At 51.2% G+C, this 57,671-nt stretch carries 45 protein-coding genes and 1 pseudogene (1 of these 46 running past the window's edge); 30 read left to right on the top strand and 16 right to left on the bottom strand.

The window, feature by feature from the left end; all coding sequences use genetic code 11:
* A protein-coding gene (locus AC2215_RS19690) for a tetratricopeptide repeat protein (RefSeq protein ID WP_486811709.1) crosses the window boundary here: on the top strand, window positions 1-738 show its 3' portion. It extends 123 nt beyond the left edge of the window; only the last 738 of its 861 coding nucleotides appear in the window; the start codon falls outside the window, past its left edge; it ends in the stop codon at window positions 736-738.
* Window positions 739-841: 103 nt separating this feature from the next.
* Here AC2215_RS19690 and AC2215_RS19685 read toward each other — a convergent pair whose 3' ends face one another.
* The 3 genes and pseudogenes from AC2215_RS19685 to AC2215_RS19675 form a co-directional block, all read right to left on the bottom strand.
* Complete coding sequence (locus AC2215_RS19685) at window positions 842-1,768, bottom strand: ATP adenylyltransferase family protein (RefSeq protein ID WP_486811708.1); 927 nt, start codon at window positions 1,766-1,768, stop codon at window positions 842-844.
* A 175-nt stretch (window positions 1,769-1,943) separates the two neighbouring features.
* Window positions 1,944-3,311 (bottom strand): folate/biopterin family MFS transporter, encoded by a 1,368-nt coding sequence (locus tag AC2215_RS19680; RefSeq protein ID WP_486811707.1) that lies wholly within the window; start codon window positions 3,309-3,311, stop codon window positions 1,944-1,946.
* 105 nt (window positions 3,312-3,416) lie between these two features.
* Window positions 3,417-3,560, bottom strand: a pseudogene (locus tag AC2215_RS19675) (Rpn family recombination-promoting nuclease/putative transposase); the annotation flags it as partial.
* A 257-nt stretch (window positions 3,561-3,817) separates the two neighbouring features.
* On the opposite strand from AC2215_RS19675, the gene AC2215_RS19670 reads away from it, so the two are divergent.
* The 5 genes from AC2215_RS19670 to AC2215_RS19650 all read left to right on the top strand — a co-directional run bounded on the left by AC2215_RS19670 (window position 3,818) and on the right by AC2215_RS19650 (window position 8,841).
* On the top strand, window positions 3,818-4,987 hold the full coding sequence (locus tag AC2215_RS19670; RefSeq protein ID WP_486811706.1) for a DUF58 domain-containing protein: 1,170 nt from the start codon (window positions 3,818-3,820) through the stop codon (window positions 4,985-4,987).
* Between the two features lie 263 nt (window positions 4,988-5,250).
* On the top strand, window positions 5,251-5,685 hold the full coding sequence (locus AC2215_RS19665; RefSeq protein WP_486811705.1) for a DUF309 domain-containing protein: 435 nt from the start codon (window positions 5,251-5,253) through the stop codon (window positions 5,683-5,685).
* A gap of 216 nt (window positions 5,686-5,901) precedes the next feature.
* Window positions 5,902-6,366, top strand: a complete 465-nt coding sequence (locus tag AC2215_RS19660) for an LptA/OstA family protein (protein ID WP_486811704.1) — start codon at window positions 5,902-5,904, stop codon at window positions 6,364-6,366.
* A 72-nt stretch (window positions 6,367-6,438) separates the two neighbouring features.
* Window positions 6,439-7,167 carry an LPS export ABC transporter ATP-binding protein gene (gene lptB, locus AC2215_RS19655; RefSeq protein ID WP_486811703.1) on the top strand — a complete coding sequence of 243 codons (729 nt, stop codon included), beginning with the start codon at window positions 6,439-6,441 and terminating at the stop codon, window positions 7,165-7,167.
* Window positions 7,168-7,566: 399 nt separating this feature from the next.
* A complete protein-coding gene (locus AC2215_RS19650; protein WP_486811702.1) occupies window positions 7,567-8,841 on the top strand; it encodes a dihydrolipoamide acetyltransferase family protein in 1,275 nt (424 codons plus the stop codon).
* Window positions 8,842-9,265: 424 nt separating this feature from the next.
* Here AC2215_RS19650 and AC2215_RS19645 read toward each other — a convergent pair whose 3' ends face one another.
* Window positions 9,266-10,579 carry a M16 family metallopeptidase gene (locus AC2215_RS19645; protein ID WP_486811701.1) on the bottom strand — a complete coding sequence of 438 codons (1,314 nt, stop codon included), beginning with the start codon at window positions 10,577-10,579 and terminating at the stop codon, window positions 9,266-9,268.
* Between the two features lie 146 nt (window positions 10,580-10,725).
* Here AC2215_RS19645 and crtD point away from each other — a divergent pair, with 146 nt between their 5' ends.
* The 4 genes from crtD to AC2215_RS19625 all read left to right on the top strand — a co-directional run bounded on the left by crtD (window position 10,726) and on the right by AC2215_RS19625 (window position 15,173).
* Entirely contained in the window at window positions 10,726-12,282 is a 1,557-nt protein-coding gene (crtD, locus tag AC2215_RS19640) for a C-3',4' desaturase CrtD (protein ID WP_486811700.1), read from the top strand.
* A gap of 217 nt (window positions 12,283-12,499) precedes the next feature.
* Entirely contained in the window at window positions 12,500-12,895 is a 396-nt protein-coding gene (locus AC2215_RS19635; protein ID WP_486811699.1) for a Pepco domain-containing protein, read from the top strand.
* Window positions 12,896-13,086: 191 nt separating this feature from the next.
* On the top strand, window positions 13,087-14,598 hold the full coding sequence (locus AC2215_RS19630; RefSeq protein ID WP_486811698.1) for a type IV pilin-like G/H family protein: 1,512 nt from the start codon (window positions 13,087-13,089) through the stop codon (window positions 14,596-14,598).
* Window positions 14,599-14,837: 239 nt separating this feature from the next.
* The gene (locus AC2215_RS19625) at window positions 14,838-15,173 is read left to right on the top strand and encodes an element excision factor XisI family protein (protein ID WP_486811697.1); all 336 of its coding nucleotides are present in this window, start codon (window positions 14,838-14,840) and stop codon (window positions 15,171-15,173) included.
* Between the two features lie 110 nt (window positions 15,174-15,283).
* On the opposite strand, the gene AC2215_RS19620 is transcribed toward AC2215_RS19625, so the two are convergent.
* On the bottom strand, window positions 15,284-15,982 hold the full coding sequence (locus tag AC2215_RS19620) for a hypothetical protein (protein ID WP_486811696.1): 699 nt from the start codon (window positions 15,980-15,982) through the stop codon (window positions 15,284-15,286).
* A 156-nt stretch (window positions 15,983-16,138) separates the two neighbouring features.
* Here AC2215_RS19620 and AC2215_RS19615 point away from each other — a divergent pair, with 156 nt between their 5' ends.
* The 9 genes from AC2215_RS19615 (at window position 16,139) to AC2215_RS19575 (ending at window position 22,777) form a co-directional block, all read left to right on the top strand.
* The gene (locus AC2215_RS19615; protein WP_486811695.1) at window positions 16,139-16,912 is read left to right on the top strand and encodes a DUF1877 family protein; all 774 of its coding nucleotides are present in this window, start codon (window positions 16,139-16,141) and stop codon (window positions 16,910-16,912) included.
* A 54-nt stretch (window positions 16,913-16,966) separates the two neighbouring features.
* Window positions 16,967-17,302: a hypothetical protein gene (locus tag AC2215_RS19610; RefSeq protein WP_486811694.1), complete on the top strand. Its 336-nt coding sequence runs from the start codon at window positions 16,967-16,969 to the stop codon at window positions 17,300-17,302.
* A 3-nt stretch (window positions 17,303-17,305) separates the two neighbouring features.
* Entirely contained in the window at window positions 17,306-17,635 is a 330-nt protein-coding gene (locus AC2215_RS19605; protein ID WP_486811711.1) for a DUF1877 family protein, read from the top strand.
* Between the two features lie 405 nt (window positions 17,636-18,040).
* Entirely contained in the window at window positions 18,041-18,700 is a 660-nt protein-coding gene (locus AC2215_RS19600) for a TIGR00266 family protein (protein WP_486811693.1), read from the top strand.
* 81 nt (window positions 18,701-18,781) lie between these two features.
* Window positions 18,782-19,516: a TIGR00266 family protein gene (locus tag AC2215_RS19595; RefSeq protein ID WP_486811692.1), complete on the top strand. Its 735-nt coding sequence runs from the start codon at window positions 18,782-18,784 to the stop codon at window positions 19,514-19,516.
* Window positions 19,517-19,537: 21 nt separating this feature from the next.
* Entirely contained in the window at window positions 19,538-20,230 is a 693-nt protein-coding gene (locus AC2215_RS19590; RefSeq protein WP_486811691.1) for a TIGR00266 family protein, read from the top strand.
* Between the two features lie 29 nt (window positions 20,231-20,259).
* Complete coding sequence (locus tag AC2215_RS19585; RefSeq protein ID WP_486811690.1) at window positions 20,260-21,102, top strand: M48 family metallopeptidase; 843 nt, start codon at window positions 20,260-20,262, stop codon at window positions 21,100-21,102.
* Window positions 21,103-21,416: 314 nt separating this feature from the next.
* Entirely contained in the window at window positions 21,417-22,118 is a 702-nt protein-coding gene (locus tag AC2215_RS19580; protein WP_486811689.1) for a CPBP family intramembrane glutamic endopeptidase, read from the top strand.
* A gap of 218 nt (window positions 22,119-22,336) precedes the next feature.
* Entirely contained in the window at window positions 22,337-22,777 is a 441-nt protein-coding gene (locus AC2215_RS19575) for a Spy/CpxP family protein refolding chaperone (RefSeq protein WP_486811688.1), read from the top strand.
* 444 nt (window positions 22,778-23,221) lie between these two features.
* On the opposite strand, the gene AC2215_RS19570 is transcribed toward AC2215_RS19575, so the two are convergent.
* A complete protein-coding gene (locus tag AC2215_RS19570; RefSeq protein WP_486811687.1) occupies window positions 23,222-25,459 on the bottom strand; it encodes a monovalent cation:proton antiporter family protein in 2,238 nt (745 codons plus the stop codon).
* Between the two features lie 587 nt (window positions 25,460-26,046).
* Window positions 26,047-26,445, bottom strand: coding sequence for a response regulator (locus AC2215_RS19565; protein WP_486811686.1), 399 nt, complete (start codon window positions 26,443-26,445; stop codon window positions 26,047-26,049).
* Window positions 26,446-26,990: 545 nt separating this feature from the next.
* Here AC2215_RS19565 and AC2215_RS19560 point away from each other — a divergent pair.
* Window positions 26,991-30,677, top strand: a complete 3,687-nt coding sequence (locus tag AC2215_RS19560) for a WD40 domain-containing protein (protein ID WP_486811685.1) — start codon at window positions 26,991-26,993, stop codon at window positions 30,675-30,677.
* Window positions 30,678-30,820: 143 nt separating this feature from the next.
* Here the strand turns inward: AC2215_RS19560 and AC2215_RS19555 are convergent, their stop codons facing one another.
* The 3 genes from AC2215_RS19555 to AC2215_RS19545 all read right to left on the bottom strand — a co-directional run bounded on the left by AC2215_RS19555 (window position 30,821) and on the right by AC2215_RS19545 (window position 33,304).
* Window positions 30,821-31,396, bottom strand: a complete 576-nt coding sequence (locus AC2215_RS19555; protein WP_486811684.1) for a hypothetical protein — start codon at window positions 31,394-31,396, stop codon at window positions 30,821-30,823.
* A gap of 162 nt (window positions 31,397-31,558) precedes the next feature.
* Complete coding sequence (locus AC2215_RS19550; protein ID WP_486811683.1) at window positions 31,559-32,308, bottom strand: GDSL-type esterase/lipase family protein; 750 nt, start codon at window positions 32,306-32,308, stop codon at window positions 31,559-31,561.
* Between the two features lie 213 nt (window positions 32,309-32,521).
* A complete protein-coding gene (locus tag AC2215_RS19545) occupies window positions 32,522-33,304 on the bottom strand; it encodes a GrpB family protein (protein ID WP_486811682.1) in 783 nt (260 codons plus the stop codon).
* Window positions 33,305-33,435: 131 nt separating this feature from the next.
* Between AC2215_RS19545 and AC2215_RS19540 the strand changes: the two genes are divergently transcribed.
* Window positions 33,436-33,660, top strand: a complete 225-nt coding sequence (locus AC2215_RS19540) for a helix-turn-helix transcriptional regulator (RefSeq protein ID WP_486811681.1) — start codon at window positions 33,436-33,438, stop codon at window positions 33,658-33,660.
* A gap of 49 nt (window positions 33,661-33,709) precedes the next feature.
* On the opposite strand, the gene AC2215_RS19535 is transcribed toward AC2215_RS19540, so the two are convergent.
* Window positions 33,710-34,177 carry a hypothetical protein gene (locus AC2215_RS19535; RefSeq protein ID WP_486811680.1) on the bottom strand — a complete coding sequence of 156 codons (468 nt, stop codon included), beginning with the start codon at window positions 34,175-34,177 and terminating at the stop codon, window positions 33,710-33,712.
* A gap of 428 nt (window positions 34,178-34,605) precedes the next feature.
* On the opposite strand from AC2215_RS19535, the gene selD reads away from it, so the two are divergent.
* Together selD and AC2215_RS19525 are read left to right on the top strand one after the other, a co-directional pair.
* A complete protein-coding gene (gene selD / locus AC2215_RS19530; protein ID WP_486811679.1) occupies window positions 34,606-36,891 on the top strand; it encodes a selenide, water dikinase SelD in 2,286 nt (761 codons plus the stop codon).
* A gap of 588 nt (window positions 36,892-37,479) precedes the next feature.
* Window positions 37,480-39,078 carry an Hsp70 family protein gene (locus AC2215_RS19525; protein WP_486811678.1) on the top strand — a complete coding sequence of 533 codons (1,599 nt, stop codon included), beginning with the start codon at window positions 37,480-37,482 and terminating at the stop codon, window positions 39,076-39,078.
* Between the two features lie 164 nt (window positions 39,079-39,242).
* Here AC2215_RS19525 and psb32 read toward each other — a convergent pair whose 3' ends face one another.
* A complete protein-coding gene (gene psb32 / locus AC2215_RS19520) occupies window positions 39,243-39,971 on the bottom strand; it encodes a photosystem II repair protein Psb32 (RefSeq protein WP_486811677.1) in 729 nt (242 codons plus the stop codon).
* Window positions 39,972-40,179: 208 nt separating this feature from the next.
* Here psb32 and AC2215_RS19515 point away from each other — a divergent pair, with 208 nt between their 5' ends.
* From AC2215_RS19515 to AC2215_RS19505, 3 genes are all read left to right on the top strand, one after another.
* Window positions 40,180-40,686: a DUF4112 domain-containing protein gene (locus tag AC2215_RS19515; protein WP_486811676.1), complete on the top strand. Its 507-nt coding sequence runs from the start codon at window positions 40,180-40,182 to the stop codon at window positions 40,684-40,686.
* 177 nt (window positions 40,687-40,863) lie between these two features.
* Window positions 40,864-41,472: a sulfite oxidase-like oxidoreductase gene (locus AC2215_RS19510; RefSeq protein ID WP_486811675.1), complete on the top strand. Its 609-nt coding sequence runs from the start codon at window positions 40,864-40,866 to the stop codon at window positions 41,470-41,472.
* Window positions 41,473-41,615: 143 nt separating this feature from the next.
* On the top strand, window positions 41,616-42,245 hold the full coding sequence (locus AC2215_RS19505) for a YcxB family protein (RefSeq protein WP_486811674.1): 630 nt from the start codon (window positions 41,616-41,618) through the stop codon (window positions 42,243-42,245).
* Between the two features lie 478 nt (window positions 42,246-42,723).
* Here the strand turns inward: AC2215_RS19505 and AC2215_RS19500 are convergent, their stop codons facing one another.
* A complete protein-coding gene (locus tag AC2215_RS19500) occupies window positions 42,724-45,900 on the bottom strand; it encodes an efflux RND transporter permease subunit (RefSeq protein WP_486811673.1) in 3,177 nt (1,058 codons plus the stop codon).
* A 406-nt stretch (window positions 45,901-46,306) separates the two neighbouring features.
* Between AC2215_RS19500 and AC2215_RS19495 the strand changes: the two genes are divergently transcribed.
* Window positions 46,307-46,627: an ISAzo13-like element transposase-related protein gene (locus AC2215_RS19495; protein ID WP_486811672.1), complete on the top strand. Its 321-nt coding sequence runs from the start codon at window positions 46,307-46,309 to the stop codon at window positions 46,625-46,627.
* A gap of 117 nt (window positions 46,628-46,744) precedes the next feature.
* Here the strand turns inward: AC2215_RS19495 and cobN are convergent, their stop codons facing one another.
* Window positions 46,745-50,941: a cobaltochelatase subunit CobN gene (gene cobN, locus AC2215_RS19490; protein ID WP_486811671.1), complete on the bottom strand. Its 4,197-nt coding sequence runs from the start codon at window positions 50,939-50,941 to the stop codon at window positions 46,745-46,747.
* A 533-nt stretch (window positions 50,942-51,474) separates the two neighbouring features.
* Between cobN and AC2215_RS19485 the strand changes: the two genes are divergently transcribed.
* Window positions 51,475-53,433 carry a hybrid sensor histidine kinase/response regulator gene (locus tag AC2215_RS19485; protein ID WP_486811670.1) on the top strand — a complete coding sequence of 653 codons (1,959 nt, stop codon included), beginning with the start codon at window positions 51,475-51,477 and terminating at the stop codon, window positions 53,431-53,433.
* Window positions 53,434-53,538: 105 nt separating this feature from the next.
* Here the strand turns inward: AC2215_RS19485 and AC2215_RS19480 are convergent, their stop codons facing one another.
* Window positions 53,539-54,138, bottom strand: a complete 600-nt coding sequence (locus AC2215_RS19480) for a hypothetical protein (protein ID WP_486811669.1) — start codon at window positions 54,136-54,138, stop codon at window positions 53,539-53,541.
* 139 nt (window positions 54,139-54,277) lie between these two features.
* On the opposite strand from AC2215_RS19480, the gene AC2215_RS19475 reads away from it, so the two are divergent.
* Entirely contained in the window at window positions 54,278-54,409 is a 132-nt protein-coding gene (locus AC2215_RS19475) for a hypothetical protein (RefSeq protein WP_486811668.1), read from the top strand.
* A gap of 160 nt (window positions 54,410-54,569) precedes the next feature.
* On the top strand, window positions 54,570-56,429 hold the full coding sequence (ftsH4, locus tag AC2215_RS19470; protein WP_486811667.1) for an ATP-dependent zinc metalloprotease FtsH4: 1,860 nt from the start codon (window positions 54,570-54,572) through the stop codon (window positions 56,427-56,429).
* Between the two features lie 279 nt (window positions 56,430-56,708).
* On the opposite strand, the gene AC2215_RS19465 is transcribed toward ftsH4, so the two are convergent.
* Entirely contained in the window at window positions 56,709-57,632 is a 924-nt protein-coding gene (locus AC2215_RS19465) for a sugar phosphate nucleotidyltransferase (RefSeq protein WP_486811710.1), read from the bottom strand.
* Between the last annotated feature and the right edge of the window lie 39 nt (window positions 57,633-57,671).

Genomic DNA, 57,671 nt, shown 5'->3' with positions numbered 1-57,671 from the left:
CCTAATTACGTACCTGCTCTATTTCAACTTGCAATAATCTATGAAACCCAAGAAGAATGGGATCGAGTGGCGAGCTATGCTCAGCAAATTATCGCCCATCGACCGGATAACGCAAGAACATACTTGAGACTTGCTAAAGCACGTCAAGAGCTTGGGGAAATCGAAGGGGCGATCGCCGCTTACAAAAAAGCGATCGAACTTCAACCCGAACAGCCTGCTGGAGTTTATATCGCTTTCGCAAATGCCCTGAGCGTACAAGACGAGCGGCAAGAAACTGTTGAAGCATATCGCAAGGCGATCGAACTCAAGCCAAATATGTCGCCCAGTGTTTACATGAAATTGGGTAATCTTCTGCAAAAGCAGGGTCAGTTAGCGGAGGCTGCAACTTTTTACCAACAAGCTTTGAGTGCTCAACCGGAAGATGTCCAACCCGAAGCTCGCGCCCACCTCTACTCTAAGTTAGGAGCTGTCACACTCGAACAAGGTCAGCTCGATGAAGCGATCTCGAACTACCAACAGGCTTTAGGCTCGAACCCAAATTTGATAGGAGCTTATAAAGGCTTAGGTGATGCCTACCAGCAAAAGGGTGCATATGATGATGCGATCGGTTGCTATCAAAAAGCCAACGAACTCAAGCCAGATAGCCCTTGGGTAAATCGTGCTCTTGGAGATGTGATGTTGCGCCAAGGTCGGGATGCTGAAGCTCTCGATTGCTATCGAAAAGCCATTTCAATGTAACTTTCAATGTAACTCTCGAGATTGGAGGGCGAGCAGTTATTCGGGCGGGAATTGAACGCTTACACTTCATCACTGCCCGCCCTTCCTGAGTTATGCTCGATTTTCACGAAACCGGCGATAAACCCACCCGCTCTAAAACCCCCATCGGACCGATCGCTTTCAATCGTTGCAAATCTTCCCGATTTCGCACCAATAGCGCACCGGCAAACCCCAGGGAATTAATCGAAATCGACTCGAAACATTCCGCAGTGCGGGGAACGACGAGCATCCAATCCCGTGTGGCTAAAAAGTTGTAGGCTTGCGGAGGTCGCTCTTGAGTTGTGTCCGATCCCACCGCTTCTAAGAGAGTACGATAGCACTTGAGGGTTGCCTCTGCTGCGGCTTCGGGAGATGCGATCGCCCGATCGAGTTTTCCAACACCATGGACGAACTTAAACGCCGGCACTCTCCCCACAGACCCCTCAAACTGAGCGTCGGCGATCGCATCCGCAATGGGAATTGGCGGTTCGTCGGGCATCATCGGCAAGGGAATCAGTTGCAGGTGCTTGTGGCGCTGACTCGCTCCGGCTAGGGTTCCGCCATTATAAAATGCCAAACCCTCCACTTGCGCCAAACAAGCGTGCATGGCGACAAAATCCGATCGCGTCAGCCAGGTATCCTGTTCCTCAAAAGCGCGGGTAACAATCAGTAGGTGATGGTCAACGACGTTAAATTTATTTAACAGTCCGACGTGGGTATCGGAAATATCGGCAACGAATAAATCCTCGTCATAGGGTAAAAACGGATTGAACTCTTTACCCGAGGCTGCGGTTTTTTGGTTCTGTTCTTTTTTGGCTTTAGCTTTGCGATCGAGATTGGCCAAAATTCGCACCAAAAACCGAATCCCCTCCTCTTCCACAAACTCGTATTCCGTGGCAATGGGTTGCAGGGCACCGCAACGAAGACCATGCTGGCTGCGATCGCGTATTTGTTTCCAAAGCGTTCCCGGTTCTAGCAGTAATTTTGCCGGTGAAGATGTGGGATCGGACATGATTTCGATAGTTATCGTTTTAAAAACTTGGGGCGCTTCAGGAGCAGAGGGAAAGTGAATTAGACAATTGACAATCGATCGTGATGGAGATCGAAAGCCTAACACCCCACACCCGATTTCCTTCTCCGTGTCGCCGCGTCCCCGAGTCCCCCCGTCCCCGCGTCTCCCCATCTCCCTAAACGACAGTGGGTTCGGATTCGGAAACGGCCCGAACCCCAACAGACTCCGATTCCTCAATTTCGGGGCTGCCATTGGGAAGCCAACCCAGAAACGGTAGCGGTGCGAGGGTAGTGAGGTTGGTAATCAGAACCAGCAGCCAGAGATTCTCGAAATTCGTCGGCGTAATCGCCATCCAATGCATCAGTAGCGCCCCAAATTCGTGGGAAACTACCCCAGCTAAATTCGTCACCGACATCAGCAAGGCAAACAGCGTCGCCTCTACCCCCTTCGGACACAGACGTGCCGCCAGGACGAGAACCGGCATAAAGGCAATTTGTCCCATCACCGTTAGCACTAGGCTATCACCCAAACTGAACCAGCGATCGTCAATTCCGATCGCCCGATTGGCATGAGTCACCAGCAGCAACGTCGTCATTCCCAAGATTGCCGAGAGAACCGTAGACCCGGCGAAAATGGTGCGAAAGGGAACGGTTTTGAAGAAACGCTGAAATAGAAACACGCCAACCAACGCAGCGATACTGGTTACCAGGCGCACTCGCCCTAAGAACTCTGGCGGAAATCCTAATTCATTGGTAGTGAAGAAGAAAAAGGCCGAATCTGCCGTTGGCGTGGCTTGCCAAATGAAGATAAATGCCGTCGGCAGCCAGATGGATTTTTGGGAAATGGCTGCTTTGAGTTGCCGGATTTGATGGGTAACGGCGCCGAAATTCGATCGCTCTCGAACGGGTTCTTCTGCGATCGCCCACGCTGTTGCAGAAATTAGTAAGGGGAAAGATGCGGTAATTAGAAAGACCGTTTGGTTGCTGAAATGTTCCAGGAGAAAACCGCTCAAATAAGCCGTCAGCAAGCCCCCAAACGCAGAGGTTCCCCAGCACAAAGATTGAAGAGACCCGGCATCGGCTTGGGATTCTTTTTGCGCCCGTTCTACCACCAACGAGTCTACGATGACATCGCTCACTGCCACCGATAGAGAACTCAGGGCGATCGCAGCAGTCGCCATCCAAGCGGTGCGAACCACAGAACCGAGAGCAATCCAGGATGCTGCCCCCAGAATCCCCGAGAGAATCAAATAGGGACGGCGACGATAGCCTAAAATTGGCAAACCGTCGGAAATAAAACCCAATAGCGGCTTAACGATCCACGGCAAGGCAACAATTCCCATCATTGCCGACACTTGCGCCGGAGTTAGCCCCAAATCGTCTTTGAGGAAAAAGCTAACGGCTAAACGCGCCAACCCCAAAATGCCTTGCACGAAGTACACCAGCATAATGGCAACCAGTTCCGGGGTGGGTTCGCGCCCGAATAGGAGTTTGTCGGTGGCAATCTGTTTGAGTTTGGTCAGAGCAGTGGGGGAAACGAGCATTCGATCGCCAAAGGTAAAGAAATATTTCTTTACCGATCATATCGGTTCTGAGCGTCGATCTCGCTATACCGAGACTCTGCCCGATCGCCAAAGAGCGCGTCCGTGCTATGTATCGCTCGATCGAACATCCTCACGCAATTCTCGAACCCGATCGATGCTCAACCCCGTCGTTCGAGCGATGGTTTCATCATCAAGTCGATCGAGTAAGTTTCGGGCGATGGCAAGTTTTTCTTCCTCTCGTCCCTCTTCGAGTCCTTGTTTTAGTCTTAATTTTTAAGGTTTGGGATTAATATTGTTTTTTGTACTACAAATACATATGGCTACGCCATAAAATCAAGATTACCATAGCGCGAAACCCCTGTAAATTCGTCATTTAAATGACTCTATTCTCAATAACGAGAAAAAAAAAGTGCCTTCAAAACGGAATGCGATCGCCCTCGCGACGAGAGTCAATACATTGAAAGGTTAGAGTGAAAAAAACGAGCAGTATCAAATGAGGCGCGATCGTGAAATTGGGGCATCGACTGAGGCATCAACTCGAAAACTGGCTAGAAACCCATTGGGTTAAACCCGCCTATGCCGGGGGTTTGCTGCTGTTTCTGTCGATTTTCTTTTTTGGGGCGGCGACCAACACCATGGCGGGGTGGCTGTACGTGATTAGTGGGGCGAGTTTTGCCCTGATTGGCGTGGCGATCGTGTTACCCCCGCGATCGCTGCGTCAGCTCGAAATCCACCGTCGTCCCGTCGCCCCCATCAGCGCTGGAGACGAACTCACCCTGGAGTTAGAAATTGCCAATCCCCACCCCCAACCGAAAACCCTGCTGCAAGTGCGGGATATCCTCCCCTTGAAATTAGGCGAACCGACGGCCGAAACCATCGAAATGATTCCTAGCCATGGCAAGCACAAGTGGACGTACTACCAACCTGCCGCCAAGCGGGGAGTTTACCATTGGGAGGAAGTGCAGTTGCGAACCGCTGCCCCCCTGGGGTTGTTTTGGTGTCGCCGCCACCGCCAAGTGCCCACCAAAGCGATCGTCTATCCGCAGGTTTTACCCCTGAGTCGCTGTCCCCTCATCGATGAAATCGGCACCGAACACCATCGATCGTCTCAAGATCGCGATCGCCAGTCACAAATGGCGACAGAAGGCTTAACGCGGGCATTACGTCCCTATCGTTCGGGAGACCCCATTCGGTTGATTCACTGGCGAACCAGCGCCCGTTACGGGGATTTGCGGGTGCGGGAATTGGAAGTCTTTACCAGTGGCTGGGATGTTGTCGTCGCCCTCGACAATACGACGAGTTGGGAAGCGGATAACTTCGAGGAAGCGGCGATCGCGGCAGCATCTCTCTATTTTTATGCCAGTCAGCGCCAGCTGAACGTTCGGTTTTGGAGTGCGACGACGGGGTTGCTGCAAGGACATCAAGTGGTACTCGAAGCCTTGGCTGGGGTCTCTTGCGGCGAAACCGATGCCACCGCCAGCGTTCCGAGCGCCCCCTCGATTTGGCTGACGCAAAATCTCGATACCATTGGCACGTTACCTTCTGGAAGTCGCTGGCTGCTGTGGCAACTCCCGAAGAATACCTCCCGTTCCCAGACCCCAAGGAATTATAATTTTCCTGGGATAATTGTCGATGGCGAACGTCCGTTGCAGACCCAACTTCAATCGCGGGTGTAGGCTAGGGCTTGAGACTGGGGACTGACAGAAGCGGGTTCTTAACAGGTTACAATTTCTTCAATTCAGTCATCGCGATCGATTTCAACTCAATTTTATGCTGTCCGTTGGCATTCGCGATCGAATCATTACGCCACATCCAACTTTTTCTGGAGTTTCCCATTGAGTTGAACCGACTGAGTTCAAGATTCCCTGTCCTCTGTTGAGGATTTTGAGGCATCTAGTTGCATATCTCGTTCGTTTGAACAATTATCCTGGTAATCTCTATGACCGATCGATCGGAATCTACAGAATTCTTGCCCGATGCGTTTTGGCAAGGAGTTGAAGAATTTAACCAACATCAGTTCTATGCCTGTCACGATACTTTAGAAGCAATTTGGCTCGAATCTTGCGACCCCCAAAAAACATTTTATCAAGGGGTTTTGCAAATTGCCGTCGCTTGCTATCACCTGAGCAATCATAACTGGAAAGGAACGCTCATGTTGTTGGGGGAGGGCATTCGGCGATTGCGAAAGTACGAACCGGAGTATGGGGGGATTTATGTAGATCGGTTAGTCGATCGCAGCGTAGAGATGCTGAGTATTTTGCAACAGGCGGGAGAAGAAAATGTTGCCGATTTAGCCAGTCAGTTTGGTTTAGAAGATGGACAGTATATTCAGGAAAAAAGTTCCCGAACATTACCGAAAATCGAAAAAATATAAGAGAGGCTGGGATTTGATTGTAGAAAAAATACGAGCCATGGATATCGGTGGGTTATTCAAGATCGAAGTCTTGAAGTTCGCAATCAAAAAAAGCAGAACTCTGATGAGTTAGCTAAATGTAAAAAGGCATCTGGGAGGGCAACGAAATTCGAATTTATTTGATAGGATATATGACATATCCTTTAAACTGTTATCCCTCTTGTTTGGCAACCCATTATGATGTCCCCAGATCGATTTTCTAACTGGCTGGCACGGCGTTTTGGATCGATCGCCCTTTTACCGGTAGCAGTCGTCGCGGCACTGGCAACCCCCACTCAATCTCAAGTGAGTTCGGGAAGCGCACTCGAAGTGATTGCCGATATTCAAGAAGCCGACGCGAGGACTGGAATCGTCACGGCGCGGGGAAACGTGCAAATCAACTATCCCGCCCGAGACCTGCAAGCGACCTCCGATCAAGCGCAGTATTTCAGTAACGAACGTCGCCTCGTCCTTACGGGAAACGTTTACATTTTGCAAGAGGGGAATAGCATTCGCGGCGAAACCATCGTCTACCAAATCGATCGAGGGCTGTTCGTGGCGCAACCGAAACCCAATCGCCAAGTCGAATCAATTTATTTGATTCCCGAAGGTACAGAAGCGCCGAAACCTTCTCCTCCCGCCCTGCCTCCGGTTCAACCTTAATGTTGCCCTCATTTTGTTGGCATCGATCGAACGGCAACGAATGGTTTGCCGTGGGTGTATTTGGAGTGAGTGGTGAGAATTTACCTGGAGAACGTCCATAAATCTTATAACAAGCGAGCGGTTGTCAATCGCGTCAACTTATCCGTTTCCCAAGGTGAGGTGGTGGGATTGCTCGGGCCTAACGGTGCCGGGAAAACGACGACGTTTAGTATTGTCACCGGTTTGGTAAAACCCGATCGCGGACGAGTTTGGCTCAACGAGAAAGAAATCACCCATTTGCCGATGCACAAGCGATCGCATATGGGGATTGGGTATCTGGCACAAGATCCGAGTATCTTTCGCAACCTCAGCATTCGCGAGAACCTGTTGCTGGTTCTCGAACAAACGGGAGTCCCTTACCGCCAAAGAGGGAAACGCCTCCAGGAACTCTTGGGGGAATTTCACCTCGAAAAAGTGGCATTGACGTTAGGCACTCAGGTTTCCGGGGGAGAACGACGACGGGCGGAGTTGGCACGTTCTTTGGTGGTGGGGCGGGGAGAACCGCTATTTTTACTCCTCGACGAACCGTTTTCGGGCATCGACCCCATCGTCGTAGCGGAAATTCAGCAGTTTGTTGCCAAATTGCGCGATCGGGGGATGGGCATTTTAATTACCGATCACAACGTCCGCGAAACCCTTGAAATTACCGATCGCGCCTACATTATGCGAGACGGGGAAATCTTGGCCTCGGGTAGTCCCGAAGAACTTTACGACAATCCCTTGGTACGGCAATATTACCTCGGTCAGAAATTTCAGCGGTAATTGAAGAGGAGTTCGATCGCGGTAAGCCGTCAGATCTGAGGATTCGGCTATTCGCAAAACCTTGCGACTTAGGGATCTGCGGGAAAATAATATACCCATCGTAGGGGGAATGCGGCCGTTAACCCCTACAGCAAGTCGTTGGCAAGCTGGTCTCTTATTTTTTGGCAAGTCCCTTATCCCTTGTGGCTCGATCGGATGTCCCCGTGTCAGCGAAATACAGCTATTCTTGAACCTTACCGGGGTCTTTCTCCCCCTGCCCCCGAAGCCCCCGAAGCTTCCGAAGCGATCGAGATTTAACCGAACTCGCACTGGCGCATCCCCTCCGACCGCGCGCCATGATACAATCGAGCGTTGGCTCCACAGCTACGTTAGTTTGTTGTCTAGGCGAGAAGTCACCCTATGATCCGCGAAATCTTTATGCCAGCCCTAAGTTCCACCATGACCGAGGGAAAAATCACCTCTTGGACGAAATCACCGGGGGATAAGGTGGAAAAAGGGGAAACCGTGGTCGTTGTCGAATCCGATAAAGCCGATATGGACGTAGAATCCTTCTACGAAGGCTACCTGGCAACAATCGTTGTGGATGAAGGTGATATTGCCCCTGTCGGCGGAACCATTGCCCTGCTGGCTGAAACGGAAGCAGAAATCGAAACGGCCAAGGAACAAGCTGCCGCTGCCGCCTCAACTGCCACCACGGCTGCCCCACCGGAACCCGTCGCCGCCGCCCCAGAACCTTCCCAGAACGGGCAAACCCAAACTCCCAGCAGCGATCGCATCATCGCCTCTCCCCGCGCCCGCAAACTGGCCAAACAACTGAAAGTCGAGCTAAGTACCCTCAAAGGCAGCGGCCCCTACGGTCGGATCGTGGCTGAGGATGTGAGTGCTGCTGCCGGTCAGCCCGCCCCCGCCAAGCCCACAGCCGCCGTTATTCCCGCCCCCACCGCTGCACCGGTTACCACTGCCGTTGCCCCGCCTCCCGCACCGCCCGCCCCGGTACAGCCCGGTCAGGTCGCCGCGATGAACACCTTCCAACAAGCGGTGGTGCGGAATATGGTTGCCAGCTTGCAAGTGCCAGTGTTCCGCGTCGGCTACACCATCACCACCGATAACCTGGACGCACTCTACAAGCAAATTAAGTCCAAGGGCGTGACGATGACGGCAATCCTGGCTAAAGCCGTGGCGATGACCCTCCAGAAGCACCCGTTGGTGAATGCCAGCTATGTGGACAATGGAATTAACTACCCCAGCAGCATCAATATTGCCGTGGCGGTGGCGATGCCCGATGGCGGTTTGATTACCCCGGTGTTGAAGCAAGCCGACCAAATGGATATTTACTCCCTGTCTCGGACTTGGAAGGATTTAGTGGCCCGTGCCCGTTCCAAGCAGTTGCAGCCCGACGAATATAACAGTGGCACGTTTACCCTGTCGAATTTGGGAATGTTCGGGGTCGATCGCTTCGATGCGATTTTACCACCGGGTCAGGGTTCGATTTTGGCTATCGGTGCCTCCCGTCCCCAGGTGGTGGCGAACGAGGATGGAATGCTCGGCGTTCGGCGGCAGATGCAGGTGAATATCACCAGCGACCACCGGATTATCTACGGTGCCGATGCGGCGGGATTCCTGAAGGATTTGGCGGCGTTAATTGAAACGAATCCTCAGTCTCTGACGCTGTAAAGTTTTAAGGTTGGATTGGCTTTCTCAATGGTTCGTACTCCATTGGTTTGACCGGTCAATGCCCTAAGATTTTGGCAAAACCCGGATTTGGGGGGTCTCCCCCCAATCCCCCCGATGGGTGGCGTTGCGCCGCCCCCATCCCTCCGCGCACAAGAGTGAGTCTGGTTGAATAACCATCATTTAGGGTAAGGGTCTTTAGAAGGCAAGGCAGGAGTCAATGAACAATTGGCTATTGACAATAGGTCAGTAACGACGCTAAATCCCCTCTCCCTTGTCCTCCTTGTCTTCCCCCTCTCCCCTGTCTCCCATCCCCGCGTCACCGCGTCTCCCTTTCTCCGTGTCTCTTCCATACCCCGGAGGGCAAAGCATTTGGATAGATGAGATTTCGCTTTTCTCATCGTCGATCGCCCAAATGCTTGTGCCCCTACAGACTCTGGGGGCGAATTGCCACGATTCCGTAAGCTTCGGGCGACAGATATTGCTGAGCGGCTTGTTGCAAATCCTCTACTGTGAGGGCGCGAATTTTGCTGGGGTAGTTGAGGGCGGCTTCGAGATTGCCCACCATGGCATTAAAATAACCGTATAATCCAGCCCGATCGCTAGGGGTTTCGTTGCCGAGGATAAACCGATTGGCGATTTGGGTGCGAATGCGATCGAGTTCCGACTCTAGCACCGGTTCGGCGTGTAGCTGGCGGATGCAATCGACGATCGCCACTTCCACTTCTTCTAGGTTTTCTTCCGGTAGCTGCGCTGAAATCTGGAAAACGCCCTGCAATCGATGGCTCATATTTCCGGCGCCGATACTCGAGACCAAACCCCGTTCTTCCCGCAACTGGCGAACTAGCCGTCCGGTGCGTCCCCGTCCGATAATGGTGGCGAGTACGTCGAGGGCGTAGGTGTTTTCGATATCGACCATCCCCGGAACCCGCCACATCATCACCAGGCGCGCTTGCTGCAACTGCTCGTCGGTATATTCCCGACGGACGATTTCCGTGAAGGGAGGTTCGGGTTGGGGGGTTTGGATGTTGGGAATGGGGAACCCGGATGCAGGGGTCGAAAAGCGATCGCCCAAGGCTTGGCGATAGCCTTCCACTACGGTTTCGATGAGTTGTTCGACGGGTAAGTTGCCGACGGCGACGGCGGTGGTAGAGGTGGGTTGGTACCAGGTGCCGTGAAAGTGCCGCATTTGCTGCGGGGTGAGGGATTCAACGATTTCTGAGGTGCCGAGTACCGGACGGCGATAGGGGAGGCGATCGAATGCCACTTCGATGGTGCGGGCAAAGTTTCGACGACGGGGGCTATCGGCGGAACGGCGAATTTCTTCGAGGACGACATCCCGTTCGCGATCGAATGCCGTGGCTTCCAGTTGCGGCGCGAGAACCACATCCATTTGTAACGGCGCAAGGGCGGCAAAATCCTGGGGGGCGGTGGTGATGTAGTAGTGGGTGTAATCTTGGGAGGTGGCGGCGTTGGTGAGGGCCCCTCGTTCTTCGATGCGTTGCTCGAATTCACCGATGGCGAGTTTATCCGTGCCCTTGAACACCATATGTTCGAGGAAGTGGGCCATCCCATTGATATTATCGGGTTCGATCGCCGAACCAACATTCAGCCACAGACTGAGGTTAACGGCTTCTACGGGTATTTGCTCGGCGATGACGGTAAATCCTTGGGGAAAATGCTCGATGGTGGGGGCATTTAAGGATGAGGCGAAGGTAGGGGATTCTAAAGTTAAAGTCATGCAAGCGTGTTAGGTAAGCTAGTTGTCCGCACGAGGAGCAGTAGGAAGAGCCAAACGGTAGAAGTATCGGGCGATTGGATCGATTTAACCTACTATCTATGATAGGTTACGATAAGTATTAAGTTATGTAAAAAAAATAAGAATTTATGCCCCCCCATCTCTCTCGTCACGATCGCGCCCCCCGCGTCATCGCCATCGGTGCGGGAATCGGCGGCCTCACCGCAGCAGCACTTCTGGCCCGTCGGGGCTATCAAGTCCGGGCGTTCGATCGGGCGATCGTCCCCGGTGGCTGCGCGTCCACCTTCTCCCGGCGCGGTTTTACCTTCGATGTGGGGGCAACCCAAGTGGCGGGGTTGGAACCGGGGGGAATTCACCATCGCATTTTCTCAGAATTAGACGTTCCCCTCCCCGAAACCACCCCCTGCGATCCCGCTTGCGCCGTGTACCTTCCCGGCGAAACCGAACCCATCAACATCTGGCGCGATCCGCAGAAATGGCAAGCGGAACGGCAACGGCAGTTTCCCGGTAGCGAACCCTTCTGGCAGTTAATGGGCAAACTCTTCGAGTACAGCTTTGCCTTTCAGGGACGCGATCCAGTGCTGCCCCCGCGCAACCTCTGGGATTTGTGGCAACTGACTCAAGCCGTCCGTCCCGATACCCTCCTCACCGCCCCGTTTACTTTCTCTACCGTCGGGGATGCCCTGCGTTGGTTTGGGTTGGATGAAGATTACCGGTTGAGAACCTTCCTGGATTTGCAACTGAAGCTATATTCCCAAGTGGATGCGGAGGAAACGGCCCTGTTGTATGCAGCGACGGCGTTGGGGGTTTCTCAAGAACCCCAGGGATTATTCCACCTGCAAGGGAGTATGCAGGTTTTGAGCGATCGCCTTTTAGATGCCTTCAAACGGGATGGGGGCGAACTGTTCATGCGCCACAGCGTCGAAGCGATCGAAACCGACGGCAACCGGGTGACGGGGGTGACGGTACGAAATTTGAAAACCGATCGCACCCATACGGAAGCGGCGGATTTGGTGGTTGCCAACGTCACGGTTCAGAACCTGGTGCAGTTACTCGGCGGTAAGGATAACAGCGTTCTGCCCACCTCCATGCAGGGCTACCGTCACCGCGTCGATAAACTCCCCAACCCATCCGGGGCATTTGTGGTGTATTTGGGGGTAGAAGCGGAAGCCATACCCGCCAACTGCGCCCCCCACCTCCAGTTCCTCTACAACGGATCGGGACCGATTGCCGAGAACAATTCCCTATTCGTTTCCGTCAGCCATGCCGGTGACGGACGGGCGCCGGAGGGGAAAGCGACGATTATTGCCTCTTCTTTCACTGATACCCGCAAATGGTGGAATTGCCACGATTACGAGGCGCTCAAGCAACAGTATACCCAGGAGGCGATCGCCCGGTTGGGAGAATATTTCCACCTCACCCCCGAGACGATCGTTCATGTGGAAGCGGCGACTCCCCGGACGTTCGAGCATTTTACCGGACGAGATCGCGGCGTGGTGGGAGGCATCGGGCAGCGCGTCCCCACGTTTGGTCCCTTCGGATTTGCCAACCGCACCCCAATGGACAATCTCTGGCTGGTGGGAGACTCTACTCATCCTGGAGAAGGGACGGCTGGGGTGAGTTACTCGGCGCTGACGGTAGTGCGGCAGATTGATGAACAATTAAAAATGCCAAATTCAAAGTAGACAGTAAGGTGGGTAGTTTCAGTGTGAAGTCAGCTTCGATCGGGGATAATTGTGGCTGCCCACCCTACAAATTTTTAGATATCCACTGCCCTTCACCCTAAATTATGGTGTTTAACCGGATGGAATACGAACAGTCGAAAGTATTGCCGTTTTTCCGGATGTTTGCCCTCTATCTTCGTAGTCGTTAGTGGTACGATACACGATTCCCATCACACTGATGTCAGAAGAAACCATTCGCGTTGTGACCTACACGCATCCTGAAGCCGAACCGGAACCCGAATTCGTCAACGGTGGAAAAAATGCCATTGGAGGGGCGACGTTTTTGGATATTGAAGTCCCCGAAGATACGCCTCCCCCAGCAGAAAAAAATGGGCGGGCAAGGGTTCGAGAGGTTCCGGTGGAAACCCTGGAACGGGAAATGGGACGGTTAATCGATGTCGTCGAACGGTTGGTGAATCGAGCGCCCGATCGCTCCAAATCCGGGATGCAACTGGAGGAAATCGAGCTATCGGTGGAAGTTGACGGACGAGGTAAAGTGAGTTTGGTGGGTTCAGGACTCGATATTGGCGGTAAGGGTGCAGTTAAACTGAAGTTCAAACGGAAATCTTCATAAGAGTGCGAGCAGATCGATCGCAAAGAGGGGTGGCATCACCATCTCGCTTCGATGATGAGCATTTCTCGGAGTGCGAGCATCTTGCTCGCGTATGAGTCCGATCCAAGATTCTGATACCCATTGTCAGCGTTGTTTCCGTCGCGAGCGAGACGCTCGCACTATCAACCCCTGAAAACCTACCCTAACCGGAGATGGCAAAAAACTGGGCGATCGCCATCGGTATTAACGAATACGAACACCTCGCGCGTCCTCTGCAATACGCCCAGCGGGATGCGGAGTTGATGCGGGATTGGTTGCAGCATCGGGCGGGATTCGAGAAAGTGTACTATTACGCCGATAATTCCCCTAAAATTGGCAACACCTCCACCCGTCCCACCCGTTCCAACCTGCTGCGACTCCTAGACGTACGCTTCCAGAAGCCGTTTATGGGCGCTGGGGATAATTTCTGGTTCTTTTTCAGCGGACACGGGATGCGCCACGGGGGACAAGATTACTTGATGGCGGCCGATAGCTATCCCGAGAATATCCCCGGCAGTGCCATTCCCGTCAGCTACGTTCTCGGGCAGTTGCGGCGCTGCGGGGCAGATAATATCGTCCTGTTGCTGGATGCCTGTCGCGATGGTGGTAAATCCGTCGAAGGAATGGGGCGGGAAACGGCAAAACAGGCACGGCAAATGGGAGTCATCAGCATCGCCTCGTGTAGCCCCAACGAACTCTCTTACGAGGTAGAAGCGCTCGAACAAGGCGTCTTTACCTACGCGCTATTGGAAGGGTTGGGAGTGCAGGGAAGATGTGCGACGGTGGAACGGTTGGATGCCTATCTCGCGCGTCGGGTTCCCGAGTTGAACCAAAAGTACGGCAAGCGGATGCAAACGCCTCGAACTATCGCCGAACCGATCGATCGCACTCACCTGATTTTAGTGCCCGAATATGCAACACTGGGCGATGTTGCCACGCTGAAGTTGGATGCTTATCGAGCAGCAGAGGGAGGCGACCGAGCATTGGCGCGACAGCTTTGGATTCGGGTTTTGGGGTCTTCTCCAGCGGATTTGGATGCGATAACTGCACTCGAACGTTTGGCATCGGCAGTTACCCCCGAACCGCCACCTACACCGCGCCGTCAAACGAATCGTCGGCAGTCGAAGTCACCGCGATTCGTCAGTTCGGTTGACAGTCATCGCAGAACGCAAACCCGTTCCCAAACTCCAGGGGTGACGCGGCGGCAATGGATTCAATGGAGTCTCTGGGGTGTGAGATTGGGACTGGCTGTTGTAGGAACTATTTTTGTTGTAGGAACTATTTTTTTAGAACTCACCGCTGGGCAGAAGATAAGAGCGGGGGAAGCTGAAGGGAAGAACTTGATCGGAGCCATCAATCGCGCCCAACAAGCGTATCGATTGGAATCCACAGAATTTGCCGCCACCTTGGAAGAGCTGGAAATCGGATTGCCTTCAGACACCTATAACTACAGCTACGCGATCGAATCTCAATCCAACCCCGCCGGCAGTGTCATGGTAACCGCTCGCGCCAAGCAAGAAGGAATGCGCAGCTACACCGGAGCGGTGTTTGTTCTTGATCACGGTAGTATGGCTGCCATCGGTTGCAAAACCGACGCGCCCTCAATGACTCCTCCAGAAATGCCCCTGCTTCCAAGCAATCGAAATGAACAACCTTCGTGTCTGCTCGGGTCCTCTCCCTTCTGAGAGACTGTAGGGTGGGCAGTTCGATCGCTAGTTTCAAAGTAAAATCTCCGCGCGAAAAACTGCCTAGCCTGGATTATTCACCAAACGCTCAAATCCCGATCGCGAGTAAACCTCAAAAAACACTCTGTTTTTTGGGTGAATTTCCAGATTGCTTGTCAGACAAGGCTTTCAGCAATTTTAGTCGAATATCATAAATAATGCAGGCTAGTTTACGATCCGACTCGTGAGGTGATTATCCAATGGAAAGAATAGAGCAATACCGACAAGCTGTTCGAGAGAGTCTCCTCGAATACGCTGCCATTCCCTTCTCCCACGGCGAAATCGAGTGCCAACCGATTTTCGATACCCAACACGATCGCTACCAAATTATTAATATCGGCTGGGATATCAATCGTCGCGTTCACGGGTGTTGCTTGCACCTAGATATCATCGATGGCAAGATTTGGATACAGCATAATTCTACGGAAAAAGCGATCGGAGAGAAACTCGTGGAAAGAGGCGTTCCCCGCGAAGATATCGTCCTCGGTTTTCAAGCCCCCGAAGTGCGTCCATATACCAAGTTTGGGGTGGCATAACGGCAGGTTCGACAGACTTACCCAACAGTCTAAACCCACCCCTAACCCCTCCCGAGAGGGGAACTAGAAAACGAAGAAATTAGACACAGATGAAAGAAAGTGCTGTCGTCTTACTCCCCTCCAAGGAGGGGCTGGGGGTGGGTTCGATCGAACGGTTGAGAAGGGAAGGGGAGTTGGGTTGGGGAAGAGTTGGGTGAAGTCGAGGATGAAAAGTATAAATGCAGGGCGATCGCATTACCGATGAGAATCGCGGCGATCGTTAAAATTTTGAGAACGTTCGATGGCACTTGAGGCGATCGCATTTTTGCCGATTGTGATTCGGGCGATCGTCCCAAAATTATTGCGGTTAATTCCCGACGACTGCGATCGGCTTCCCACCAAAACACACACCCAAAAATCGAGAAAACCACAATCGGCATTCCCAACGGAAGAAGCATTTCTATCCCAATATCTTCAGATAGCCAACCCGAAATGCAAATGGGAATGGCAATGCTGTACCAGGTTGATAGCCAAAATAGGGAAAACACCACAATAAACGGATGCAAACGTTGTTGAATGCGGACGATCGTTCCTGCTGCATTCGACTCGAATCGCCCGCGAATATTCGGTAAAAATGAGTTGCGATAGTGAATGATGCGCCGAATTTCAAATCCCGATTCGGAGAGGGTTCCGGTATAAGGGGCATGGTGACGGGGCAGGTTCCATCGCCATTTCTGGGGGGCTTCAATCTGTGCGGCTAAGCGATCGATAACCCATTCAAGGGACTGTTGCGTAGTGACGGTAAAGGTATCGTAGGGGAGAAGTTTCACGATCGACTTTTTGAGGAGAATCGATCTAAATATAGGTTTGGGTTTTCTAAAATTATGCAGTTCTGAAACTTGAAATGCTATTTGTTGCCTCGATTTCTCAATCTTGATTTCGAGTATCTAGAATTGAAAGAGTCGCTCGAATTGAGGAAGGACAATATGGGAATTACTACTCAAGTCAAGCAAATTTCAGTTTCAACGCTAGAACTTCTACAACAAGATTCCAAGCTGACAGAGGCTTTTTTCGATGCACAATACTTGCCTGAATCTCCTGAATGGAGAAGGAAAGACTACCGGAGTGGAGAATCTGCTGAAAGCACGAAAAGGTCAGCCAGAGGGAGATTTGGACGATTATCTCGGTTTCAGATGATAAAAAACAGGGTGATGCGAATTTTAAGACTAGGGCGAGTTCAAAGCTACGATTGGCAAGCCCTCGAAACGCAATTCTTAGACGATTGGGAAGTGCCAGAGTTAGATTTACATAAGTACTTTGAAGGAATCTCATTTTTACTCGCCGGATATAGCTTTGCTTACGAAATAGATTTGATGTTACCGGAATTAAAATCTTATATTCGATCGCCAATGCAAGAATTTTTTCAATTTATAGTAATCGATAATTCGGAATGGGACGGTCTTCCTTTAGTCAATGCAATCGGTGCGGGGGTAGAACTCGGCTATGAAACTGGTTACGGACCCGTGCGCTATCTGTTACCTCATGAAGTAGTTCGAATTGATGAGGGATTGCGAGAACTAACAGAAGCCGGATTTCAAGAACGGTACCAGCGAGAGTCACTCAAAGAAACACCTTGTCCTTGGATCGACTGGTCTGATGAAGATACGTTGGAATATTTAACCGATTATTATAATGAGATGGTTGAATACTATCAATCGGCTGTTCGAGATGGAAGAGCAATTATAATATATTTAGTTTAATTTATTTTAAGACGGGCATTTAAATAGAGCTAATTAACATACTACATTATGGGAATGACCGCGCATCTCAAGCAAATCTCAACATCTACTCTAGAACTACTGAAACAAGATGCATACCTGGTAGATTTTTTTTTGGATATAACATGGTTTTATGACTCTTCATTTAGCGACCGAAAAATTAAAATAGCTGACAAATTTAAAGGTGATACTGGGAAAGTAATAGAACAGCAATTATTTGAAGAATGGGAAGTTCCCGATTTAGATTTGCATAAATATTATGACGACCTGACCTTCTTACTTGCCGGATATCATGTCAGAGACGACGCATCACAGTTTCGCTCGCCAGAAATTCAAGCTTACTGCCATCCAGATCGTCACGACTTTCCTTAATTTATTGTTATCGAAAACTCTCGCTGGGATGGTCGTCCTCTGGTTAACGCAATTTGTACGGGAACGCCACTCGGCTATAACACAGGATATGGTCCCGTTCGATATCTTATACCTCATGAAGTCGGTTGTATTTTAGATGGATTATTAGAATTAAGCGAAGAAGGATTTCAGGAGCGATACCAGCAAGAATCTCAAAAAAAAGTACCCTGTCCTTGGATGGATTGGTCAGATGAAGAGGTATTAGATTGGTTGACTTGTCGTTATCTCGATATGATTGATTACTATACAGATGCCGTTAGAGCTAACAAAGCAATGTTAATATATTTTGTTTAGTAAATTTTAATAACTAGATCGATTTCTGTTATCGAAAAAAATCAAAGCCAGTAATAAACGATCTGCATCGAGCTAATATGGCTAAAAATCTTCATTATTCAAATTATTTGTTTGCTTTTACAGTATTGAAATTTTCGCTCGAGCGGAGAAGCGAGATAGTCATTCTATTAAGATATCTCGAATGAATATCAGACATAAATATATATAGGTTTGCCTTCTCTCAAATTATGCAGTTTCTGCAAAAAACGATATTTTTTGAGAAATCCTAAACTAACTACCCTATCTAAGTTTCATAAAAATCAGAAAACTCATAAGGCGTAAAAAAAATTTAGAAACAATGGACGTTCTATTTTTTTTCATGCAAACTAGAAGAATCTACATCTCGATCTCGAGGAACTAGCCAGCGTGCGTTACGAAATTCGCTACAAACCTGCTTTTGCAGCTATTTTTCTGACTTTAGATCCCGGTGATGCCGTGACCGCAGAATCCGGGGCGATGACGAGTATGGACGGTCAACTGACGACCAAAACTCAATTTTCTGGGGGGTTCTTTTCCGGGTTACTTAAAAAGTTTTTTGGCGGCGAATCTTTATTCGTAAATGAGTTTAGCAACTCGACCCAAAAACCGCAAACTCTAGTACTCACCCAGTCTGCCATCGGCGATATCGTTGGGCTGGATTTGCACGGAGAATCTCTTTGTTTTCAACCCGGTGCCTATATCGCCCATACTCCAGGGGTAAATTTTGGCGTTCGCTGGGCGGGATTGAAGAGTTGGTTTTCTGGAGAAGGACTGTTTAAGCTACAAGTGAGCGGTCGAGGAACGGTATTTTTTGGGTCTTACGGCGGACTCACCGAAAAGTATGTGAATGGTGAATTTATTGTCGATACGAGTCATTTAGTCGCCTACGAACCGGAGGTGAAGATGAATGTCAAACTCGCTGGGGGCATCTTCGGTTCGATGACGTCGGGAGAAGGATTTGTCAATCGATTGACCGGTCGAGGAAAAGTTTACCTGCAATCGAGAAGTATGGATGGTTTGGTGAACTATCTACGTCCCAAACTTTGATTGAACCTCGATTGAAACTTCGATCGAAAACGGGAAACTGGAGCCTTTTAGATTAGGAATTTTAGGAATTCAAACTCAGTCGTGAATATCGAACTTTTAAATCAACCCGATAGTACCATCGCCCGCGTCATTCTCGATGGTGGCGAAGAAGTGGTCGCTGAAGCCGGTAGCATGGTCGCCATGAGTGGTTTTATTAATGCCAATACCACCTTGCGCAAAGGCAAAGGCGGTGGCATTCTCGGCGGACTCAAGCGAATGGTGGCTGGGGAATCGTTATTTCTAAGCGTATTTAACTCTCCCATGCCGGGGGGAGAAGTGTTTCTCGCACCGCGATTGATGGGAGATGTGGTCTTGCACGAAATGACCGGACAGGAGTTAGTGATTCAAGCCACGTCTTATCTGGCAAGTGACTCGAATGTGAATATCGATTTGGGATTTCAAGGCTTTAAATCCCTCTTTTCGGGAGAATCGATTTTTTGGCTGACTGCCAGCGGTTACGGTTCCCTGCTCATGAACTCTTTTGGAGGCGTTTACGAAGTTGACGTGGAAGATGAATATATCGTCGATACCGGTCATATCGTCGCCTTCGATAAAAACTTGACCTTTGAAATTACCAAGCCGGGAGGCAGTTGGTTGGGGGCATTTTTGGGGGGAGAAGGACTCGTTTGCCGGTTTAAAGGTCGCGGCAAAGTCTACTGCCAAACCCACAATTCGACAGCGTTCGGACAAAATGTGGGGATTCAACTTCCACCCGCTGCCGCCTCAAATAGCAAGTTGGGTCTAGTGGGACAACTTCTCAAATTAATCCAGTTTTAAGCCCGATCGAAGGAAATAGAAATGCTTCAAGAGATTGCCTATAAAATCGAACATTCTCCCGCTTATGCATCCTTAGTGTTGCGTTTAAATCCACAGCAAACGGTACTGGTGGAATCTGGTGCGATGGCGGCGATGGATGCGGGTATTCAGATGAAATCGAAGGTCAAAGGTGGCTTGATGAAAGGCATCGGACGGCTGGTGAGTGGCGAATCGTTTTTTGTGAGTGAATTTACCGCTGGCGACAGTCCCGCCGACCTTTACGTTTCCCCAGGGGTTCCGGGAGATGTGCGGCATTATGCCTTGCAGGGGAACAATTTAATGATTCAAGGGTCGGGATTTGTGGCCTGCAGTCCGACGGTGAATATCGAGACGAAGTTTCAGGGATTTAAAGGCTTTTTTAGCGGCGAATCGTTGTTCTTGATTCGGGCGACGGGAGAAGGGGACGTGTGGTTTAGTTCCTATGGGGCGATCGTGGAAATTCCCGTGGATGGGGATTACGTAGTCGATACGGGATATATCGTCGCCTTTGAAGATACGTTGGATTATAAGGTCGAAATGCTCGGGGGGTTATCTTTTAAAGGGTTGCGGACGGGAATTCTCGGGGGAGAAGGCTTAGTCTGTCGCTTCAAGGGACGAGGACGCTTGTGGGTTCAGTCGCGCAACCTCTATCGATTCATCAACTTTATCAATCCCTTCCGTCCGGCGAAACGTTAGTTCGTATTACTTGAATCAACGATGAAACGATGAAGAAAAGACGCCCATCCTCGCACAATTCAAGCGATCGCAATCCACCCCCTTCTAACCGAGAATTGCTGATTCTCCTCGGTTTTTTCGTCGCGGCGATCGTGGGGACGATTTGGGCGTCTGGATGGGTTCTTAATAGTCTAGTCGGCTTTATTCCCCCCAATCTAGAGCAGAAATTGGGTGCCGTCATTGTCCCGGTTTACGAACAAATCGCCCAACCTTCTCCAGCCCAGGATACCCTCAATACCTTACTCGACGGCTTGGAAACCCACCTACCGGAAGAACAGCGGCAAAACCGCAACTATCGGGTGTTATTCGTCCCGGAAGATACCGTTAATGCCTTGGCTTTACCCGGAGATGCGATCGTCGTTTATGGGGGATTGGTGCAACAGGCAGAGTCGGAAAACGAACTGATGATGGTGTTGGGACACGAATTGGGGCATTTTGCCAATCGCGATCATCTGCGGGGTTTGGGACGGCAAGTGTTATTGCGAGTGACGATCGCATCGATTTTTGGCGATGCGGGAACGTTAGCGGGAATTGTTGGTTCCACCATCGAAACCATCTCTCGATCGCAATATTCTCAGTCTCAGGAACTCGAAGCGGATGAATTCGGCATCGACTTGTTGCAGAAACACTACCAACACGTTGCCGGGGCAACGGATTTTTTTGCTCGACTCGATCGAGAAAGAAAGACAAATTTTGCATTTTTATCTACCCATCCCGCTCCCCGAAATCGGGTTAAAAAATTAGAGAAAACTCTGCGCGATCGCCAATATCCGATCGGAGAAAAAGCACCTTTACCGCCAGTTTTATCGGAGTGGGAACCGGAGCAATTGTAGCGAGAATTAAGAAGGTTATAGCGTTTCTCGAGTGGATGAGGTCCTGAGGTAAAGAAGATCCCCCGCGCATCCACGGCAGTCGTTCTACTTAGGGAAACCCCTCTGGCGACGCTGCCTCTCCTTCATAAGGGGGACTCAAAATTTTAAATCAGTGAGGGCTGATTTGAGAACCGCTATAGTAAACTTTTGTGAGTGAGCATCGGGAGAAACGGGAGAACGGTACGGGGTTACGCTCGGGTTGTCCTAACTTAAACGAATACAGCAAGATGATGAAATCAGAGGAAAAAAGCAGAGCGTCGATCGCATTAAAACCGATGCCTCTTTGGGAATCTCTCCTCTTCTTCGGGATTCCCACTCTGTTACTGTACTTCGCGACTTCTGTGGGCATTCCGCTGCTAAAACGTTGGCTTGACATACCACCGGAAATATGCTGGTTTATGAGTGGCGGTTCGATTGTTTTTCTACCCCTCTTAATCGCATCAATTCTGGCTTATTTTATCGAAAACAAAACGATAAATTTAGAAACCTTCAAATCTAGATTTCGCCTGCAACCGATGAATCGCCAGGACTGGATTTGGGGATTGTTGTCAATTCTCGGGATTGGTATGGGAACGGCGATCGTTATTGCGATCGCCTCCTCTGTTTTTGCAGATTTTTCGCCGTCTCCCCCCTTTCTCTCGTCCCGAATGCTACCTCCTAATGAAAGATGGATTCTGCTAGCATGGCTTCCCTTCTTTTTTTTGAATATTATGGGGGAAGAAATGATGTGGCGCGGTTATATTTTGCCCCGACAAGAACTCACCCACGGCGAACATACTTGGCTGGTTCATGGATTGCTGTGGTTGATGTTTCATCTTTCTTTTGGTGCATCTTTACTCCTGATATTACTCCCGATTATTTTTATCCAATCCTGGGTCGTGCAGCGCCGCCAGAATACCTGGATTGGCGTGCTGATTCACGGTACGATTAATGGCGGTGGATTTTTGGCAATATCCTTAGGTTGGGCGATCGGATGACTGCGTTGAATGTTGGCAGAAAATTTTGTCAAAGACCGTTAAAAGTGTAGAGATTTGTAACTCGTCGTGGCTAAAATATCCAATTCGTCTGCACTTTTGTGACAATTTCCGGAGCGGTACAACGAATAGAAGAAAAATGGAGAACTGAGTAGAATATAATCGCGTCATTGATTGTATCAAGATTGTATCAAGCGATCGATCCTCTCAAAAATTAAACCATGAAACTCAATCTTTTACCCCTTGTCACGGGCACTTTAGCCATCGCCCTAAGTCTTTCTCCGGCAACCGTTCGCGCTCAATCTGTGGGTGCGGCGATCGATTCCGAACCGGATTTGATGGAATTAGCCAGTGAAATGTTGATGGAGAACGTCAACCTCACCCCGCAACAGTCAGAAATTCTCAATCCCACTATCGAAGAAGCCCTCGATCGAGTTCAAGAACTGCTTTCCTCCGAACAAATCGATCGATTTTACGGGGCATTGGATGCGGAAGAAGGGTTAGCCGAGGCGATCGAAGCTTTGGAAATGACCCCCATTCAAGAAGTCCAAGTTCGCAACGTTCTCCAAGCTACCAGCTTGCAAGTCGCCCCCATCCTCAGCCCGGAACAGAGAACGCAAATTGAGGAAAATTTAGAAGCACACCTAGATGAAGAGATTTAATCGCGCCCCAAAAGCATATATTCGATAGCCGTTCGCACTCGTTTATCGATAAAGGCAAACGCGAGAGAATTCTTCAATCTCTGTTGGATTCGTCTTTTGATTCTCTATCTGATTAACTGGTGCAAAGTGCTATAAATATTCGCTGCATCAACCCCCATGTCTTAAGACGATCTGGGGGTTTTGCGATCGCGTCAGTTTTCGTGGAGCAACCCAGACACGAGACTGTCTCAAGATTCAATCGCTAAGCACCAACTCCAAATCGATCTTGCCGAAAGAAGGATAAGAACAAACTGACGCTAAACTTATTACTTCTGACTTATCACTTATTAACGCGGTGTGCGCTCTTTTTGCGCTCGAAAGGATGGTGAGCGAGTAGACTTATCCCCCCTTCCCCCTTTCCCCCGTGCGAGAGGATTTTGGAGAATTAAGTTGCACATGGCGTTATTACTTAACTTCCAGCGTTGCCAACTTCGCCACTTTTTTCGCCCGATCGATTTCCCCGCGCAACAGAATACAATCTTCCGGCTGTAATACCATCCCATCGTCGACGCAATTGTACAGCTTGCCCTGTCGTCGGATCGACTGCACCACCACATCGTATTGTTGTTGCAACTCCCTCGGTTTGAGTCCGACGAGGATAGACTCCTCCACCAAAGTCACCCAGCGATTGTATCCCTGGCTAAAATCAGCCCGACCCTTCATCAAATCGTAGAACGCTGCCACTTCCGTCCGTTCTCCCACCACCAGCAGTTTATCCCCCGATCGCAACGTGGTCTGCCCTTTGGGATAGTAGTCGATATCGTTTCCCTGCTGGATGGCCATCACCGTCACCCCCGTTAGGTTGCGAATATCGGCCGTTGCTAAGGTCATCGAATTTAACGGCGATTCCAATGGCAGAGTAATCCATTCGTTGTGCAGTTCGGGGGTCACATCATCGAGTGCGTTCTCTTTGGGGGGGGTCTCGTGTTGGGGTCGGATGCTGTCGTAATGCTCGATCCGAATCGTTCGCACCACGGACAAGATCGCACTGCTGGCTTCTCCCAAGGTATCGAGCATATGCGCCCCCATTTCTAAGGCGGCTTCAAACTCCGGCTGCACCACTTCTCTTGCCCCGAGTTGGGTGAGCACGTCGATTTCGCGGCTTTCGTGGGAACGGGCCACCACATCGAGTGCCGGGGCAAATTCCAATGCCCGTTTGAGCAGCAGGCGGGTACTCATGGGATCGGGAAGGGCGATGGCAAGGGCTTTGGCTTTTTCCAAATGGGCTTTTTCGAGGACGAGTTCCGAATCCGCATCCCCAAAGATGTAGGGTATCCGTTCTTGGCGCAATTGTTTCACCCCAGCCTCGCTATTTTCGATCGCCAGCACCTCATAACCTCGGTTGCGCAGAATTCGGGTTAGCACCTGCCCCACCCGGCCGTAACCGGCGACGACGACATGATCGCGCAGGGTTTCGGGAATGGAGAGGGCTTTGGTCGATCGAAATTTTTGGAAGTAGTTGCCGATAACTGGGAGAGTCACCGCCCGTTCGGCAATTCGAGGGGACCATCGCAACCCCATGGGCGTTAAAACCAACGTAATAGCCGTTGTTCCCAGCAACAGCAAATATTTATCTTCGGTAATAAATTCCAACCGATATCCCACCAGTGCCAACACAAAGGAAAATTCCCCAATTTGGTTGAGTCCCAAACTCGAAATCACTGCCGTTTTAAAGGAATAGCCAAATTTGAGAATGATGGGAAAAATAATCGTGGCTTTCCCCACCATCACCAAAATGACTAAGCCGAGAATAATCCCGAAGTTATTGAGCAAAACCTCGGGGTTGATGAGCATGCCAATGGAGGCAAAAAATAGGCTGGCAAAGGTATCTCGCAGGGGTAAAATTTTGGCTAAGGCGCGATCGGCATAGTCGAGTTCGGAAATCATCAATCCCGCCACGAATGCCCCCATTTCGATCGACAAGCCTAACCAAGCGGTAATTAAGGCAACTCCCAAACAAAGGGCGATGGTGGCAAGTAAGAATAATTCGCCGCTTTCGGTGGTGGCAACACTTCTCATAATCCTGGGAATAAACCACCGACCGGCAATAAATGCCCCCGCAAAAAATAGTAAGGCTTTAAAAATGGCGATCGATAAGGAATTGACGAGATTTTCCGGTTCGTTCAGCGCCGGTAAAATCGCGAGCATCAAGCCCAGTGCCAAGTCTTGGGCAATCAAAATTGCCAGCATGACTTGACCGTGGAGAGTGTTGGTTTCTCCCCGTTCGGTGAGGGTTTTGAGAACGACGGCGGTGGAGGATAAAGACAGCACCGCACCGAGAAAAATACCTTGAGAAACGCCTTCGACCCAACCACAAACTAACGAGATAATGGCAACAGACGTAATGGTAATGCTAATTTGTAGCAAACTGCCTTGAACGGCAATATCTTTAACTCGTTTGAGTTCTGCCAGGGAAAATTCAACCCCGAGGGCAAATAATAGAAACGCAACGCCAATTTCTGCTAAGGCTTTAATGCGATCGACATCATTGAGGAGAGAAAAACCAAAAGGTCCGACGATTAAGCCACTGGCAAGATACCCGAGAAGTACCGGTTGCCGGAGTCGGTTGGCAATATATCCGCCGAACGCAGCTGCCCCAAGTGCGGTCGTTATATCGACAATAAATTCGTGTTCTGCTGCCATTTGATTTTAGAAATTCGCGCGCAACGATCGAGCGGCTGGTGTTCTAAAATCTTAACATACTGTCAATAATGACCTAAGAACGCATACCAAAATGAGTTATTTTTGTCAACTTATTCCAGGATTCGATCGTTTCCGATTTTTTTCGAGCGAAACATCACTGCAATTTATCGAAAACGACTCGTTTTATATTTCAGTCGAGATCGGTTTTTGTTGATTGAGATGGTCGTATTTTCGAATTGTCTGCGCTGTGAAGCTAAACGTTCAGCTCAATGGGGTCAAGAATAATGGAATTCAGGATATTTGAATACCCTTGCGCTTCACTTGCGATCGAACTCGCGTTCGTACAAAATCTGAAATCCCAGAAATAAAATCATCAAGGCAATTAAAACTCTCATATCCGCTCCGTTAGATGCATAGAGGTGAATATCCCGTTACACCCTAACCCCGATGGTCCAAATCTAAGGGAACCAAACCAAAACCTGGAAACCAAAACCGACGAATAAGATGCGCTCTAATGAAACGCAATAACACAGTCACCTGACTGAGATCGTTGTCGATCGACGTTGGAGGCAACCGCACCCCAACGCTTAAGGATTGGCGAAATTTTCTTCAATTTTGCTCAGAAAGGCGTGACGATCGATAATCGGTTTGGGAATGAAATCATCGGCACCGCTTTGGGCTAAAAAGTCCTCTCGATCGGATTCCGTACCGTTCGCCGTCACCAAAATGACCGGCACATCAGCGGTTTGGGGATGTGCTTTGAGCAGCTTGGTGATTTGAAAACCGTTGACGAGTTTCCCGTTGTAGTAACTATTCGAGAGGGAAACATCCATCAGAATGGCATCGGCTTCCTTGAGTTGGGCAACTTGCAGAACTTCCTCCACATTTTCTGTATGTTTGGCCATCCATCCCGTTCCTTTGGTGAGCATTTTTTGGAAAACCCGCCAATTGATCGCATCATCTTCCACAACTAAAACCCTTTTCACGATGATTTTCCTCGATTGATTGCTTGCAAAACACCCTATGTTTCGGGGCTTTTACAGACGGATGCGATCTTGGTTGGAAATCGTATCCATCAATGGTGTACCGAACTTATTTTCTCACTTTTGCGGTCGAGTTGGCGAATCGCGATCTTGACAACCCGTTGAAACCGATGGTACCTTCCAACACCACCTTCGGATTCGATCGCAAGGGATTGGGAATTCGAAGAAATTAGATGTGACTTTCAATGATTTTCGATCGCGCGATCGACATTTGCCATGGTTCGATCTCCGGTTTAACCTAACTGAACTTGCCATTGAAACGCTTTGTGTCGATCTCGCTCGAGAGAAAGAGACGCCACCAAGCGTTAGGGGCATTGATGGCGCGTTCTGGCATGAAGGAGGGGAAACTTAACCCTGTATCTAGCTTCCCCGAACGGTAAAGTTCTGTCGATACGGATAAGTTCAGGAGTTCGATCGATCCGAAGTGTAGCTGAGGTACAGAAAAGTTCAGGTAGACTGTAAGGTAAATCCGGATGCATCCGCGAGCGATGAATTTTGAAGAAGCGCTCAAATTCACAGATGGTGTCTTTTCAAGCCAAACGGGAAAGCATCTGATCGACGTTCAAAGAGCCGTCTTGGAAGGGAGTTGGCAGGGTCAGACCTACCAAGAAATTGCAGACGATCTGGGTTATTCGGCTCGATATCTCAAGCAGGATATCGGTCCTCGCTTGTGGAAACTGCTTTCAGAAGCCCTAGGGGAAGAAATCCGCAAAAATAATTTTCGGACGGTCTTCGAGATTTTACAAACCACTGCACCATCAACGATGCCATCAGTGGATTCGTTCGTGCCATCGACCGTTTCTTTCCGAGTCCCCCCCACCAATCCCCATCAAGATTGGGGAGAAGCCCCAGATGTTTCGATTTTCTACGGACGCGATCGAGAACTGGCAACCCTCGAAGCATGGATTACCGTCGATGGCTGTCGCCTGGTGGCACTGCTGGGAATGGGCGGCATGGGGAAAACCGCCCTGTCGGTGAAACTCGCCCAACGCATCCAAGGTCATTTCGAGTTTGTCATTTGGCGATCGCTGCGCAACGCTCCCCCCTTAGCAGAAGCCATCGGCGATTTAGTCGCATTTCTGTCCCAACGCCAAGATTCCCCCCTGCCCGACGATCGCGATCGACAAATCGCCCGCCCGATGGAATATTTACGCCAGACGCGCTGTTTGGTGGTGTTCGATAACGTTGAAGCCATCCTGCAAACGGGCGATCGTGTCGGACGCTACCGCCCCGGATACGAGGACTACGGCGAATTTTTCGGGCAACTGGGGCAAACGCGCCATCAAAGTTGCGTCGTCCTCACCAGTCGGGAAAAACCCAAGGAAATCGCCTCCCTCGAAGGACAAACCCTGCCGGTGCGATCGCTATCGGTGATGGGTTTACCCCTCGAAGCCGGTCAGGCGATTCTCCAATCCAAAGCCCTTTCGGTCACCGAAACCGGGTGGGAACAACTCATCGAGCGTTATGCCGGCAATCCCCTCGCCCTCAAAATTGCCACCACCACCATTTGCGATGTCTTTGGGGGCAACGTCGGCGAATTTTTAGGGCAAATCGCCCAGGGAACGGCCGTCTTTGGCGACATTCGGGATTTACTCGAAGAACAGCTCGCGCGCCTGTCGCCCCTAGAAACCAGTATCATGTACTGGCTGGCCGTTGCCCGCGAACCCATTACCCTCGACCAATTGCACGATAAAATCGTCGTCCCCGTATCTCGCCTCAGTTTATTAGAAGCTGTCGAATCCCTCGGACGGCGATCGCTCATCGAAATTCAGACGGGAACTTTCACCCAGCAACCGGTGGTGATGGAGTACACCATCGAACGGTTGATTCAAAATGTCATCGGCGAAATGCAAACCGCCCAACTCGATCTGTTCGATCGATTTGCTCTCATTGAAGCCCAAGCCAAAGACTACATTCGTTCGAGTCAAACTCGAGTCATCCTCAAACCGATCGCCGAACACCTGCGAGAACTCTGGGGAACAGAAGAGGCGATCGAAGCCAAAATCGCCCAATCGATCGCCCAACTTCAAAACCACTCCGGCAGTTCTGGAGGCTACAGCACCGGTAACCTGATTAACCTCTCCCATTACTTCGGATTCGAGCTAACCGGTTACGATTTCTCCAACTTGACGGTGCGGCAAGCGTACCTTCCCGAAGCCAACCTCCAAAACGTGAATTTTGCTGGGGCGGATTTAACCCAATCCGTTTTCGCCCAACCCTTGGGCGATTCCCTCGTCGTGGCTTTGGGGGGGGAGGGTCAACTCATCACCGGAGATGCCGACGGTAAAATTTTGCTGTGGCGGGTTGCCGACGGTCAACAACAATTAGCCTGTCGCGGTCAAACCGGAGTGGTGAGTGCCCTCGCCTGGAGTCCCGAGAGGACAACCTTTGCCAGCGGTAGCGACGATCGCACCCTGCGGTTGTGGGATGCCCGGACGGGACAATGCTTGCACGCGCGTACCGAACATGGCGATCGCATCAATGCCATTGCCTTCAGTCCCGACGGTTCCCTCTTGGCTACCGCCAGTGACGATCGCACGACCATCCTCTGGAACGTTAATTCCGGTCAGTGCCTCGTGCGACTCGAAGGTCATACCAACAGCGTTCGCCATCTCGCCTTCAGTCCCGACGGCGAGGGTTTGGTCACCAGCAGCGATGATGGTACCGTCTGCTTATGGGATGTGCGAACGGGGAAATGCCGACCGTTATTTCCCGATCGCGCCCTAGCGGGAGAGACAAGCCGCATCGGCACCTTGGGCTTTTTGCCACGAACCCATCTACCCCAGACGAACGAATCGGCAGAAGGTAACTCAAGCCAAAACCGTTTCATCCCCTTTACCGTCAGTACCAGCGACGATCGCACCTTACAATTGCGCGATGCCCTCTCTGGTGAGTGTTTTCAAACCCTGGGAGAACATCAAGGTTCTGTTTGGGCGGTGGCGTGCAGCCAAGACGGTGAAACCCTAGCCAGCAGCGACGATCGCACCGTGCGACTCTGGCAGGTGAGTACCGGAAAATGTCTCCAAACCCTTCAGGGTTTCAACGCTCAAGTCTCTTCTCTGGCTTTCGATGGCGAGGGGAAAATTTTGGCAACGGGTAGCACGGAACGGACGATCCAGTTGTGGGAGGTGGAGACGGGTTTGCCCCTGAGAACCTTACGCGGTCATCGCGATCGCGTTTGCAGTTTTGCCCTCAATTCCGATGGTCGCACCCTCGCCACCGGTAGCGACGATCGCACCGTCCGCCTGTGGGATGTCCTTTCCGGTCGCCCCCGCAAAACTCTCTCCGGTCATCGCGATTGGGTGTGGTCTCTCGAGTTCAGCCACAACGGTCGATGGCTGGCAAGCGGCAGTTACGATTGGGCGGTGAAACTTTGGGACGCACAGACCGGTAAGCCTCTAAGAACCTTGCAGGGTCATTCTCGCCTGGTGCAAGCAGTGCGTTTTAGCGGGGACGATCGCCTTTTAGCCACGGCCAGCGACGATCGCACGGTGAAAGTGTGGGATTTCGAGACTGGAGACTGCTTGCAAACCTTGGAAGGTCATACCCAGCGCGTTACGGCGATCGCGTTTCGGGGAGACTGCCAAATCCTCGCCAGTGGCAGTTACGATCGGACGGTGAAACTGTGGCAGGTGAGTCGAGGCACTTGCATTGGGATATTATCAGACCACAGCGATCGCGTTCGTGCTTTGGCTTGGAGTCCCGATGGCAATATTCTCGCCAGTGGCAGCGACGATCGAACGGTGAAGCTGTGGGACGTTGAGACGGGGACATGTTTGAAAACCTGGCCGAGTCCCATGGATCTCATCCACGCCATCCGCTTTGATTCTCGAGGTCAACTCTTGGTGTGCGGCGATCGAAACCCATCGAAATCCGTTGCTGACGAACTCATCCCCCAAGCGACGCTGCAAGTCTGGAACGCGATGACGGGGCAGTGTTTGCGGGCGCTACCGGGTCACGATCGCCCGATTTGGTCGGTTCGCTTCCCTGACGAACGGACGTTGGTTAGCAGTAGCGACGATCGGGCGATTAAAATTTGGGATTTAAAGGCGGGAGAATGCCGCACGACCTTGAGAACCGATAAACCCTACACGGGGATGAATATTACTGGGGTAAGGGGTTTATCTTCGGCGACACTGGCGACGTTAAAGTCGTTGGGTGCGATCGAGATTTAACGATTCGGGGATGGGGTGTGGCTGTTTCATTCTCGATTTCGACCAAGATTTTATGTGCTTTCAGACATCGACAGGTCAAATCAATATGCGTCGAATCCACATCGCCTCGCTGGACTTTCAAGTATCCTTAACCCGTACTGACGTTAATCCGGAAAGGCAAATCCCGTGCGGGGATCGCGGATAAACAAACCCAGAACCACTGAATTCATCACCGTATCCCACACCGGTACGGCTTTTTCGCTATCTTCAACCCAATAATCCATGGTAATCAGACATTGCACGTTAGACCCAAGACCGATGGCAATTCTCGAATAGGCCCGGCGATCTTCAGCCGGATCGATAAATTCAATCTGCGTCCAAACGAAGCGGGCCGTTTGTCGCTTGAAATGTTCGATTTTTCCGAAATCGGTGACGTTGCGTTTTTCCTCTTTGAGAATGTTCCGTAATAGAGGAGCGAGGGGACATTCGGCCCAATTGGCGGGTTTTAAGAGGTTAAAAGAGGCTTCGAGGCGAATGTTATCGTTCGGTGGCTTGTCGTCGAGAAACTGGAACGAGTTATCTTCGGGTTGAAAGTGCCAATCGTCGGGAACGTCGAAGCGCAGAGCACCCCGTCCGGCCACAAAAATCCGATTGCCCGGTTCCGATTGCCAGTTGTGGTTTTTGTCGAGATCGAGGGTTTCCTTAATCCATTTGAGATTGCTCTTTTTCCGCTTACCCATGGCGACCCCAATTTTGACCTACTGTCTTATTGTGCCGCAGTTGTCGGTTTTTGTTTCAGGTCGGCGCCCATCCGGTTTGACGGAGACTCGGAGGGATTCGAGGTGACACCGATGGCAGAGTCGAACTTCCCGACCGCGACTCAACACGGCCCACCTAACAAGTTAGCGCATCGGATGAAACGGGTTCGTCGCGCGAGTATAAACAGAGAGGGCTTCCCAACCGAGTACGTCTTCGAGTAGGGCTTGGTAGCCGGATGTGTTGGGGTGCAAGCCGTCGGCGGTCATCCGTTGCAAGCGCCACGCTTCGCCCCGTTCCATCCATCGATCGAATAAATCGAGATAGGGAATCTGGCGTTCCTGGCAGGCTTGTCGGGTGGCTTCCTTGTAGCGGTATTGGTCGGCGTGGGTGTAGTAAAAGCAATCCCAAAAGGGCATTTTGACTTCATTCACGGGAACCATTCCCACGAACAGGATCGGGCACAGTTGACCGGCACGATCGAGCAAAGCATCGATCCCAGCCCTAAATTCGTCAAAATCGGTATAGTTGCGTCCGGAGGGTCGTCCCAAACGAGGGGAATCGTTTGTTCCCACGGAGAGAATCATTAAGTCGGGAACGCGATTTCTCAATTCCCCCCGATGATGAAATTCCACTTCGAGGCGTTGGGCGACTTGTTGGGTGCGATCGCCGCGAATGCCGAGGTTGTAGAGAACGTGACCGCCACTTTCGGGCGACATCCACCTCCGTCGCAGTTGTTCGACCCAACCGCCGCGTTCGGGATCGCCAAACCCGTAGACGAGACTATCGCCCAACGCGAGAACTCTCAAGGGCTGGCGGTTGGAGGAAGGTTGGCTCGGAGCTGGTCGAGTTGGAGAAAAAGGCGTTTGAGAAGAGGGAGGTGCGTATGTCTGCATTTAATACAAGCGCTTTTTATACAGATTGAAGATTGTATACATTTCTACACTATTGAGTGCGATCGCTCAAGATCGAGGGTCGTCGAACTAGAATTCAATTGAGAAATGTTTGAGAAATATTGCAGGGATCGTCAATAATAATGCGATCTAAATCGTCGCCCCATCGGGGTTTTGCAGAGAGGAAGAGATGCGACTCATTATATATTGGCTATCTTACCCCCCAATTGACGATTTGCGCCACGCAGCGGCTTTCTTATCCATATCTTTAATAAATCCGTCTTTGCCATCCATATATCCTTCAATATCTTGGGGATATCGTCCGGCTAATTGTTGCTTGAGTTCGCTGTATTGCCGCGCGTCGTCTGGGTGAGTTCGCATATAATCTCGGAAGGCTAGATGACGCTCGATTTGCACAGAACCCACCTCGAAGGTATGAACGTGATGGGTGCGGGTTCCGAATCGGTTACACTTACGGAAATATCGGCGATCGGGAATTCCAAACTCCCCCATGGCTTCGTACCCCAGGGATTCCATGGCTAAATTGCGATCGTCCACCCGAGTAATGTCGCCGACAACTACCAAGATATCGATGATGGGTTTGGCGTAGATGTTGGGAATAGCAGTACTGCCGATGTGGTGGATGGCAACAAGGTTATCGCCGAGAATATTGGCAATTAAATCGGCTTCCACCTCAAATGCATCTCGCCACGCTGGGTTATGGGGAACGACTTCGACTCTTCTAGTTTGGGGCATGGCGATCGCTTCGGGGGTGACGGTTCTTATTTTAGAGGAGAGGCGATCGGGAATTTGGCTTAAGATTTCTTCAGCAATAGGATCGAAGACAACTATCAAATCTGCTTGGGGTTCGAGGCGATGCAGAATCCAGCAATAACCGGCTGCGTCGGATTCGCTGCGATGGCGCGCGATCGTAACTCGCTGACAATTCGGCAGCAGGCGAACTACCGCCCAAGGATTTAGGCGTGCTGAATAAGGCATAATATTGATGTCTCCACAGAGAGATAGGGCCAGCTCAATGCTTTCCAGGGCGGGAGCTGGTTCTTGAATGCTCTTATATTACAAATAGACTTAGGGTTTTGTCTAGTTATCTAAGTTAACTTATACTAAAGATGAATTCCAGCCAAAAGCTACAGCAACTGCGCAAACAACGAGGATTAACGCAAAGACAAATTGCTGAGGCTTTAGGCGTGACAGACCAGACTGTCAGTAATTGGGAGGCAGGTCGATTCGAGCCCAAATTGACAATTCGCCAGACTCAAGCATTGTGCCAAATTTTGGAATGCTCTCTACAAGACCTGCCAAATTTTAGCGATATGGGAACGTTGAAAGATTAAACGCAAACCGCTCCCAATCGTTGGAGATGGGAGGGTTGGGGAGGTGACGTTACTGCTCCGGAGAATCGAGCTGTTCCCGGTAGAATCCCGATACGCTCTCCACGTAATCAGCTGCAAAACCGCTATCGCATCCGGTGGGTTCTCCCGTCATCCACCAGCAGGCGGCACGACGAACGACGGCATCATCGTTACCCGCAGCACTCGCCTGCTCCTCTAGCTGCCACTGGGCAATGCAACTGATGACGCTGCGGGCGAGTTCCGCATCGGCTTCAAAGGTTTCGGGGGACACGGATTCACCCAAACATTGTTCGCTCCAACCGGTGAGAGTTCCCGGTAAAACTTGCCAGTCACTATACATGCCATCATCGGGACTATCCGGGGGGGCAGCCAAACGCAGGGCTTCGACAAAAGCGTCCAGTTGCACCTCATCGACTTGAGCGGCTGCGGGGGTAGCGAAAAAACCAAAGCTGACGAGGATTCCCAAGAGAGCGTTTATGGGGAAAATTTGAATTTTCATCACCAAGACCTCTAAATGCACTCTGAATATTTTGAATTTATGCAGGACAGTATAGCAGTCGTCTATCGGGCACGGACACAAGTGACTGTGGGCTGGGGGAGCTGGGGAGGCTGGGGAGGAAAGACCACAGGTTAATGACAAATTGTCCAGCGTTATTCTAACTGCCAACTCCTATCTAGGAGCATCTCGATCGCATCTCGAAAAAAAGGCCCCACCCCAATAATTTGAGGTGAGACCGTTACAGGCTCATGTCGATGTATCAGTAGGATACGACGCGATCGAGGTGTGGGGATTCACCCAAAAGATGCATCTTCTATCACCCAAATAGGCGATGCTCAACCGATCCCTGTGGTCTAGAAACCGTAACATTACGATCGGATACTGCTGATACTGGTACGATCTCATCTTGCTAGAATTCCCATAAAATCGTGCAACTCGCTTCATCTCCCATTACCCGCGATCTCGTCCTCATCGGTGGCGGACACAGCCACGCCATCGCCCTGAAACTTTGGGGTATGAATCCCCTGCCTGGGGTGCGCCTGGTTCTGATTACCGACACCTCCCACACGCCCTATTCGGGAATGCTGCCGGGTTACATCGCGGGGTTTTACGACTTCGACGAATGCCATATCGACTTGCGACCTCTGGCCAATTTTGCCGGTGCTCAGTTAGTTCTCGATCGCGCCATTGGCTTGGATTTGTCAGAAAATCGGGTACTGTGCGCCGATCGTCCCCCCATCGCCTTTGACGTTCTCTCGATTAATATCGGCAGTACCCCCGCCACCATTGCCGTTCCCGGTGCGGCAGAATACGCCATCCCCGCCAAACCCGTCGCCCAATTTCTCGATCGCTGGCACGAATTGGTAGATACGGTGAGTCGATCGCCCCAAAACCCCATACACATTGGCATTGTCGGCGGTGGTGCAGGGGGTGTAGAACTGGCCCTGACGATGCAAGCGAGACTCTCTCAAATCCTCAAACGCGCCGGAGAACCTGACACGAACCTGCAAATTCACCTTTTCCATCGCGGGGCACAACTGATGCCCAACCACAGTCCGACAGTGCGGCGAAAACTGCAACATATTCTGATGCGGCGCGGCGTGAATCTACATTTACAGGAAAATGTGAAAGTCGTTCGGGGAGAAATGGGGGCGATCGAAGTTTGTTGCGAATCTGGGTTAACGGTAAAGTGCGATCGCCTCTTTTGGGTGACCCAAGCCTCTGCCCCCGCCTGGTTGGAAAAATCGGGACTGGCAACGGATTCTAACGGCTTTGCCCTCGTTGGCGACACCCTGCAATCGATTTCCCATCCCCAGATTTTCGCCGCTGGGGATATTGCCACCATGCAACGGCATCCTCGCCCGAAAGCCGGGGTTTTCGCCGTCCGCCAAGGGCAACCGATCTTCGAGAATTGGCGCGCATTTCTGCAACAGCAACCCCTCAAACCCTACCAACCCCAACAACACCTCCTCGGTTTAATTGGAACGGGAGATGGAAAAGCGATCGCCTCGCGGGGACAGTGGGGATTGGGACCGTTTTCGGCGTTGTGGAAGTGGAAAGATCGGATCGATCGGAAGTTTATGGAACGGTTCTGTACGTTTCCAAAGATGCATCCAGATATGCAGCCTTCTAACGCTGACGAATCGCCAAACCCAACAATCCAGACGACAATGCGCTGCGCCGGATGCGGATCGAAAGTAGGACAAACCAGCTTAGAACGAGTTCTCCAACGGCTACCCAAGGGAACTTTAAATGATGCAATAAATGATGCGATCGCCCTGGGGTTGGATGCCCCCGACGATGCCGCCGTGGTGAGGGTTCCATCCGATCGACTGATGGTACACACCCTCGACTATTTCCGGTCTTTCCTCGCCGATCCCTATATTTTCGGGCAAATTACCGCCCATCACTGCCTCAGCGATATTTTCGCCATGGGTGCCACGCCGCAAACTGCCCTGGCGATGGCGACGATTCCCTACGCCACCGATGCCAAAACCGAAGAAACCCTCTACCAACTGCTTTCGGGGGTGGTGGACGTATTAAACGAGTGTCAAACGGCGTTGGTAGGCGGACACACTACCGAAGGGGCAGAACTTGCGCTGGGACTGGCTTGTAACGGATTTGTTGCCGCTGATGCCCTGTTGCGAAAAGGGGGAATGCAACCCGGTGACGTGTTGATTCTCACCAAAGCCTTGGGAACCGGGACGCTGTTCGCCGCCGATATGCAACTTAAAGCCAAAGGACGCTGGATCGAGGCCGCAGTTCGATCGATGTTACTCTCCAATCGGGAGGCGGCAAATTGCGCGATCGCCTATCAGACTCGCGCCTGTACCGATGTGACGGGATTCGGACTGTTAGGTCATTTACTGGAAATGGTGCAAGCCTCTTCGGTATCGGCAACTCTGAATTTAGCAGCCATTCCCGCCATCGAGGGGGCGATGGATACCTTCAGTCGGGGCATCTTCAGTTCTCTCCACCCCCAAAATGCCAAAGTTTCCCGGTTTGTGAATAACTGGGAACAAGTGCGCCACCATCGCAGCATCCCTCTCCTCTTCGATCCGCAAACCGCTGGGGGGTTGTTATTGAGCGTTCCCGAAACCGAGGCGAGTGGGTGTGTTGAAGCGTTGCAAAAGTTGGGATACCGTCACAGTTGTGCGATCGGACGGGTTCATTCGTTGGAGTTGGGAATGTTGCCGTTGAATGTGGTTTTGTAGGGGCACAAGCATTTGGGCAATTCCTCATGCATCCAGCGAAATCTCAACTGTCCAAATGCTTTGCCCTCACCCTTTGATACCAACACGACATCAAAATGCATCGTTTGAGCAATTCCTCATGCATCCAGCGAAATTTCAACTGTCCAAATGCTTTGCCCTCACCCTTCGATACAAACACGACATCGAAATGCATCGTTCGATTTGAATCTTGGCGATCGCTAAAAAACACTAAAAAAGAGCGGGTTTATAGGTTTAACTTCCAAAGAAGCTTAGCAGTAGAAACCCCCTACTACTACCAGGGCGACAACTACAAGTTTTCATTAATTCGGCTTCCCAAGAAGCCTAGCAGTTGGGTTGACGGCGTTTCGAGGGTTACGACTTGCTGCCGTTCTCTTACACTTGCCGATGCTTGTATTTTCCTGCCCCGGAGTGGGCAAAGCATTTGGACTGATTAGATATCGATTTCCCCACGATTTATCGCCCAAATGCTTGTGCCCCTAACAGTGTGCCCATACAGTACGTCCCAAAATCAACCGATCGACTGCGATATAATCTGTAATTTACCTGGGATAGCGTCAAGCAAACGATATGGCGATCGCAATTGATTTTGGCACGAGTAATACCGCTGTTGCCCGTTGGAACCCCGTCACCGAAAAACCGGAAACCGTCAAACTACCTCAACTGAGCGTGCAGCAGGGTCAAAATCCGCCTCTGATTCCCAGTTTGGTTTACGTTGAAGATGCGGAGAAAGGGCAAATTCTCGCGGGAAAAACGGTACTCGATCGCGGTTTGGATTTGAAAACCGATCCGCGTTTTTTTCGCAGTTTCAAACGGGGCATCGGTTCCGACGTGCGGGGGTTTTTACCGGAAATCGACGATCGCACCGTCACCTTCGAGCAAGTGGGGGAATGGTTCTTAGCGCAAATTGCCGCCGGAATTGAAGCGGTTCCCTTACCCTTAGATTCTCTCATTTTAACGGTTCCCGTCGATAGTTTTGAATTCTATCGCAACTGGCTCGGATCGGTTTGCGAGGGGTTAAATATCGATCGCGTGCGAATGCTCGACGAACCCACGGCAGCGGCATTGGGATATGGGGTAGAAAATCGCGGATTGTTGCTGGTGGTAGACTTTGGCGGCGGCACGTTGGATTTATCCCTCGTCCAACTTGATGGCGATAAGAAAGAGAAAACCGCGCCATTGGGATTTATTTTAAAATGGGGCGATAAATCCTTTGCCGAGCAGTCGAGACAACAAACCAAAACCGCGCGAGTTCTTGCTAAATCCGGACAAAATTTAGGGGGGACGGATATCGATAATTGGTTAGTGGATTATTTTGCCGATCGACAAAATTTACCCAAAAATCCCCTCACCACTCGACTTGCAGAACGCTTAAAAATTCAGCTTTCTTTACAACAAAAAGCCAGCGAAGTTTATTTCAACGACGAAACCTTTGAAAGCTACGAACTCGAACTCGATCGAGATAGTTTTGAAACCATTCTCAAGGAACGAGAATTTTTCGATCGCCTCGATGAATCCATGACTCAAGTACTGCAACAAGCGCGACGGCAGGGCATCGAACCCAGCGATATCGATGCGGTGTTACTCGTGGGCGGAACCGTGCAAATTCCCGCCGTTCGCACTTGGATCGAAGGCTACTTCCCAGCGGATAAAATTCGCGGCGATCGTCCTCTCGATGCCATTGCCACCGGTGCGTTGCAACTCAGTCAAGGGCTAGAAATCAAAGACTTTCTCTACCACGGTTACGGCATTCGCTACTGGGATCGGCGGCGCAATGCCCATAGCTGGCATCCGATTATCAAACCCGGTCAGCCTTACCCCATGGAAGAACCGGTGAAGCTGGTTTTAGGGGCATCAACGGAAAACCAACCCCAAATCGAGTTAGTCTTGGGAGAGCTGGGCAACTCCACGGGGGGAACCGAAGTTTATTTCGATGGGAATCGCCTAATTACCCGCCAACTCAGCGACGCGCAAGCTGCCGTCCAGCCCCTCAACGATACCGAAGGCGGACGCACCATCGCTCAACTCGACCCCCCCGGCAATCCCGGTCGCGATCGCATCGAAATACAGTTCCGCATCGACGATCGCCGCTTCCTCAGAATCACCGTCGAAGACCTACTCACCCTCGATACCTTACTCGACGATCGCCCGGTGATTCAATTGAGTTAAACCTTCGGTGGGGTTTGGGAGGCATCGGAGGCATCGGAGGCATCGGAGGCTTGGGGAGTAGGGGAGGTCGAAATCATCAATCATCAAATTATAGTGGGAGCATCTTGCTCCCGTTTCTCCCATTTCTCCCGTTTCTCCCCCTGCTCCTCAAACGACCATCCCTCTTAACGATATAGTGCGTAATACGTCACCATTGGAATCACCGTCGCGCCGATGAGGAGGAAAATCACCAACGTGGTGGAATCGCTCTTAGTCGCTTCCGTCTCTTCTGCGGTCGCGAAGGTTCCTTCAACTTGAATATTATCCACGATAGCCGGAGGACCGGGATCGGGTTCTCCCGACAGAACAGCCATGAGGCGATCGCTCGCATCAATGAATGCCTGATTGTACTTATCGCCGCTGCGCAAGGGAATGAGGACGGTTTCCTGGGCGACGCTATCGGCAATTTCTTGAGTTAAAGCTCGATCGACTCCCTCGCCAACGCGGATGGCAGAACTATTAGTGACGGTGTCCAATGCCAGCAAAACCTGATTAGCTTGAGTTTCCGGGGTGGGATACCAGGCTTCAAACAGGGCGTTGGTGAAACTGTCGATGGTTTCTCCGTAATCGAGGCGGCGAATCGTGACAAACCGGATTTCCGCGCGATCGCGAACCTCTTCGATCGCCCCCTTGATTCGCCGTTGGGTGACTCGACTGAGAACTTCAGCATCATCGACGATCTGGGTGGAGTCTCCGGCGGAAACAAACGGCAAATCGTAGATTCCCGTTGCGGAGGCTGGGGTTGCTGCGACAAAAAAGGCGATCGCGATCGCGATCGCCCCTTGCAACCCGCCTCGAATCCATTGCTGCCAATTCAATCTCCGATTCGATCTGGACGTGAGGAGCTGTTTCATTGTGGTTTTTGCCCTACAATTGATTGCTTACCCCAAAATAGTACCAACGATATCGCCCCTAAGACCTGCTAGGGTTTTCCCGATTGCAGCAATCTATTGAAAGAAAGACGATCGAGCGCGCGATATTTGGGATAATCGTGTAAATTTCCGCCGAAACTTTCAACACACTTTCAACTCAACAGTTCCACTGCAATCTGGAGGGGTGCGCATGCCTCAGTCTCATCCACAATCGGCTTCAATCAGAACCGGCGATCGTTCCCGCACCGATACAGTCCGACACCTGCGCCGCCTGAGCCACCTACTCGACAACGCCATCCCCATTCCCGGCACCAAATATCGCCTGGGTCTCGATCCGATTTTAGGCTTGCTACCCGGTGGCGGAGACGTTGCCGGGGCAGCACTGTCGGCCTATATCGTCTATCGGGCCGCGCAGCTGGGTTTGCCCACCGAGACAGTCCGACAAATGGCGGGGAACGTTCTCATCGAAATGTTCGTCGGCATTTTTCCCGTTCTGGGTGACTTATTCGATGTGGGATGGAAAGCCAACGTGCGTAACGTTCGGTTATTAGAAGAACACATCGGTTCCCCCGAACCCACCCAAGCCGCAGACAAACGCCTCGTCTTCCTCATGGTTGCTGGAATCGTTCTCGTGGCAGTAGCACTCGCTGCGGTTACCGTGGCAATTCTGCGCTTTCTCTTGAGCCTACTGGGGTAAGAAGGATAGGAGAGTCGGACGCGCACAGGAGATTTATCGTCGCCACTGACCCATTGTCAATTGTCCATTCACTCCTGCCATGCCTCCAAAAGCCCCCCTGCCTCCAAAAGCCTCCCCTCGGTCAGCTCGGGCGCTATACTAAGTGGGTGCTATGGAGATGATGCTAGGTGTAAGGTGATGGCAATCGGTAAGTTTTTTCAAAAACCCGATGCGGAGTTAGACGATCGCATACCGCCGGGTCAATATTTAGCCAAAGGGTTTCCGGTGCTAACCTACGGCGACACCCCGACCGTTCGTACGGAGGAATGGCAATTTAAAGTCTGGGGTCGTGCCAAGGAAGTCACCTTCAATTGGGCGGACTTTATGGCGATGCCAAAGTCGGATTTTACCGCTGATTTTCACTGCGTGACTCGCTGGTCGAAATTGGATGTGCGCTGGCGGGGAATTAAGGTGACAGACTTCATGAAATCGATCGAAGTCGAACCCGAAGCGGTGCATATTATGGAACATTGCTATGGCGGATACACCACCAATATTTCCCTAGAAGACTTCTTGCGAGAGGAAAATTTCTTTGCCTACCGCCTGTTTGACGAACCGCTTTCCCCGGAACACGGCGGCCCGATGCGATTGGTGGTTCCTCATCTCTACGCTTGGAAAAGTGCCAAGTGGATTAACGGTTTAGAATTTCTCGATGACGAGCAACTAGGATTTTGGGAACGAAATGGCTACCACCGGCGCGGCGAACCTTGGGCTGAGGAACGTTACAGCGATCGCTTTGGGTTGTAGCATTTTATAAACGATCGCCTTTGCTGACGCGCGATCGCATCTACATTGCGACGCAATTGGATCTCGACGCGCAGCTCTATCTTAGAGCAGGTTGCATCTCCTGCATTGCTCTTCGTGCATTGCTCTTTTAGAAACAAACAATTATGTATCTTGAATCGCCAGTAATTTATAACGATTATCCAACTATGGCAACGATGCGTCTTGAGTATCGACTCAGTGCTAAGGATTATCAAGAAGCATACACGGCTAACTATAAATCCCAACGAGTGAGTTATCTATTTTTGTGGAGTTTAAGCGTTTTAGTCATCGGTTTAGGACTATTATATCTTTTTGCCCCCACCCAGGGAAGCTTTTTTGTGAGAATTTTGGGTTTGATTTTTATGGGTTGTGGGGCGTGTTTGATTCCCGATCTCTATTATCGCTTTTTTATGCTGAGTGGGTGGAAAAATAACCCCGGTTGGCGCGAACCGATCGAGCTGCAAGTTTCTGAAGAAGGAATTATGTATGTTTCACCCAGCATTCAAGCCAAGATTAAATGGCCGGTTTATTCTCATTTTATTGAAACTCCAAATCTGTTTTTAATTTATCCGGTTCAACAACTGTATGGGGTGCTACCCAAGCGGGCATTTCACACGCGAGAACAGGCGAGAGAATTTAGACGGTTACTGAAGGTCAACATCGGGACGGGAGGGGTTCGAGAGGAAAGAAAAGTTGGACAGCGTAGAATTCGAACCAAAAGAAAAGGGAGAAATAAAAAATTGAAGAATAGATAGAACGACGAAAACATCGTTAAATTTTGGATAGCAAGCAACCACTCCGTATTTAAGTCGTTTTTTAATTATTATTTAGTATTCATTTCACAGCTCGAGTATTCAATCGTATAAATATATCGAATTCACCAATTTTTCGAGGCTTAGATCGCCTAAACGATAAAATTATTCGCTCGAACTCGATCTAGCAGTCGCCACAACATCATTTTTGAATCTTAGATCGAGTCTCGGATAACTCGTTACAACTACAGCCATTTTCGCGCGTTATATACCCCGAGTATAAATTTGTAGGGTGGGCAGTTCAATAACTTGTATATATAGCGCTACGCGAAGCGGGAACAGGGAACGGGGAACGGGGAACAGTAGACTCTCAGATAGTTTCAGGATTTATAAATGTCCTAACTCATTTGCGTAGTGCTATAAGTTTGGACTTTGGAGAAAAACTGCCCAGCTTCACAAGTCCGCGCACAACGAGGCGATACTATTCCCGTTCCCTGTTTTCGATCGCCCTTTCCCTGCTGCGAAGAGCGATCGCATTGGAGTGAGATGTGTGGGTATCAGAGGTGGAAAAAGCCGGCGAGGATTTGGATTGGAACAACTGCGATCGAGTCCTCGCAGCGATCGCGTAGAATACCGGAACCACGTATAAACTCAACACCGTCGAAACGAGCATTCCCCCCACCACTGCCATAGAAATCGACACCCGACTGGCAGCCCCCGCACCGGTGGAGAAAACCAGGGGCAACAAACCAAAAATCGTGGAAAATGCCGTCATTAAAATCGGGCGGAACCGAACCTGTCCGGCACTAGTAACAGCCGCCTCAATTCCCATACCTAAATCCCGCTGTTGGTTGGCAAACTCCACAATTAAAATCGAGTTTTTCGTCGCCAGTCCAATCAACATAATTAACCCGATTTGGCTGTAAACATTTAAATCCAGTTGGGCAACAAATAACGCCGTAAATGCCCCCAGTAAGGATAGGGGAACGGCGAGCAAAATCACGATCGGATCGAGGAAACTTTCAAACTGGGCGGCGAGAACTAGGAAAATAAACGCCAATGCCAGGAGGAAGATAAACGAGGTGGATTGCCCCGCTTCTTTAAATTCCAAGGATTGTCCGGCAAAGTCGATCGACATTTCTGGGGGAACCACTTCTGCGGCGAGATTCTCCAACGCTGCCAACGCTTCGCCCAAGCTGGTTCCCGGTGCGGCACTCCCCTCAATGGTAGCGGCGCGGAAGCGGTTGTAGTGACCGATTTCTGGGGGAGTGGTAGTGGTTTCGATACTGACTAAGTTACTCAAAGGAACCAGACGATCGCTTCGAGTCCGGACCTGGATTTCCCGAATGCTGTCGGGGGTCGATCGAAAATCCTTATCTGCCTGCACCACCACCTCATACTGGCGGTTACCGCGATTGAAGTTGGTAATCTCCTGTGCCCCCAGCAGAATTTGCAGCGTACGGGAGATATCCCGCACCGACACCCCCAAATCCGCCGCCGCCGTGCGGTTCACCTGAATGGTTAACTCCGGCTTGGTGAGTTTGAGGTTGGTGTCCATATTCACCAATTGCGGCAGTTCGTTCGCCCGCCTTGCCAACTCCGCAGACACTTCGGCAAGGCGATCGAGATTGCTACCTTGCAACACCAACTGCACCGCTTGCCCGAATCCCGCGCCGGGTAGCGATGAGGGATTGATGGGAAATACCAGGGCTTCGGAGATACCGGAAAAGCGCCCGAACAACTGCCCGACAATTTCCTGTTGGGATTGTCCCGGTTCGGTGCGTTCGTCCCAATGGTTGAGGCGGACGAAGGTAATGCCACGATCGACTTGTCCCGGCGCGCCACGCCCAAACGCCCCGACGCTGAAATAGGCTTTCACCTCCGGAATTTGGCTGTAAATCTCCTCCACTTGCCGCATCACCTTATCGGTATAGTCGATGGTGACGCCTTGGGGGGCGCGGACGAAGGTGATAATCCGACTCCGATCTTCCGTGGGGAGGAATTCCTGGGGCAGTTGGGCAAAGAGAATGCCGGTAACTGCCATAGAAAGGAAAAAGCCGACAACCACCATTTCCTTCCAAGACATCACCCGCGCCAGGGAGGAGGCGTAGAGGTTACTACAACGATCGAGAAATCCTTCGATCGCCCGAAAGACAAAATTCGGTTGCTGGGGGCGGGATTTGAGCAATCGCGCCGAGAGGGATGGGGCGAGGGTAAGGGCGACAAAGGAGGAAATCACCACCGAACCAGCTAAAGTGAGAGCAAATTCGGTAAACAAACGACCGGAGGAACCGCCTGAGAAACCCACCGGCACAAACACGGCAATCAACACCACCGTCGTGGCAATCACCGCAAATACCACCTCTCGCATCCCCGCCATCGCCGCCCGGAAGGGTTTCATCTCCTTCTCTTCGATATAGCGGACGATATTTTCCAATACGACGATCGTGTCGTCCACCACCAATCCCGTCGCCAGGGTGAGGGAAAAGAGGGTGAGGGTGTTGACGGAGTAGCCGAGAACGTACATCACCCCAAACGCACCCACGAGGGAAACGGGAATGGTGAAGGCGGGAATCAGGGTGGCGCGGGCATCTCGCAAAAAGAAGAAAATCACCAGAATCACCAGAAATGCCGCCAGATACAGCGCCCCCCACACTTCATCGATCGCCAATTGGACGAATTCCGAGGAGTCTACCGGCAGTTCGTAGCGCATTCCCTCGGGGAAACCGGGGGCAAGCTGTTCCATTTTGGCTTTGACGGCGGCGGCGACTTCTAAAATATTGGCGGTGGAGAGTTTGACGATACCCAACCCGACTGCCGGTTTGCCCTTGAAGCGGACAAACGATCGCTCGTTTTCGGCGCCAATTTCCGCCCGGCCGATATCTTTGAGGCGAATTTGAGTACCGTTGGGGGTTGTCCGCACCACCAAGTTTTCGTACTCGGCCGGGGTTTGCAGTTGCCCGAGGGTACGCACGGGATATTCCGAGGTATCTCCCTCCACCCGGCCGCTGGGGAGTTCGACATTTTCTCGCCGCAGGGCATCTTCCACTTCCAGAATCGTCAGATTGCGCGCCGCCAACCGTTGGGGGTCGATCCACAACCGCATGGCGTAGCGGCGTTCTCCCCCAATGATGATATTGCTGACACCGGGAACGGTTTCGAGGGCATCGACGATAAAGCGATCGGCATAATCGCTCAATTCCAGGTTAGAAATGCTGCCATCCTCGGAATAGAGGCTAAACCACATAATCGGCGAGGCATCCCCCGATCGCTTCCGCACCACCGGTGATTCCACCTCTTCAGGCAATCGTCCCACCGCCTGGGCGACGCGAGAACGCACCTCCTGGGCGGCGACATCGATATCGCGATCGAGTTCGAACTGCACGGTAATCGAACTCACCGATTCTCGACTCTCGGAGGTCAGGGTTTTAATTCCTTCCACCCCGTTAATTTGCGACTCCAAAATTTCCGTCACTTCCGTTTCCACGGTACGGGGGTTAGCGCCGGGATAGGTGGTGGAAACGCTGACGACGGGGGGGTCGATGCTGGGAAATTCTTTAACCGGTAGGCGGGTGTAGCCGACCAGTCCCACCAGGACGATGAGAATCGAACAGACGGCGGAGAAGACGGGGCGTTTGATGAAAAAGTCGGTGAACATAAACCGGAAGGGGGAAAGGAGACGCTGTAGGGGCAAAGCATTTGGGCGATAAATTATTGGAAAAACGAAAACTCATATATCCAAATGCTTCGCCCTCCAGGGGATATAGAGATAGAAAAATGCTGCTCGCGACGGTAATATTTTACGATCGATATTTTTGGATGGGTTGATGCGCGATCGCAGTGGTGTCAACTCAAGATACTACTGTATCAATGGGTTCTCCGATCGAGTCGCAGAGCGATCGTGTAAGAGATTTACAGACTTTCCCACACACAATCACCCACCCCCAGCCCCTCCCAAGAGGGGTGTCAGACTTGAAGAAATGCTATTTCCAGTTTCTCTAATATGCTTGTTCCCCTCTTGGGAGGGGTTAGGGGTGGGTTCGCATTTAGGCTTTATTAAACGCATGGTTCATTTTGCCCAAATGAGTGGACTCTCAATTCACTTGATTTACTATCCCCCTTATCACAGCAAATATAACCCGATTGAGCGTTGTTGGGCGAGCTTGGAGAATTATTGGAATGGTACGATTCTCAAGTCCATTGAGGATGCCCTTCTCTGGGCCTCGAATATGATGTGGAAGGGAGTCAAGCCAACGATCGAACTGGTTGAGGGCACCGAAGAAAAAAATGTCACGGTGCCCAAGGATGAGTTAGCACCTGACAAACAGCACTGGCACTGCTGTGAAATCTTACCCAAATGGGATATCCAGATTCTCCCCAACTGACTGGTATCTTATTTTTTGGCAGATCCCTTAGGACAGTCCGATCTAACATGAGCGTATCTTTCTCCCCCTGCTCCCCCTGCCCACGGTCACTTGTGTCAAACACGCGACTGAATATGGCTAACCCCCCATCGTCGATTCGATCGCCCCTTCTGCGTGCAAAACGATCGCCCTCAACTCCTCCAACACCTGCCCGCTTGCCGACTGCCACAACCCCCGCTGATTCGCCTCAAGCATCCGTTCCGCCATATCCCGCAGCGCCCAGGGATTCTTATTCTGGATGAACTGTTGCACCTCTTCATCCAATAAATACGCCTGCGTCACCCCTTCATATATATAGTCCTCCACGCATTGCGCCGTCGCATCGTAGGCAAACAAATAATCCACCGTCGCAGCCATTTCAAATGCCCCCTTATACCCGTGGCGCATCACCCCGGCAATCCATTTGGGATTAATCACCCGCGATCGATACACCCGCGCGATTTCCTCCTTTAAATGCCGCACTTTCGGGTTTTCCGGTACCGAACTATCGCCAAAATACGTCACCGGATTCTCCCCGCGAACCTTCCTCACCGCTGCCGTCAATCCCCCCTGAAACTGATAGTAATCGTCGGAGTCGAGTAAGTCGTGTTCCCGATTATCCTGGTTGTGCAAGACAATTTGCATTTCGGCGAGGCGACTTTCAAAGGCTTCCGGGGCAGATACCCCCATCCCCCTTCCCGTATAGGCGTAACTACTCCAATTCAGATATGCCGTGGCTAAATCGCGATCGTCCGTCCAGTTTTGCCCTTCAATTAACCCCTGCAATCCCGCGCCGTATGCCCCCGGTTTAGAACCGAAAACTCGATAGCGCGATCGAACTTTTGCCGTTTCCTCCGGCAATCCCAATTCCTGCCACCGTTGCGTTTCTGCTTGTACTTGCGCCGCCAGGGGGTTAAGTTCCGCCGGTTCGGCTAAATCTGCCACGGCTGCTACTGCCGAGTCGAATAAATCGATGAGATTGGCAAACGCATCCCGGAAAAAGCCAGAAATCCGCAGCGTTACATCCACCCGAGGGCGATTCAAGATTGCCAGGGGGATAATTTCAAAGTCCACCACCCGGCGAGAAATGCCATCCCACACCGGCTGTACCCCCAGCAATGCCAGGGCTTCGGCAATATCGTCGCCTCCCGTTCGCATCGTAGACGTTCCCCACACCGAAAGCCCCAGGGTTCGGGGATACTCGCCATTTTCCTGGGTATACCGTTCGATGAGAACCTCCGCAGCTTTGCGCCCCACCTCCCAAGCCGTTTCCGTGGGGATGGCGCGAATATCCACAGAATAGAAGTTTCGCCCGGTGGGTAATACGTCAGAACGCCCCCGCGTCGGCGCGCCAGAAGCCCCACTGGGAACGAATCCACCATTTAAACCGTGGAGGAGATTAGTTATTTCGCCGCTAGTTTGTTGCAACGCCGGCAGGAGAGTATCGCGTATCCAGACAAGTTCGGTTTCGATATTTGGCGCAGGTGAATCTGTCAGGGCAGTAGGGGCAAAGCATTTGGGCGATAAATCCTCGGAAAAACTGCCATTCAACAATCCAAATGCTTCGCCCATTTCCGTTCCAGGGGTTGCAGGCGTGGTAGGCATTGATGACGCATCATCATTTTCGATCGCCTCTACTGCATCTCCAACAGTTTGCCATTTCTCATCGGTAATGGGTTTGTCTGCCAGAATCCCCTCCACTAATTCCGCAGCATAAATTTCGATCGCCTCAACAACTTCCCTCACCGTTCCCCATTCCCCATTCCCCATTCCCCATTCCCCATTCCCCCCCAACGGATCGATATCCAACTCCCAATCCTTAGCAATTGCCCGCGTCAATCCCATCCGATTCTCTCCCGGCGAACGAGCGATCGCAACAATTAAATCCCGCAGTTGCCGCCCTTGGGGACATTGCCCGAAAATATGCAACCCATCGCGAATTTGGGCTTCTTTGAGTTCGCATAAATAGCCGTCGATCGAGGTGAGGAGGGTGTCGGTGGCTTCGGTATTGGCGATTCCCAAATCCCGATCGAGATTCTCCTGTTTCAACAACCCAATAATGCGATCGCCAATTATCTGCAATCGCGCCGGATCTAAACTTTGGGCTTCGTAATATTCATCCACCCATCTCTCCAGTTGCGACAGAGAACCGTATAACTCCGCCCTTGTCATCGGTGGCGTCAGATGATCGAGAATCACTGCCTGGGCGCGGCGTTTGGCTTGGGAACCTTCCCCCGGATCGTTAACGATGAAGGGATAGAAGTGGGGCATCGCCCCCAATGCCACCTCCGGATAGCAGGTTTCGGATAAAGCGATACTTTTCCCCGGCAACCATTCTAAATTCCCGTGTTTGCCCACATGAACGATCGCCTGGGCTTGAAAGTGCGATCGCAACCAATGATAAAACGCCAAATATTCCGGTGTCGGTTCCAAATCCGGGGCGTGGTAGTTCAAACTCGGATCGCGATCGTATCCCCGGGAAGGCTGGATTCCCACAAATACATTTCCCAGTTGAATGCCGGAAATGGGAATAGGGGTGTCTTCAATCTCTCCCCAACGCTGAATAATCCCCTGGCGTACTGCTTCCGGTAGCGTTGCAAAATACTCTCGAAATTCTGCTGCGGAAACTGACTGAAAAATCGATCGCCAGTCTCGACTTTCGAAATCGTTGGTTACTCCAGATGTAAGGCGAGAAATCAATTCATCTCCCGTTTCGGGAATCCGATCGAGTTGATACCCCTCCCGTTGCATCCCTTTGAGAATTTCAACGCAACTTGCCGGCGTATCCAACCCCACCCCATTTGCCAATCGCCCGTCTTTATTGGGATAGTTGGCTAAAATCAGGGCAACTTTTCGCTGTTCTGGGGGAGTTCGCCGCAGGTTTACCCAGTTTGCCGCTAAATCGGCAACAAATTCCACCCGATTCGGTAAGGGTTGATAGACAACGACAGCAGTTTCGAGGCGATCGTTCCAAGTTTGTTCGCCTTTGAAGGAAATCGCCCGACTGGAAATTCGCCCGTCAACTTCCGGCAAGGCAACATTCATCGCCATATCTCGCGGTGTCAATCCCATCAACTGCGACTCCCATTGTTCCTGGGTTCCGCCGCTGAGGATGACTTGGATTACCGGAACGTCGGGGAAGCCGGAAATCGGGCCAAAATTTCGATCGGGGCGATCGTACTTGCCAGCTTGGTTAGGAGACTCCGCGTCAATCTTCCCCTTGTCCCCTTGTCTCCTTGTCCCCTTGTCTCCCCCTCCCCTTGTCCCCTTGTCTCCTTGTCCCCTTGTCTCCCCCTCCCCTTGTCCCCTTGTCTCCTTGTCCCCTTGTCTCCTTGTCCCCTTGTCTCCCCCTCCCCGCGTCCCCGCGTCAATCTTCCCCTGCCCGATCGCAAATCCAGTGGTATTGAGAATCAGTTGCGCCGATTCGAGGTACGGGGCGAGTTCCGATCGCACGTCCAAATCTCGCAGGGAAGACACGAAAAGGGGAACCGGTTCTAGCTGCCGTTGCGCTAGGGCATCGCAGAGGGCAACGATGGGGGCGGTGTTGCCGGCGAGGTAGTGGGCGCGATAGAAAAGGATGGCAACTCGCGCGGATTTCGTATTGTCTGAGTTAACGTCAGTCGGGCAAGTCGCGAGAAGGGGAGAATCTGCGACTAAAGGCGACAATTTGGCACCCCATTCCCCATTCCCCATTCCCCTTTCCCCTTTCTGAATTCCGCGCTTCCAATTCTCCCTTCCCCATTCCCCAACGCCCAAAACACCCACGCGCGGTACGGCAACGGGTAGCGGCGGATCGTACTCGAATCCCAAACAAGTATCTGCCAGAAAGAGGAGGGCATTGAGGGTATTGTCAATACCGCCTTCGATGAAATAGCGCCAAAAACGGTTCGCAACGGTCAAAGACACGGTAGAATGACCCATTAGGTCGGGATCGGGGCGATCGTCTCCTGGAAGGACGATTAAATCTGCCCCCGTCTGACGCACTATTTCTTGGGTGACTTCCAATCCGTAACTCCAGTACGATCGCCCCCCCAAAATTCGCAAAACGATAACGCGGGCGCAGCGCAAAACCTCTTCGGCGTAGGTATCGATGGCAAGTTGCTGCTGAAGTTGCAGTAGGTTTGCCCCGCGCAATTGAGGAAAGTTTTTCGGTAGGCGATCGCTGGCGGTGGCGAGGGTTTGCAAATCTGTATCGGCGGCTGTCAAAATGACAATCGGAGCGGGAGTTTGTTCGACAAAAATTACCCCATCGGTTTGGGGATTCCAGCCTCCAGGAGTCGCAGCTAAACGATGCATAAGGGATTCGATGGTGCGGGTTGATTTGAAATCATAATTTTAGATGATCTTTTGCACTTCTAAAGCTGGGTCACCGTATCATAGCGATCGATTTAGAATTCAAGTCAACCTTTGGCTTTGTTACAACTCTTTATGTAAATTTGCGAATAGAGATTTAAGCTTGACAATTCGTTAACGCTTTCCGCTCGATCCACCACCCCTACCCCATGGAAGATTCTAATTTCGTCATTTCCAGCCGAAGGTTACGCTGGCAAACGTTCGACAAAATTCGGAATCTTTTGTATCAAATGATGCCAATCGATCCGAGTAAATCGGTGGTGGTTTCTGAAGAACAGTTTCCGGAAGAAGAAACACAAAACCGCAAATTTATGGTTTTGGTTTCCGAGCCATTTAGTGCCCTACTGATCGGAGAATGTCTGCACGGCTCGCTCGATTTATATTGTAATGTCGGACTCTCTTTCGAGAATCACGCTATTGAAAAATTTTCTCTCGAAATTAATCTCAATTCGACAATACGAAAAACGATAAAAAAAATGCTACAACCTAATAATGAAATTCTTCAAAGTGACTTTACCCTCTCGCTGGTTGAGGTCCTTGATTCTGAAGAAGAGGAGGCAATCGAGTCGCCTTTAGAATATCCGTCCGTTTCGGTTTGTAAACCGGTTGAAGATGCCCTCACCCAGCATGTTGAAAAAGAGCGCTTACTCAACCAAGTGACGGCAAAAACCTACCAAAGGCTAAAGTTACCGTCAATTCTCGGCAGTACCGTCGAGCAGGTTCGAGAATTTTTAGATGTCGATCGACTGGTAATTTACCAACTCAACGGCTATTCTCATCAGCAAAATGGAATTAGAGAAGATGACTTCCACCATACCCTGGATTATATCACGTACGAAGCCAAAAAGTCTTTCAAAATTCCATCTCTACAGCAAGAACGAGAAATTTTCAAGCTGGGTTTAGTCAGTCAATATCGAGATTTATACCTGCAAGGATTTACCTTAGCGGTAGACGATACCGAACTAACTTACGCACAATCTCCCCAACTGGTGCAAGCCTTAAAAAAAGCAAAAATTCGATCGCAATTCATTGCCCCTATTATCGTCCAAGAGCATCTTTGGGGTTTATTAATTGCTCACGAGTGTCTCGAATGCCGTCATTGGACCCAAAGCGAAAAAGATTTCATCCAACACATTACCGAACATCTGGGGGTTGCTATTTATCAAGCCCAACTTTTCGCCCAAGTTCAACAACAAAAGCAAACCCTAGAACAGCAGGTGAACGAACGCACCCAAGCCCTGCGAGATGCGCTCATTTCCGCTCAAGCGGCCAATCGCTTTAAGAGTGAATTTATCGCCACCATCAGCCACGAACTGCGTACGCCCCTCACCTGCGTTATCGGCATGTCTTCTACCCTATTGCGGTGGTCGGTGGAATCCTTAAGCGATAAACAAAAACGCTACATTCAAACGATTTACAATAGCGGCGAACATTTACTCGAACTCATTGAAGACCTGCTCGATTTTTCCGAACTCGAATCGGGTAAAACCATCTTAAACGTGAGTGAATTTTCCCTAACGCAACTCGCCCATCAGAGTTTGCGAATGCTCTCCGATCGCGCGGCAGTAGACGGTGTAGAACTCGATTTAAACCTCTCCATCGAACCCCAAAGCGATCGATTTCGCGCCGATCTCGGGCGCGTCCGCCACATCCTCTTCAACCTCCTCAGCAACGCCGTCAAATTCACCCAAACCGGCGGCAACGTCATCCTACACCTGTGGCGAGAAGATAACGAAGCCATCTTGGAAGTGGAAGATACCGGCATCGGTATTCCCGAAGATCGGAGATCGCTGCTGTTTCAATCCTTCCAACAACTCGATGCCTCCTACAACCGCCAGTACGGCGGCGCGGGATTGGGATTGGCTCTCACCAAACAACTGGTGGATTTGCACGGGGGACGCATCGATGTCGAATCCACCGTGGGAGTGGGTTCCAAGTTTACCGTCCGGTTGCCCTCACAGCCGGCGCTACTCAGCAACGATTCCGATCGAGCTGCCTCCAAACCCTCCTCAGCTTTCCCACCCATCAACGCCGTTACTCAAGGACATATCGTCCTCATTGCCGATCGCGAAGACGATGCGACCCTCATTTGCAATATTCTCACTACGGCTGGGTATCAAGTGGTTTGGATGATCGAAGGGTGTACGGCCCTCGATAAAATTCAACTGCTGCAACCGGCTGTGGCGATCGTCGATCGCGGTTTAACGGGAATGGACGGCCGGGATATCATTACCACCCTGCGATCGCTACCCGACATGCAATCCCTCAAAATCCTCCTGATCGACGATTTGAATACCCCCGAAGCCGAAGCCAGCTGTTTGGCAAGCGGGGCAAACGATTGCCTCGGTAAACCCATGGAACCGGAAGTGCTACTGACAAAACTGATGGCGTTGTTCTCGACGGCAACTCCCGAACGCGAGCGATCGGAGCAATAGTTGCAATGTGTTGAAGGGAGATCGGCATTTTCGATCGCAATTTTCAGTTCGCTCGAATTTTGACGATGGGATACGATCGCGATCGTCAATTCTCAGCCTCGAACATTACCCTCTTGCAATCCAGACTAAAAAACTCAAGACGCGAGCGACTGGAGGAACGGGATAATCTGTTAGATCCACCGTCACGGTGCTGTTTTCTAACTGGAGAAATCGCCAAGCCGTTCCCGTACTCACGCAGCCGTAAACACTCGCAATTTTCTGTTGATAAATTTGATTGAAGCGCTGTGCGGCAACCATTTCGGCTAAACACTGACCCATTCCTCGCTTGAGGTCATCTTTTTTGGCTTCTACAACCACCAAAACAGGAGCTTCTACCGCAATTTGCTCCGGTGACTGACTTAAGAGAAAGTCACAAGTTCCATTCAGTCCGACTTCGGATTCTACATTAAATTCTTCACCTGAAAAAACACTAACTTTTCCCTCTAAGACTTGCTGAACTTCCAATAAAATTGGATTAATAATCGCCTCCGAACGCGCTTTTTCATTCCCGACCGCAATCGCCCAGGGAATACCGCGTTTCAGGGTTTCCTGTAATAAATAACTCGGTTCGATAATGGGAAGCTCTGGAAAAAAACGTTTTCCTTCAATAGTTTTCAGATTAAAATCTTGTTTGGCTTTCGACCAAGTGAATTCCCGATAACTCATACAGGTAACTTCCCTCTCCTGTGCCATTTTTGAAGTGCGATCGACGCGCCATACCCCATGCTTGAGTATTTTATCGTTGTTCGTTGGTGCTGCAGGCGATATCCGTACCGGTTCGAGGTCGGCTGTTGACCGATTCCGATTGGCAAACAAGTCTCGAAACCTATCCACGAGCAGCGATCGAGAAATTGCCCCCACCGATAAAGTCCACCCCCACCCTTACAAGTACGGCGATCGTCACTCAACCGCCACGGGGGTTTATGAGACAATGTAATAAAAGTTAATAGAAACGTTAATTTGAACTCGATCGCCAACGTTCAATAACACTCGGCAATCCCACGTGTTTCGATTGCGATCGAACCCGACCCACTCAAAACATTATTCATCTCCATCTCGGATTTCTGTTGTTTCATTCACCATGAGTACCCCTAGACATGAGTATTAAAGATAATCCCAAACCCCCCCGCGCTCAATTTATTATTAGTCTCGTTCTGTGGGGCATTACTGGATTTTTACTTCTCAATCTATTAGCCCCCCAGTTCTTTGGACCGAAAATCCCGCAAGTTCCTTACAGTTTATTTATTGATAAAGTCGAAGACGGTCAAGTCGAGCGAGTTTATATCGAACAAAATCAAATTCGCTACCAACTCAAAAGCGAAGACGGACAACCCGGACAGGTTCTATCAACTACCCCCGTTCTCGACCTCGAACTGCCCAATCGCCTCGAACAAAAAGGGGTAGAATTTGCTGCCGCACCGCCGCCAAAAAATCGCTGGTTTAGTAACATTTTGAGTTGGGTCATTCCCCCGCTGATTTTCGTCGCCATCTGGCAATTTTTCCTCGGACGAGGCGGTGGCGGACCCCAGGGTGCCCTCTCGATTACCAAGAGTAAAGCCAAAGTTTACGTTCAAGACGACGAAACCAAAATCACCTTTAACGATGTGGCCGGCGTTGAAGAAGCCAAAACCGAACTCGCCGAAGTCGTTGAATTTCTCAAAACCCCCGATCGCTTTACCAAAATTGGGGCGCGCATTCCCCGAGGCGTACTGCTCGTCGGACCTCCCGGAACCGGTAAAACCCTGATGGCGAAAGCCGTTGCCGGGGAAGCGGGCGTACCGTTCTTCAGCATCTCCGGTTCCGAATTCGTCGAACTGTTCGTCGGGGCGGGTGCCGCGCGGGTGCGGGACTTGTTCGAGCAAGCGAAGAAGAAATCCCCCTGCATCATCTTCATCGACGAGTTGGATGCGATCGGTAAATCTCGGGCTGGCGGCGCAGGTTTCGCTGGGGGCAACGACGAACGGGAACAAACCCTCAACCAATTGCTCACAGAAATGGATGGCTTCTCCGCCGGGGATAGCACTGTCATCGTCCTGGCAGCCACCAACCGCCCGGAAACCCTCGATCCCGCCTTGCTGCGTCCCGGACGGTTCGATCGTCAGGTATTAGTCGATCGCCCCGATTTAGCCGGACGGTTGAAAATTTTGGAAATCTACGCCCAAAAGGTGAAACTGGGCGAGAATGTCGAACTCAAAGCGATCGCCACTCGCACCCCCGGATTTGCCGGCGCAGACTTAGCCAACCTCGTCAACGAAGCCGCACTCCTCGCCGCGCGGGAAAAACGGGACAGCGTCACCCAAGCCGACTTTAACGAAGCCATCGAACGAGTCGTCGCCGGATTGGAGAAGAAAAGCCGCGTCCTCAGCGAAAAAGAGAAGAAAATCGTCGCCTACCACGAAGTGGGACATGCCCTCGTCGGCGCGCTCATGCCCGGAGGGGGAAAAGTGGCGAAAATCTCGATCGTCCCCCGCGGAATGGCCGCCCTGGGTTACACCCTGCAAATGCCCACCGAAGACCGTTTCTTGATGTCCGAGTCGGAACTGCGCGACCAAATTGCCACCCTCCTGGGGGGACGGGCCGCTGAAGAAATTATCTTCGGCAGCATCACCACCGGCGCCGCCAACGACCTGCAACGGGCGACGGATCTCGCCGAACGAATGGTCACCACCTACGGCATGAGCGATGTATTGGGGCCGCTGGCTTACGAAAAGGGTTCCCAGAATAACTTCCTGGGACAAGAGATGATGAACCCGCGCCGCAACGTCAGCGATTCCACCGCCCAAGCCATCGATCGAGAAGTGAAAGACATCGTCGAACACGGACACCAGCAAGCCCTCGACATTCTCAAGAAAAACCGCGATTTGATGGAAACCATCGCCCAAGAAATCCTCGATGTGGAGGTGATTGAAGGGACCAAGTTGCAAGAGTTACTCGGCAAAGTTGAAGCCGTTCGCTAAGGCTTTTGGGGTGTGGGGGGGAGTGAATGGACAATGGACAATGGACAATTGACAATGGGTCAGTTGCGACGCTGAACTCCCTCTCCCTTATCGTCCTTGTCGTCCCTGACTCCAAGGAGGGCACTAGCGTTAGCGCAGCCATGCGTGAGGGCTATAGCCATGCCGTAGGCTATAGCATTTGGATTTGTCAGGTTTTGTGGCAACCAAGATTAATCGCCCAAATGCTTGTGCCCCTACAGACCCTACCTCCTCTGCCCCACAACCCCAGCGCCTCGGGCGCTATTTTTTTTGCGCGTTTTTTGAAGAAAAGCCCGATGCCCCAAAATCGATCGCCGTTTGACGGTAGGTTTCGGGAATGCCGAAATCGAAGCATTGCCCTCGTACCACGTACCCCGTCATCCCCGCATCTCGACAGAGTTTCTCCAAGCAGGAGGTGAGCTGAAATTCTCCCCCTTCCCGGAAATTATCGGTAATGTGTTGTTCTAAGTAATCGAAAATTTTCGCGTCTAACACGTAAATCCCGAACATCGTCAGAAACTCATCCTCTCCCAACCCCTCAACCCGTAAGTGCTGCCGCGCGTATTCCAGGGCGGGCTTTTCCGCAATCTGAGTCAGGGATAGCGCGATCGCCTCTTCACCCTCCCAGGTTCCCGTCGCACAACCGCTGAGGTGGATGGTATTTCCCGGCATCACCCGCAGTCCGATGGTGCTACGTCCGGTGCGATGGTACGCTGCCACCATCTGAGCGGCGCAGGATGTCTCGGTATCGGCTGCGTAAATATGGTCCCCCAGCAGGAGCATAAACGGCTCTTCTCCCACCCAATCTCGAGCACAATAGACCGCATGACCGTAGCCATCTTGGGTGGTTTGTTCGAGCAGTACGACGCGCTTCCCGATGTCTTGCAGGTACTGGCTGTATTCGCGCTGGTGGGGTTTGAGCTTTTGCCACAGTTGGGGTTTCGGGGGGGCGTGAAACAGGGCTTCAAATACGCTGCGATCGCCCGGTTGGACGACAATTCCCACTTCCTCAACCCCCCCGCTGAGAGCTTCTTCGACGATCGCCACGATGGCCGGTTTGGCTCGTCCTTCGGCATCGACGATGGGAAGTAATTCTTTTTTCACCACTTGGGTGGCGGGAAACAGGCGAGTCCCGAATCCGGCAGCGGGAACGATCGCTTTACGAGGGCGAGGTGCGTTAGTCATTAGTGATGGGGGAGAGGGGGAGATGGGGAGATGGGGAGA

Source organism: Zarconia sp., assembly GCF_057467645.1.
The sequence above is the reverse complement of the archived record's forward strand: the minus strand, read 5'-3'. Positions and strand labels throughout refer to the sequence as shown.

Bases quoted from the DNA above. Each gene is read 5' to 3' on its own strand.
- AC2215_RS19685 (WP_486811708.1), bottom strand. From the start codon at position 1,768: ATGTCCGATCCCACATCTTCACCGGCAAAATTACTGCTAGAACCGGGA.
- AC2215_RS19680 (WP_486811707.1), bottom strand. From the start codon at position 3,311: ATGCTCGTTTCCCCCACTGCTCTGACCAAACTCAAACAGATTGCCACC.
- AC2215_RS19665 (WP_486811705.1), top strand. From the start codon at position 5,251: ATGACCGATCGATCGGAATCTACAGAATTCTTGCCCGATGCGTTTTGG.
- AC2215_RS19660 (WP_486811704.1), top strand. From the start codon at position 5,902: ATGATGTCCCCAGATCGATTTTCTAACTGGCTGGCACGGCGTTTTGGA.
- AC2215_RS19650 (WP_486811702.1), top strand. From the start codon at position 7,567: ATGATCCGCGAAATCTTTATGCCAGCCCTAAGTTCCACCATGACCGAG.
- AC2215_RS19645 (WP_486811701.1), bottom strand. From the start codon at position 10,579: ATGACTTTAACTTTAGAATCCCCTACCTTCGCCTCATCCTTAAATGCC.
- crtD (WP_486811700.1), top strand. From the start codon at position 10,726: ATGCCCCCCCATCTCTCTCGTCACGATCGCGCCCCCCGCGTCATCGCC.
- AC2215_RS19635 (WP_486811699.1), top strand. From the start codon at position 12,500: ATGTCAGAAGAAACCATTCGCGTTGTGACCTACACGCATCCTGAAGCC.
- AC2215_RS19630 (WP_486811698.1), top strand. From the start codon at position 13,087: ATGGCAAAAAACTGGGCGATCGCCATCGGTATTAACGAATACGAACAC.
- AC2215_RS19625 (WP_486811697.1), top strand. From the start codon at position 14,838: ATGGAAAGAATAGAGCAATACCGACAAGCTGTTCGAGAGAGTCTCCTC.
- AC2215_RS19615 (WP_486811695.1), top strand. From the start codon at position 16,139: ATGGGAATTACTACTCAAGTCAAGCAAATTTCAGTTTCAACGCTAGAA.
- AC2215_RS19610 (WP_486811694.1), top strand. From the start codon at position 16,967: ATGACCGCGCATCTCAAGCAAATCTCAACATCTACTCTAGAACTACTG.
- AC2215_RS19590 (WP_486811691.1), top strand. From the start codon at position 19,538: ATGCTTCAAGAGATTGCCTATAAAATCGAACATTCTCCCGCTTATGCA.
- AC2215_RS19585 (WP_486811690.1), top strand. From the start codon at position 20,260: ATGAAGAAAAGACGCCCATCCTCGCACAATTCAAGCGATCGCAATCCA.
- AC2215_RS19580 (WP_486811689.1), top strand. From the start codon at position 21,417: ATGCCTCTTTGGGAATCTCTCCTCTTCTTCGGGATTCCCACTCTGTTA.
- AC2215_RS19575 (WP_486811688.1), top strand. From the start codon at position 22,337: ATGAAACTCAATCTTTTACCCCTTGTCACGGGCACTTTAGCCATCGCC.
- AC2215_RS19570 (WP_486811687.1), bottom strand. From the start codon at position 25,459: ATGGCAGCAGAACACGAATTTATTGTCGATATAACGACCGCACTTGGG.
- AC2215_RS19560 (WP_486811685.1), top strand. From the start codon at position 26,991: ATGAATTTTGAAGAAGCGCTCAAATTCACAGATGGTGTCTTTTCAAGC.
- AC2215_RS19555 (WP_486811684.1), bottom strand. From the start codon at position 31,396: ATGGGTAAGCGGAAAAAGAGCAATCTCAAATGGATTAAGGAAACCCTC.
- AC2215_RS19550 (WP_486811683.1), bottom strand. From the start codon at position 32,308: ATGCAGACATACGCACCTCCCTCTTCTCAAACGCCTTTTTCTCCAACT.
- AC2215_RS19545 (WP_486811682.1), bottom strand. From the start codon at position 33,304: ATGCCTTATTCAGCACGCCTAAATCCTTGGGCGGTAGTTCGCCTGCTG.
- AC2215_RS19540 (WP_486811681.1), top strand. From the start codon at position 33,436: ATGAATTCCAGCCAAAAGCTACAGCAACTGCGCAAACAACGAGGATTA.
- AC2215_RS19535 (WP_486811680.1), bottom strand. From the start codon at position 34,177: ATGAAAATTCAAATTTTCCCCATAAACGCTCTCTTGGGAATCCTCGTC.
- AC2215_RS19525 (WP_486811678.1), top strand. From the start codon at position 37,480: ATGGCGATCGCAATTGATTTTGGCACGAGTAATACCGCTGTTGCCCGT.
- psb32 (WP_486811677.1), bottom strand. From the start codon at position 39,971: ATGAAACAGCTCCTCACGTCCAGATCGAATCGGAGATTGAATTGGCAG.
- AC2215_RS19515 (WP_486811676.1), top strand. From the start codon at position 40,180: ATGCCTCAGTCTCATCCACAATCGGCTTCAATCAGAACCGGCGATCGT.
- AC2215_RS19510 (WP_486811675.1), top strand. From the start codon at position 40,864: ATGGCAATCGGTAAGTTTTTTCAAAAACCCGATGCGGAGTTAGACGAT.
- AC2215_RS19505 (WP_486811674.1), top strand. From the start codon at position 41,616: ATGTATCTTGAATCGCCAGTAATTTATAACGATTATCCAACTATGGCA.
- AC2215_RS19500 (WP_486811673.1), bottom strand. From the start codon at position 45,900: ATGTTCACCGACTTTTTCATCAAACGCCCCGTCTTCTCCGCCGTCTGT.
- AC2215_RS19495 (WP_486811672.1), top strand. From the start codon at position 46,307: ATGGTTCATTTTGCCCAAATGAGTGGACTCTCAATTCACTTGATTTAC.
- cobN (WP_486811671.1), bottom strand. From the start codon at position 50,941: ATGCATCGTTTAGCTGCGACTCCTGGAGGCTGGAATCCCCAAACCGAT.
- AC2215_RS19485 (WP_486811670.1), top strand. From the start codon at position 51,475: ATGCTACAACCTAATAATGAAATTCTTCAAAGTGACTTTACCCTCTCG.
- AC2215_RS19480 (WP_486811669.1), bottom strand. From the start codon at position 54,138: ATGAGTTATCGGGAATTCACTTGGTCGAAAGCCAAACAAGATTTTAAT.
- ftsH4 (WP_486811667.1), top strand. From the start codon at position 54,570: ATGAGTATTAAAGATAATCCCAAACCCCCCCGCGCTCAATTTATTATT.
- AC2215_RS19465 (WP_486811710.1), bottom strand. From the start codon at position 57,632: ATGACTAACGCACCTCGCCCTCGTAAAGCGATCGTTCCCGCTGCCGGA.